Raw genomic sequence first — 57,671 nt, forward strand, 5'->3', positions numbered from 1 at the left:
TCCGAATTACATGACCCCAACCCGCTTTAGACTTTCCCGACTTACCGCCTTTGGTTTGATCCTAAGTCAGGCGCTCGGGCTTGGCACCTGGTCTTTTGATGCTCTAGCCCAAAGCCCGAATGCCGCTTCAAAGCCCGCTTTACCAACCCCAATGAGTGCTTCCACTCTGATTGGACTTGAACAGCCGCCTCAGATAGCCCCGCTGCCCAATAAAACTGCATTGCCAGAAACTCCTGCCCCATCCTATTTGGGAAACAGCAAGTCTGGAGTCAATAACGCTCAATTTAACGATCTCATTCAGCTCTATCAAGATGCTGCATTTAGCGATCCGGTATTGAATGCTGCACGCTTTAACTATCAAGCCAGCAAAGAACTCTACTGGCAAGGTCTCTCTTTATTGCTGCCTCAAGCGAATGCAACCCCGGGTGGTACTCGCTACTATCAGCATGGAGCCGGGTCAACCGTAGTCTCTAACAATGCAGGAAATTCTCGCGTCTTCGATCAAAAAAGCTATACCGTCACATTAACCCAACCCGTTTTTAATGTGGGGGCGCTGGAAGCCTTTAAACAAGGTGATCTCAATACGAAGATCGCTGATATGAATTTCTTTCAAGCTCAGCAAGATCTGATACTGAGAGTTTCTCAAGCCTACTTTGATGCACTCACCAGCCAAGACAATGTGGCGCTTTATCGTAATAAAAAAGAGTTGATTAAGCAGCAGCTAGATGTTGCACAAGCGAAGTTTGATGCTGGCCTTGCAACCATCGTTGATGTCAATACCGCTCAAGCTAGCTATGACCTTACCGTTTCTCAAGAAATTGCTGCACAAGCAGATTTGATCGTTAAAAAGGGGGTCTTAGAGCAGTTGGTCGGGCACCCCGTTGGCCCCCTGAGGCCTTTGGTTAAAGCGGCCAAAATTGATGGTGTACTCAAAGATCCTCGCAGCAAGAATAAGGAAGCCAAAAATACATCCTTTGTGGATAGCGTCAATCCAGTGCTTCCTCCAGGCCAAACCTTGGATGACTGGATTAACCAAACAGAGGCAGCCAATTTCAAAGTATTAGCAGGTCAACTTTCAGTGAATTTGGCTGAGAGTACTTACCGCGCTGCTCAGGCTTTGAACTATCCCTCCGTTAATTTAGTGGGCACTTCTGGCTACAACACCTCTAACGGAACACCAAATAATTACTCGCCTGCGCAAACTAATGTCTATAACAATACACTTGGACTGCAGATGACCATACCCATAGTATCGGGTGGCTATAACATTTCCGTGATCAGACAAAATGCTGCATTAGTAGATACCGCGAAAGCCAACTATGACAATGCAAGACGCACTGCATCACAAAATACGCGCGCTGCATTTACTGGCTTCTATGGCGGTCTAGCTAGCGTGAAAGCATATGAGGCTGCGGAAAGATCTGCAGAATCTGCTGTTGAATCTAGTCGATTAGGCTTTCAAGTGGGCACTTTAATCAATATTGATGTGCTCATTGCAGTCGACACTTTATTTACAACACGCTCTCAGTTACAACAAGCGCGTTACAGCACGGTCTTAAACGCCCTCAGACTTAAAGCAAGTGCATCGACCTTATCAGACGAAGATCTGATGGCTATTAATTCTTTACTGCGTTAAGACTCTTTGAAGCGATCTAAGAGTAGTAAATCCAAAGAGGCTTGAATCACTTCCTCAACATGAGGTGATGCCTGAATATCACCCACATTGTGAATATTGCCAGACCAGTAACCTTCGGTCTTCCATCTTGGTGAATCGCAATAAATTTCAACTGTTGGCTTACCTAATACAGCGGCGAGATGTGTCAGGCCAGTATCAACGCCAACTGTGAGTGCGGCGTTTGCAATCACAGAAAAAGCCTCCTCAATTGAGAAGGCACTTGGAACCATTGCACCAGGTATTTGCTTGGCAATAGTGATGCTAACGTCTTTCTCAGCCACATTACCCCATGGCAGCACCACTTGATAACCCTTGCTGACAAGCTCATTGCCTAGGGCCACCCAGTTTTGATTAGGCCAACGCTTTGCCTCTCGGGCTGTTGAATGGAAACACAAAATATAAGGTGCTTTGAACTGGTCAGCAACTTTTATTGGAGACTTACCCAGGGAGTCAACATAGCGCTTAGGGTAAAACTGAGGAGTACTCGCACGATCAATCCGTTGCCAATCTAAGGCGGAGCAAGTGACCCAGCGGGAGCGATCTACTGCGTGGCACTGAGTGGGTACTTGCACAGACTGACTATAGAAAGCTCTCGCTATAGGCTCGTAACCTGAGAATTGGGTTGCGTTAGCGAGGCCTGCCACCACAGCATTTGAAGTCTTGCTAGCTAGTGAGCAGACGATGGCCGATTTGAGTAAGCCTTGAGTTTCCACAACGACGTCATAAGTTATTTCTTGAAGCGCGTTTTTAAAAGCGAAAAATTCTTTCCAGGTAGACAGCTTAAAAAGATTCTTTTTCCAGCGGCGCAATGCAAATGGAATAATCCGATCAATTCCTCTAAAGCCATCTCGACTTAACAGAGGCTCCAGAAGATGAACGCAGCCCTCTTCTACCACCCAATCAATTTGGGCATGAGGTAATCGTGAGCGCAAATCCCAAACAATGGGCAAGTTATGAAGTACATCCCCAAGCGAGGAGAGCTTCACCAACAAAATCTTGGGATTTGAAGGGAGATGCTTTGAATTGGTCGAAGATAAATCGCTCATATGAGCATTATCTTATCTTTTCTAATGTGTCTTGCTGGTGTTAGAACTTGGGCGCATCGTCCCACAATAATCCAGCAGTATCCTTCGCATTCATATTGGGCTGAACGCCAGCAGGCAATGGCCACTCAATACCTATCGTTGGATCATTCCAGGCCAGACAAGCCTCGCTCTGTGGGTGATAGTAGTCAGTCGTTTTGTAAAGAAATTCTGCTGTAGGTGTGAGCACCAAAAAGCCATGTGCCAATTGGGCGGGAATCCACAATTGCTTGTGGTTTTCTGCGCTTAACTCAACGCCAACCCATTTACCGTAAGTTGGCGAATTTTTACGAATATCCACAGCCACATCAAACACACTGCCCGCAACGACTCTTACTAACTTTCCTTGAGTCTGCTCCAACTGGTAATGCAGGCCACGCAACGTCCATTGACGAGAAAAGGAATGGTTATCCTGCACAAACTCAACATCAAGACTAGTGGCATGAGCGAAATCTTCGGCATTAAATGACTCAGTAAACCAACCGCGTTCATCACCAAATACCTTGGGCTCAACAACATAAACATCGTGAATAGCAGTAGGTGTAATCAATAACTTAGAGGACATACTTACCCAATAATTTTTTTATGAGACAAGGCAACAGGTTGAGCAGAATTATTCAATTCGCTCAGAATTTTTCCAAGATACTGACCATAACTATTTTTACTGAGTTGATTGGCCACCTTTTGTACTTGATCTGCAGTAATCCAGCCTTGGCGGTAAGCAATCTCCTCTGGGCAAGCCACCATCAAACCTTGACGTTTTTGCAAGGTAGCAATAAATCCTGCGGCATCCAATAATGAATCGTGTGTTCCAGTATCTAGCCATGCAAATCCGCGGCCCATGATCTCAACACTAAGCTCATTCTTTTCAAGATATACGCGATTCACGTCAGTAATCTCAAGCTCTCCACGAGCACTTGGCTTAATGGATGCAGCGATATCGCATACCTGATTGTCGTAAAAATACAAACCCGTGACCGCATAACTACTTCGAGGCTTCAGCGGTTTCTCTTCAATTGAAAGTGCTTTGTAATCTTTATCAAATTCCACTACACCATAACGCTCAGGATCGTTGACATGATAGGCAAATACTGAAGCGCCAACCGTGCGCTCATGTGCACTATTGAGTTGATCAACTAATTCATGTCCGTAAAAAATATTGTCGCCAAGCACTAGAGCGCTAGGATGATTTCCTACGAAGTTTTTACCTAAGGTAAAAGCCTGAGCCAATCCATCGGGGGAAGGTTGAACACAATATTCAATATTAAGACCCCACTGCGAACCATCGCCCAATAACTCTGAAAAACGAGGGGTGTCGTGCGGAGTAGAAATGAGGAGAATGTCGCGAATACCAGCCAGCATTAGCGTGCTTAATGGGTAGTACACCATAGGCTTGTCGTAAACCGGCATCAACTGCTTAGAAACTGCCTGAGTCACTGGATAGAGACGAGTGCCAGACCCGCCGGCCAAGATAATGCCTTTGCGATTTACAGCCATTCAATTACCCCTAATTTCAGCATCTCAAACCAGCTGCAGATCTTTAAATCAATCCTTTTGAGGCCAGCTTGGATACATATTCTTGAACCATGCCATCCCAGACTGGGAAATTTGGCGTATTTTGGGGTTCATTATAAGAGTTTGAAGGGTTTGAAAGTCTATTTTGCAGGGCAGAGCGTAATTTTGCAGTCTCCATACGTGAATTCATGGGTCTAGGTGCTGGCAAAGGGTATTCGACGGCCAGAATAGGCTTAATAGCCTCTGGCTTGGCTTTGAGTTCTACGCCAGCATTAAGTGCGGCCTGAACGGCAAAACTAGCTAAACCATGCCAAGTAGTCTCACCTGCTGGAACGGCATGATAGATACCCGATGGAAAGGGTTTTAGCTTCAATTGAGCATCTAGCGCTAAATCCAGACTGACCTGAGCAAGCCATTTTGCGCTAGTGGGTACACCATGTTGATCATGAATCACTTTTAACTCTTCACGCTCTTTAGCCAAACGCAACATGGTGCGGATAAAATTACCGCCATCTCCATAAACCCAGCTAGTACGAAAAATAGCAAAACGACCTTTGGATGAGTTTGCAAATACTTCCTCTATTGCCTCTTCACCCGCAGCCTTACTTTTGCCATAGATACCCAATGGATTACGAACATCTTCTTCAATATAAAAGCCATCTTTGCTACCATCAAATACATAGTCTGTTGAGTAGTGCAAAAAGGTAGCGTTATTTTCAGCGGCATACTGCGCCATTAACTCTGGAGCTTTTGCATTCACTGCATAAGCTAAATCAATCTCCGTTTCTGCTTTATCAACCGCAGTGTAAGCAGAGGCATTAATAATGAGGTCGGCTTTTACAGCATCTAGCTGCTTAAGCACCATTGCAGCTTGACTGAGATCACACTCAGATCTACCAAGGTAAGAGACCTTAATATTTTCGGCAGCAGGTAATTGATCAAATAACGCTTTAAATGCTTTACCCAACTGCCCATCTTTTCCTAAGACCAGAATATTCATTGGTGAAATTATGCGGTGTACTGCTTTTGTAGCCAGTCACGATATGAGCCACTAACAACACCTTCAATCCAAACTGGATTATCCAAGTACCACTGAACTGTTTTACGAATACCCGTATCAAAGGTCTCGGCTGGCTTCCAGCCTAACTCACGCTCAATCTTGCTGGCATCAATAGCATAGCGACGATCATGGCCTGGACGATCTTTGACAAAGGTAATTTGGTCAGCATAAGACTTGCCATCTGCACGGGGCTTCAGCTCATCCAGGATATGGCAGATGGTATGAACAACATCAAGATTCGCCTTTTCATTCCAGCCGCCGATATTGTATGTTTCACCCAATTTACCTTTAGCTAATACTTCGCGAATGGCTGAGCAGTGATCGCCAACATACAACCAGTCACGGATTTGCTGGCCATCGCCATAAATTGGCAATGACTTACTATTGAGAGCATTCAATATCACCAAGGGAATTAATTTCTCCGGGAAATGATAGGGGCCATAGTTATTAGAGCAATTAGTGGTGACAACAGGGAAACCATAAGTGTGAAACCAGGCGCGCACCAAATGATCAGATGCCGCTTTAGAGGCTGAGTAGGGGCTATTAGGCTCGTAAGTATTTTTTTCAGTGAAAGCCGGATCAGTTAAAGATAAAGAGCCATACACCTCATCGGTTGAGACATGATGAAAGCGAAACCCCTCTTTGGCTGCACCCTCAAGCGTATTCCAATATTCACGAGCACACTCCAATAAATTAAATGTGCCAACAATATTGGTTTCGACAAAATCTGCAGGTCCATGAATAGATCGATCCACATGACTTTCTGCTGCAAAATTGACGATTGCACGTGGTTTGTATTCTTTGAGTAACTTAGTGACTAAGGCTTTATCACCAATATCACCATGCACGAATACATGACGGGGGTCATTCTTCAAAGAATCTAGGGTAGCCAGGTTGCCGGCATAGGTTAATTTATCCAAATTAACTACACCTTCATTTTCTGAAACCTTCAACCAATCTAGGACAAAATTACCACCAATAAAGCCAGCACCGCCAGTTACGAGAATCATATAATTTCCACTTAATTTTGCTTGGTATCTACTGACGTAGATTATGATTAATATATTAGTATTTAGATTATAAAGTTTCCGGTAAATCCCTCTAAAAATCATGTTTGAAGATGAAAATAAGGAGGTCAAGATACTCAACCACTAAAAGACGCTATTTCACTTTAGCAATAGGAATCTCCATTCTCCATGCAAAAAATTGTCCTATTTAGAATTAGCAGCAAAGGCTATCCCAAGGTCAAGGTAGATGGCATCAATAAATACGACTCCCTCAAGAATCTCACTGAGACTTTTCAGGGCTGGAAATTGATTTGCGTCGCTGACAACTGCGATGAGGCTTTAATTGAACACCTCAAGACCCATTATCAATTTGACCAATTGATTGAAACGAAATTAGGCAACCCAGGATCATTCTGGAAGTTATATGAGATTGCCCTTGAAATAGCGAAAGATGATGACATCTTTTACTTTATTGAGGATGACTATCTTCATCTTCCCCAAGCGCCTATGGCCCTCGAAGAGGGATTGCATTATTTTGATTACGTAACCCTCTACGATCATCCGGATAAATATAAGCTCCACCATGGTCCTATCAATCCCTACGCTAAACGCAATCAGTACTCTGAACTTACTGAGGTAGTAGCAGGACCCACTCAATGGTGGCGTACTTCAAACTCGACCACCATGACTTTTGCAGTCACAGGGAAGACTCTTAAGGCAGATGCTGATATTTGGTCTATTACTAAAACGGCAAAGAAAGATTTTGATTTTGATACTTTCTGCGTCATCACCAAGCAACCCATGATGGCTAAATCAAGATACATCAAGCAAATTCCTCGTCGACTCCAGTTTTGGTTAAAACCCAAGCGCTACCTTGGCATCAGCATTCCTGGTTTAGCACTGCACCTAGAGCAAGCCTACCTTAAGAAGAATGATGAAGCTCGCTTCTCTTTGCCACCACAGACATATCCGAGCAAAACTAAATAAAAGTTACGCAAGAATGAAGCCCAAGCTACTAGACGTATTTTTGTTCTACAACGAGCTCGACTTACTCAAAGCTCGACTGGAGTACTTGGGGCCCATTGTTGATCAGTTCATCATTTCCGAAGCAAATGTAGACTTCTCTGGGCGGCCAAAAGAATTTTTATTAAGCCAAGAACTCGTAAAGACGCTGCCTTTTACAGAGAAGATTATTTATCACCGCGAACACCTCAATTTGAATTCTATTTCTTGGTTATTTAAGAAATTCAAATATCGCAATCGCATCACTCGCTTTCTCTGGAAAATTCAAGATGCCCAAAGAAACTCCACACTCACGCCATTAAAGCCATTCAATTCTAATGACATCGTTATTTTTAGTGATTTAGATGAGTTTCCTAGTGAGACGGCAATTCATGAGGGCGTTAAGGCGTTGCAGTCAGATCGCTTTAATCATCCAGAGCCTCATGCTTACAGTCTTGATCAGACTTTTTATTACTACAACCTGAACAATGCAGCCCCGGATGAAAAATTCTATGGCTCAGTCATGACTTCATTGGGTACCTTTAGAAAATTCCTCCCCCATCGATTTAGAAGTGGGAAAAATGATTTTGAACACATCCCGTCGGGGGGGTGGCATTTCTCCTACTTCATGGATGAAGAAAAAATTCTCAACAAGATTTATGCCATTAGTGATGTTGAGAATTTAAGTAATTACAAGAACATCACTACCGAAGAAATTCAACAAAAAATATTGTCGGGATCAGATCTCTATGATCGAGGAACAAGCCTTAACAAACTTGAGTATAAAAAAATCCCCGATAGCGTGATCGGGGTCATTCAGAAATATCTACCAAACTGCGCAAAAATTATTTAAGTTAATGGTCTAAATCTTCTTTAGATCTATTGGCAGTCAAAATAATCACCGTAGATCCCACGCTCAGGAAGAAAATAGTCGCCTCAAAGTATTGCTTATAAGTAATTTCCGCAATCATTCCAAATGGAATATATGCTAAGCAAACTATTACCCAAGGTAAAGAAATCGGAGACTTACTTTTTAGCCCAAAGTAAATAATCGACAGCATTGCAGAGAAAATCAAAAGTAATCCTGGAATTCCAAATGCCAAACCAAAATCAATCCAACCACTGTGTACCTGTCCTTGGTGCTCATGAGGGATCTGCGCTTGCTCCTGAAGGCCTTTAAAGGATTGATTAATGGAGCCATACCCTAATGGGTATTGTGAAATTAGCCTAACTCCCTCAGCAGCATAAGCGAACCTAGAGTACGTATTGAGAGCGGCTTCAACACCGTTACTATTTAAAGGTGCGGGAACACTACCCTCGCGCTTTTGCCATTGTTTATTTCCATCAATATCAAGCCCCAGAGCTGCATCTTGAAAAACGGTATCCCAGCCTCGGTATGCAGAGGACTTATGACCCTCCCAAATGCCGACAGATAATAGTAGGATGACAGCAAGGACGATAGCCGATAGCGTCCTTGATCCACCCCGATGAAAAATGGAGTTGATCACTACTACAACAGCCAAGAACACGCATAAGCCTAGGGCTATGGCGATGCCATTTTTCGTGCTTGAGACTAAAGCTGAAACTAAAACCAAGGCTAAACCCAATACCCACCACAAAATCTGGAGTGCCTTAGATTTATCAATCTTACCTGCCATTAGATGAATAAGATTGCAGGTAGCTATAGCAGCGGCAATCGCTCCAAAATATGCCGTTTCGATTTTGGCGAATAGAAAAAATACGAAAGCATTCGGCTTTACTAATCCATGATTTAGATATGATGCCCAGCAATAGGCAAGTACATTAATTACCGGGGTTAAAAAGAGAGCAATATAAAAGTAAAGACGCAATCTGGCATGCTTCACAATCGCAATTCCTAACCCAACCGCAGCTACTGCCCCTAATAAAGCTCGTATCCAAAGACCTTTGATCTCAGATAGTTCTAACTCGGGATTTAAAGAGAAAAAAGTGTAGTGAATAAGTACCCAAACAAATAAACCAAGGATGCAAAACAGGGGAAGAAAGCTGGAATTTACTAATCGCAATTTTGCCCAGTGATAGCGAATCAATCCAATTGCGGAAATGCAGGCAGTAACCAATAAAAGATGACGAAGAGCAATAGTATTGGGGATCACCCAAATTAATAGCAAGCCTACAATACTAGCTACTGAAGTAATAGCAAACTGGTTCTCGGTAATTTTCATATGCTTAAGAGCTTAGCTGCCAAAATTTTAGTTTTATGAATTGCCGGCGCATCTTCCACCTAAAGCGTACTTTTCCAGCAATCTCTTTTGCCAGGCCCATCCTGCCCTGTTCATGTAGTGAGGCAATCAAATCATAACTATCTAAGCCACTCAAATAATTTTCGGGTAATATTTTGATAAATGCCTTTAATTCGGCGTCATTTAATACTCGGCCAAAATTAAAGAAGCCATGAAATCCAAATGCTGCATGCCATGCTGTGCGCTCAACTGCAAACTGCTCCGCAATATTGACTGGAGCAATCTCAATGCCGCATTGCTCTAAAAAATCCTTGTTATCTGCGCAGATGCAGTAATCTTCTGGATGCTTTTTGACAAAACCTGGTTGCTGAATTATCTGCAGTAGCTTCTTGGATCGCAAAGAGAAGCCGCCATTACCAACTGGGGTTTCTGGATGATGCGGCCAAACCGGCCCAATATAGTCATATTGCAGGAATTCATCGCTCCAAAGCTGGGGATGAATGACAAAACTATCCCACTGAATAACGAGCACATGACTACTATCAATATATTGATTAATACCCGTCAATAAAAGCTCAGAATAGTCTTTTGTGGTTTTGATTGGCGGTGCTTGGACGTACTCAATGCTGGCCCTTTTAGCGCTAATGCGATCTAAATTCGTGATGAGCACTACCTTGGCGAATTGCGTAGTACTCAAGCATCTATCAATTGCCCAATGTGCCAACTCCGGCTCACGTGTCTCTACACACAGCAGAGTAACATTGGATAAATTCAGCATTAAATTAGATAAATCCAAGCAATAGTGACAACTTAAATTGGGCCTTCTTCAAAATACGCTTGACTGATCTCCACACTCGAGAAGCAAAACTCTTATTCGAGGGGCCATAATCTCCCCAGCTCTCCCAGTTTGACTGATATACCACTCCTAAGTAGTCATGGGCAAGCAGTAACTCTTTATATCCTAGCACTTGATGAGCCCACAACTGATGCTCATAGTGATAGTGCATAAATAATTGCTCACGCGGATAGATTGGGATTGCCCTGAAGTTAATCAGTGACTCGCCATACCAAGTGAATTCTGAACCGCAAAGCAGCACAGCATCTAAGAAGTTCATATGATTTGGAGTCAGGTAATTTTTGTCCAAAGACTCCCATACTTTTCCGCTCCATAAGAACGGGGCATATCCAAAATCGTACGTAACGCCCTTGCGGCCCAATGCAGCCTTGATAGGCTCACGATCAGCCAAAAAGTGTTGACGGATCTTTTTAGGTCCAAAACGCTCTGTCGCCTGCAATACATCACGCCCCTCATGAATCACGGAGTAAGGGATATCGTCTTTAAAGATGAAATCCCTTTCATCAAAATCACGAATAAAGATACAGTCTGAATCTAGGACTAAATAATTTTCGGAGATACCCAATCTCCAGAACTCAGACTTAATGACTTGCTGCCTTAAGCCACCACGAATCTCATATAGTTTTTGTATATCGAGTTTTGGGTTAGCTTTAAAGATGTCTTGCTCATCAAAAATGGTAACTTCAAAATCCTTTAAATACTCTCTAAATAAATCCATATCCTCAGCGGGCACTGAAATATAGAAGGGGATATTCCCTTTATTGTGCTTTTGAATACTTTGCGCAAGCTTGACTGTTCTTTTCAAGTCTTTACGGAAGGTGCAGCAATACAAAACAATATTCAGCATAGTTAACTTAAGGAGTAAAGGGGTTGTTCGGTTTCTAGCTTACTGGATGGTATTTAAGATTGTAGTCACGGCTTGCTCAACCCCAATCGGTTGACCCAGTGGGCTCGCTAGTTGCTTTTGCTCCCAATCTAACCAGATTCTTTCTAAAGCCATGGCAATACCGACAACATCACCTTCATGGCTTAAATAGGCGCCGCGCTCAGATAGCATTTGATCTAGCTGAGGATTTCGGTGGGTAATCCCCCAAATTGGCCGATTGGCCCATAAATACTCATAGAACTTGGATGGGATATATTCAGCGCACCATTCATCGTTGCCGTGCAAGAGAATGAGCACGTCAGCGCTCTGCATCTTCTCAACCACCCGCTCTCTACCAGACTTGCCGGAAACGGGATCTTTTTCAAGGCGCCCATGAGCTATCAAAATATCTTCAAAACTATAATGCTCTATTGCCCCCATTGTTAACACATCCAATGGAGCGCCATAAGCATGAACTCGAACACGATTGCGCGCATCTGGATATTTTTTTATCAGAGCATCCATCGCATTCAGAATGGTCGCCAATGACCGATCTTTCGCCAAAGATCCAAAATGACAGAGATTTAAATGCTCAGAGTACTGATGAACTTGATCTTTGCTCAAGCTACCGGGTGGCTCAGCACCAGGAAGCACCATAAAACCATGTGCACCAGCAGGTGTATTTAAATTAGTGTTTCGAACCTTGGCATAGTGCAATGCGCCATCGGTAAACCACCAAGCAAAATCAGCAAATCGAATAATTTGCCTTTCCAAGTATTGACGAAAGCGCGCATCTCGATTCTTGGGTTTACTAAGCCCCTCATCTGAAGGATTTTTACGGATCACTAATGGATCATGAACTTCCACTATCCATTGAATACCCGTTACCTTCTTTAACCATAGCCCCGCCAAATGGGCAGACCATGCGCCGCCAGTCGAATAGACCACGTCAATCTGGCCAGCACGGATCAGTCGCAGCCCATGAATAAAAGCAGGCATTGCCCAAGACCACTGACTGGAATACCCTAAGCATAGCTTTTCTAAGCCAATGAACGGTGCCAGCAGTATGGAAACTGTTCTCGTCAGTAATTTATATAAAAATCCTCGACCGTACTGATTTGCGACCCAATGACGAAAATCAAATCGAAATGCTGCCGGCCCCCATGCCAGAAATTGACGATGTGGGAAGCGTTGGTCTTTTATTCCAGTAATCGCACTAAATACAATAGGCTGAATGTCAGCCGCTAGTAAATAAGGAATCTTGTCAGTAATCGTTTGGCTTGCAGCACGACCATCCATATTGAAGCCATGGGACAAAATAAGCCAACGTTTTTTTGACTGCATGCCGATGAACTTAGTTGCCAGCAACGATGGACATGACAGCCATACGCACAGCAATACCAAACGTAACCTGATTGAGAATGACCGACTGAGGTCCATCTGCCACGAACGAATCAATCTCCACGCCACGGTTCATCGGTCCAGGATGCATGACAATAGCATCCGGTTTTGCCAAAGCTAAACGAGTTGGCGTTAAGCCGTACTGTTTATAAAAGGCACCGCCCTCAGGAACTTGCCCAGTCTCCATGCGCTCCTTCTGAATGCGCAAGGTCATCACTACATCCACATCCTTTAAGCCCTCTTCCATACTATGGAATACCTTAACGCCCAACATATTTAAATCACTAGGAAGCAAACTCTCTGGACCAATCGCACGAATATCTTCACATCCTAAGGTGGTGAGCGCATGAATGTTGGATTTAGCAACGCGGCTATGAACAATGTCGCCCACAATCGCCACCTTCAAACCTTTAAAGTTTTGCTTAAAGTGACGCATCGTATACATATCCAACAACCCTTGAGTAGGGTGCTGATGACTGCCATCGCCAGCATTGACCACATGCACATGAGCTGGAACATGGTTTGCTATTTCAATAGGGGCTTTCGAAACCCCATGACGCACGACAAAAATATCAGCCTGCATTGCCACCAAATTATCAATCGTATCTAACAGGCTCTCACCCTTAGCAGTAGAGGATGTGGAGATATCCAAGTTAATGACGTCTGCAGATAGGCGTTTAGCAGCAATCTCAAAAGTAGTTCTAGTTCGGGTAGAGTTCTCAAAGAAAAGATTAAATACACTTTTTCCTCGAAGAAGTGGTACCTTCTTCACCTCGCGGGCAGGATCTGTCACACTCACAAACTGTTGCGCAGTATCCAAAATATGAAGAATCTGCTCTTTAGGGAGTCCCTCTAGAGTGAGAAGATGCGTCAATTCTCCAGCCGTATTAAATTGATTCACAAGCTGACTCATTACTCACGCTCCTCTAGCTGAAAGCTGAACTTACCAGCGGTATCTTTTTCTAAAACCAATATTTTATTTTCTGAGACTTCTACAAGTTCACCAACAAAATTGGCGCACACCGGAAGCTCACGGTTTCCTCGATCAGCCAAGACCATTAACTCCACTTGGGCAGGTCGGCCAAAATCAAACAACTCATTCAAAGCTGCTCTAACAGTTCTACCAGTGAGTAGTACATCATCAATCAAAATAACATGGGCGCCATTGACCTCAAAAGGTAAATGCGTGGTCATTGTGCTAGCAGTGCGTAAAGCAGTCATACCTTTCTCAGCATAGTCATCGCGATGAAAGGCAACATTGATCACTCCAAAATGTTTAAGCCCTAAATCTTGAGCTAAACGCTCAGCAATCCACGCGCCTCCCATTGCGAGACCTGCGAGCTCAAAAGCACCCTCTTGCGCTCTCTTGCGCAGATTCTCTAGTAGTTTTCCGTACAACTGTTCAGCATTCATTCTCTCGTCCGGTATTTTTAGGATCTATTAATTAATATATTTTCTAATTTAAGGTCTTAGTACTCTGCTCTGCAAAATATTGCTCCAAAATTAGAGCTGCAGAATGCGCATCTAGATTGTCTTGCATCTCAGGATTACCCTCCAAAACGACTGATGTATAGCGCTCATCGACCCAAACAACTGGCAAATGAAAGCGCCCATGCAACTGATTGCCAAAGCGGATTGCTTTGGCCGTCATTTCATGTGGGGCTCCATCAGGATGGGTTGGTTTTCCAACCACCAATTGGTCTGGCTGCCACTCCGCCATCAGAAGCTCTATCTCTTTAAACAAGATATCGCTACTTGATGCAGCAATCGTCTTTAAAGCTTGGCCTGACTTGGATATGGAGTTTCCAACGGCCACACCCACTCTACGAGTTCCAAAATCAAAAGACAATATCGTCAATGCTCTAGGCATGGCCAGCCTCACCGGATAGATGAGACAAATCAAAGCCAAGGTGGCTCACAGCCCTCTCATAACGCTGACCTGATGGGGTATTAAAAATAATCTCAATCATTTGCTCTCGTGCCAAAGGCACATTCATCCAACCATTGAGGGTGATTTCTTCCTCAAGCTGACCAGCACTCCAGCCTGCATATCCCAAGGTCATTAAAAAATTTTGCGGGCCTTTGCCTGCAGCAACTGCCTCAAGGACGTCCTTTGAAGTAGTCATCGTCAAGCCACCGGGAATAATTAAGGAGGAGCTGTAAGGAGATAGTGTCTCAGACTCATGCAACACAAAACCACGCTCAACTTGAACTGGGCCGCCAAAATATACCGGCTGATTTAACAAGGGCGCAATCTCAAGCTTCAGCTCAATCTTGTCAAAAAGAGTGGCTAAATTAACCTCAGTAGGTCGATTGACTACCAAGCCCATTGCACCCCTCTCGGTATGCTCAAAAAGATAGATTAGGGATCCGGCAAAATTGGGGTCAACCATGCCAGGCATAGCAATTAGGAATTGATTGGCTAGATGGTCTGCCGAAAAAGAAATTGAAGACTCTGGCGATGACGCTGGGTCTGGAGTATTGAAGGCTTTTTTGGCCGTAGACATATAGGGTTATTTTACAGAAATTAGCGCCCTATCAAGCGCTTTTTACCAATAAACCATAAGATAGGGGCTATGCAAAAAGCTCTCGTTTGGCTCCGCCGTGATCTCCGCCTCTATGACAATGCCGCGCTTCATCACGCCCTAAAAGAAAGTGGCCAAGTTTGGCTTACCTTCATTTTTGATACGGACATTCTCAAACCCTTATTGAAGGGTAATTTAGATGCCAATGGACTCAAGCATGACCGCCGCGTGGATTTCATCTGGCAGGGCATAAAGCAAATTGATGATGAGCTTCGCAAACAAGGTGGTGGACTCATCGTGCGCTTCGGAAAACCTACTGAATGCATCCCAGAAATTGCAAAAGAGTTAGGTGTGGAAGCCGTCTTCACCAATCGTGACTACGAACCTTCAGCGATTGAGAGAGATCAAACCGTTAAAGCATCTCTAGAAAAATTAGGGATTGATTTTGAAAGCTTTAAAGATCAAGTGATTTTTGAGAAGAAAGAAATTCTCACAAACTCAAACACTGTCTTTTCCATTTTTACCCCTTATAAAAATAACTGGCTCAAGACTCTCCAAGAAAAAGATCTTGCTGCCTATGAGTGCAACCCAAAGCCTAAGCAATTTGGAGCCATTCCAAAAAAATTAGATCAAAAACTGCCTTCTTTAGAGTCGATGGGATTTAGCCCCACCGGCATCGAAAGCTATATAACGCCTGGCTCCGATGGTGGTCAAGCCTTTTTGGAGGACTTCCTGCCACGCATTGATCAATATCAAATCGGTAGAGACTTCCCCGCAATTAAAGGTGTAAGTTATCTCTCTACACATTTACGCTTTGGCATGCTCTCTATCAGAGGCTTAGTACGTGAAGCCCATCGTCGCATGTTGGCTGGTAGCATGGGTGCAACCATTTGGTTAAGCGAACTGATTTGGCGTGATTTTTATTTCATGATTCTGGCTAATCATCCTCGCTTAGCCACAGGCGCATCTTTTAAACCGGACTATGACAACATCGTTTGGGAATCTGGCTCTAAAGCAAAGAAGCTATTTACTGCTTGGTGTGAGGGAAAAACAGGATACCCACTTGTGGATGCAGCCATGCATCAACTTAACCAAAGCGGCTACATGCATAACCGCTTACGCATGGTGGTGGCAAGCTTTCTGACTAAAGATTTGGGAATAGATTGGCGCTGGGGCGAAGCCTACTTTGCAGAACATCTCAATGACTTTGAGCTTTCATCCAATAACGGCGGATGGCAGTGGGCCTCTTCCTCAGGATGTGATGCACAACCCTACTTCCGCATCTTCAACCCTATTACCCAGTCAGAAAAATTTGATCCAGAAGGTAAATTTATTAAACGCTACCTTCCTCAATTGGAAAAGCTCTCCAAAAAGTCGATTCACGCCCCCTGGAAGGCCGGCCATATTGAATTAGAGGCCGCTGGGATAGTTATTGGACGAGACTACCCATTACCAGTCGTAGATCACGATGAAGCACGAAAAAATACCTTGGTGCGGTACAGCGTTGTTAAAAAAGTTGCCTAATACACAGAATCATTAGAGCCCTATTCACCGTTCCGATTTAAGATAGGGTATGAGCAAGATCTACGCGGTAGGCGATGTGCAAGGGTGTGCGCCATCACTCAAAGCCCTAGTCAAGAAACTTCCTAAAAAATCCAAGATGATTTTTTTGGGAGATCTCGTCAATCGTGGCCCAGACTCACTCGGTGCATTACGCCAACTGAAAGTCTTACAGGAATCGGGTCGCGCTGAATGCATCCTTGGCAATCATGATCTACACCTCCTAGCAATCGACGCAGGGCTTCGCAAACCCAAGGGCTTAGACACCATCGAACCCATACTGTCTGCGCCAGATCGTAGAGAACTCATTGATTGGATTCGTAATCGACCTATGGCATTGAGTAATGGCAAAGTATTGACAGTTCACGCAGGAGTGTTACCGCAATGGGATCTGCAGCAAACAATTGAATGCGCGCAAGAAGTAGAAAAAACTTTACGCGGTAAATCGTATAAAGACTTTTTAGCCAACATGTATGGCAATACGCCGAATCAGTGGAGCAAGTCACTGAAAGGTTATGAGCGCCTTCGCGTGATCACCAACACCCTAACCAGAATGCGTTTCTGCACACCAACTGGCAAAATGGAATTTGAAAGCAAAGAAGGTTTGGAGCAAGGTCCCAAAGGCTATATCCCGTGGTTCAAGGTTCCAAGTAGAAAGACTCAAGACATTCTGACCTATTTCGGTCATTGGTCAACATTGGGCTTGCTACGTCAACATAATGTGATTGGCTTAGACACCGGCTGCGTATGGGGTGGAAAGCTCTCTGCCCTAGAAATCTCAAGCTCAAACAAAGACTCCAAAAATCTGGAGCTCATTCAGGTGAATGGTTACGACCACCCACTCAGAATGTAAAGAATCAAAAAAAGAGTTATTAAAAGCTTAAAGCTTTTTAAATGAATTCTCGGCAGCAGCAATAATGGCATCAATCACTACATTGTCATGAGCAATTGAAGTAAAGCCAGCCTCATAAGCTGAAGGCGCCAGATAAACCCCTTCACCTAGCATCAGATGAAAGAATTTCTTAAATGCTTCAATATTGGTTTTAGTAACAGCTTCATAAGAAGTTGGTACTTGATTAGTGAAGTAAAAACCAAACATACCGCCAACGCTATCCACAGCAAAAGGAACGCTGGCCTTATCTGCAGCTTGTTTTAAGCCTGCCATTAACTTTTCTGTTTGGCCAGTCAAGCATTCGTAGAAACCTTCGCGAGAAATAATCTCCAAAGTTTTTAATCCTGCAGCAACCGCTACCGGGTTACCGGATAAAGTGCCCGCTTGATAAACATTACCCAAAGGGGCAAGCTTATTCATAATCTCTTTCTTGCCACCAAACGCCGCCATAGGCATGCCGCCGCCCATGACCTTACCTAGGCAAGTGAGATCAGGGGTTATGCCCTGCAAGGACTGAGCGCCACCTAAGGCGACCCTAAAACCAGTCATCACTTCATCGTAGATTAAGACGCTGCCATGCTTACTAGTCAAACTTCGAATAGTCGATAAAAATTCTTTTGAAGGCTGAATGAGATTCATATTGCCGGCAATCGGCTCCAAGATCACAGCAGCGATCTGATCTCCCTGCTTTTTAAAGACTTCCTCAATTGCTGCCACATCGTTATACGGCAGAACTAAAGTGTGCTTCACCAAATCCTGTGGAACGCCACCAGAAGAAGGCGCATTTTGTGTAGAGTCTGCAAAGGTAAGCAAGCCCGAACCTGCTTTGACCAAGAGACTATCGGCATGGCCGTGATAGCAGCCTTCAAACTTAATAATCAAGTCACGGTCAGTGTAACCACGAGCCAGACGCAAAGCACTCATCGTTGCTTCAGTTCCACTAGAAACCATACGCACTTGTTCGACACTCGGCATAAGTACACAGATACGCTCAGCCAATTCAATCTCGCCTTCAGTAGGGGCACCATAACTAAAGCTAGTTTCAGCAGCTTTCTGAACCGCAGCCACCACCTCAGGATTAGCGTGGCCCGCAATCATTGGGCCCCAAGACATAATTAAGTCGATATAACGCTGATCATTGGCATCCCAAAAATAAGGACCTTGGGCTCTAGTAACAAAACGGGGAGTTCCGCCCACCTGACGAAATGCTCGCACTGGAGAATTGACGCCCCCAGGAATTGTCTTTTGTGCACGCTCAAATAAAACTTCGTTTTGATCTACTTTTGCCATCATTGCTTCCGAATTAAATTGCCATCATTTCAAAATCTTCTTTACGGGCACCGCACTCTGGACAAGTCCAGTTCATCGGAACATCTTTCCAAAGGGTTCCGGGTGCAATACCTTCATCAGGCAAACCAGCGGCTTCGTCATAAACCCAACCGCAGATCAAACACATATACGTTTTAAATTCCATTACCTTGCTCTCCACATATTTTTAGTTACTTTAAGCTGGTCGCTTAGCATGCATCTCGAACTTGAATAAACGGCACTCCAATGGACCATTAAATAAAGGGGTGCGCTTAGATTCTTTGATGCGTAGCTGACCTGGCAGAGCCATATCCGCAGTCAAAACAAAGATATTCCAGCCACCAAAATCATCTTTGAGATGCTGTCCAAATTGACGCAAAAACTCGACAAACTTTGGATCCTGCTCTTCTTGGGCTTGAAGCTTCTTCAGGGATTCACGACTTGAACGTTTAGCACTTTGACGACCAGTCTCTAAGTTCAATTCAAAACGATTATCAGGTTCATCATCGTAATCAGAATCTTCACTAGAAGCACGATCCTGACCACGTCCACCCTTAATTACCAGACGCTCGCCATAAGGAGGGTTTAATAACATTACACCCTCGCTAAGATTGCCCGGTGCTTTTGCAGCCAAGGCGTCCACCTGACGTACCACTGGCTGATCGGGCAATTGGGCTCTTTGCCAATTACCTTTGAACATCGATACTAATTTCTCGTTAATATCGCCACCGGATATTTTCAGAGCATCGACATTTGGATATTGCTTACGCTTTTCCAGCATCAAAGCAAGTGCCGCCTCTTTCAAATCTACCCAGCGCTTTTGCTCAGCAGCTTCATTAAACGGCTTGAGCCTTTGAAACCCAAAACCGTGGGCTGATGTCACTAAAGGGCGATAAGCTAATCGACTTGGTTTGGCATCATCGCCATACATGCCCGCACGAATAGCGCCCGGTGGAACGCCTAGTGCTATCTGCGCAGCCTCAATTAAGAAGGTACCACTACCACACATAGGATCAAATAGGGTTTGGCCTGGTTTCCAAGCAGTAATCGATAAGATGCCAGCGGCTAAATTTTCCTTTAGGGGTGCATCACCCTTTTCATCACGCCAACCCCGCTTGAACAATGCTTCACCCGAAGTATCTAAATAAATTGTGATTTGAGTGGCTGTTAAATGGGCCTGCACTCGCACGTCCGGAAAGGCGGTGTCGATACTGGGGCGATCACCAGTCACATCGCGCAAACGATCAACGATGGCATCTTTAATTTTGAGGGTTGCAAAATTTAAGCTCTTTAATGGGGAGCGATGTGCCGTTACATCCACTCGCAAAGTTTGCTTTGAACTAAACCATTCTTCCCATGCCAAGCCGCTCGCTAATTTATATAAGTCTTCTTCTTGCCTATAAGGCGCTTGGGCCATTTGTAATAACACTCGACTCGCAATACGGGAATGCAAGTTCAGCGCCATAGCAGCAGAAATCGGTGCAGCAAGACCAACACCACCCGTAGGGCTAGTTGGCGTAGGATCAATTACCCATGCCCCCAAGGCCTTACATTCTGGGCGTCCAGCAATCTCTGCTAGCTCCTGGGCAAGCGGCACTTCCAAACCGCCTGGACAAACAACGAAAAATCTCATGAGGCTAACAGTCTTTAAATGGGGGGATTAAAAAATAAAATAGTAATAAGCGGTATTAAAAAACTGGCCTTAAGGCTTAAACAACACTAAGGCAACAATAATGACCAGCAAGATCACTGGGACTTCATTAAACCAACGAAACCAAACGCCAGATCGTTTATTGACGCCTGCACGAAACTTTTTGAGCAAACTTAAACAGGCATGGTGATAGCCGATAACTAAAATCACAAAGAACAATTTGGCATGCATCCAGATATCGCCAGCACCAATGCCAAAGTAAAGCCATAGCGTCAGACCTAGTAGTACCGCTGGCACGGCCAAGATAGTCATAAAGCGGAAGAGGCGGTCCGCCATACCTAATAAACGGGCATAAGAGTCAGAGTTTTTTTCTTCGGCCAAGTTCACAAAAATTCTGGGCAGGTAAAACAAACCGGCAAACCAGGATGTGATGAATACGATGTGAAAGGTTTTTACCCAGAGGTAGGCGTTGCTCATATGTAGTTTGCTCTATTTATCTTTTTACTTTAGGTCCGAATCTCGCCATGGCCCATAACCACATACTTCAATGAGGTCAAGCCATCTAGGCCTACGGGGCCACGGGCATGCAATTTGTCATTAGAGATGCCGATTTCCGCGCCTAAGCCATATTCAAAGCCATCTGCAAAGCGAGTGCTAGCATTGACCATCACACTGGCACTATCCACTTCACGCAAGAAGCGATCGGCCTGCGCTTTGTTATTAGTAATAATGGCATCCGTATGTTTGCTGCCATATTGCTCAATATGATTCATAGCCTCATCGATATTAGACACTGTCTTAATGGATAAGATGGGGGCCAAGTACTCAGTTTGCCAATCTTCTTCTTTGGCATCAACCAGATTATGAAAGCCATTTGCTTCAAGGGTTTTGCGAGTCAAACTATCAACCCGTAACTCCACACCTTTATCTTGATAAATCCTGCAAAGCGTTGGCAAGACTTTCTGTGCAATATCTTGATTGACTAACAAGGTCTCCATCGCATTGCAAGGAGCATAGCGTTGAGTCTTGGCGTTATCACATACCTTCACTGCCATTGCTATGTCCGCATCAGCATCAATATAAGTATGACAAATTCCATCTAAGTGCTTAATCATCGGTACACGCGCTTCAGCCATAAGGCGCGCAATTAGACTCTTGCCACCGCGGGGTACGATCACATCAATGTATTGAGTCATGGTGATCATCTCGCCGACGGCGCTACGATCGGTAGTGGTCACCACTTGCACAGCATCTTTAGGTAAGCCAGCAGCAGCCAGACCCTCTTGAATAATCTGGGCCAATAAAGTATTTGAATCAATTGCTTCGGAACCACCACGCAAAATCACGGCATTGCCAGACTTTAAGCACAATGCAGCTGCATCGATAGTGACGTTTGGGCGAGACTCATAAATGATGCCAATAACACCCAAAGGTACGCGCATCTGACCCAACTCAATGCCGGAAGCCTGCTTTTGCAAAGCAGAAATTTTGCCAATCGGATCATCCAAAGAAACAATTTGTTCTAAACCCAAAGCCATGGTTTCAATAGTCTTGGGAGTCATAGTTAGGCGATCAACAAAAGCAGGATCTTGCCCATTGCCTTTTGCGCGCTCTACATCCGCTTGATTAATCTTCTGAATTTCAGTAGCTTGCTGGCGAACCAATTTAGCAATATGCAATAAAGCCTGATTCTTTTGCTCGCTTGATGCGCGCGCCATTGCACGCGATGCAGCGCGTGCTCGCATCCCAATATCTTGCATCATTTCCTGAATAGATGAACTCATTTCTTAATCTCTTATTTCTTAACGGAGTAAATTTCCAACTAAACGCAAACCATCCCAAGGATCGGCAGGTAATTCAGCCGCATGCAAACCTTTTACTTGGCGATCCAATCCTGCCGCAACCTGCATCGCTCTTCGTAGCTTGAGGGGCTGAACCCTTCTCAATGCCGCCGGGTATAAACGTTCTTTATTTCCCCAAATTCGGTTGGCCCGCATTAAGTTCTGCACAGATTCACCAGCATCGCTTGCAGCTTTTAATTTAGATAGTATCCGAAGCTCTTCAGTTACGCTCCACAGAATCAATACCAGCGGCTCACCCTCACCTTTGAGGCCATCCAGCATGCGATTCAATCTAGCCAGATCTCCAGCAAGCATTGCTTCGGTCAATTCGAACACGTTATAGCGCGCCACCTTCAGAATGGATGAGCGAATTTGCTCCTCGCTGAGTTTTCCGACAGGATATAACAATCCCAACTTCAAAATTTCTTGATGAGCAGCGATCAGATTGCCCTCTACCTGATCAGCAATAAATTCAAGTGCACGCTGACCTTCTGAACCCAGTTCTACTTCTTGATCTTGGCGCTTAAGTCGTCCAGCGATCCACTGTGGCAAATGACTGCGATCCAAAGAATCAATCTGAATTGCCATGCCAGCATCATCTAAAGCACTGAACCATGCAGAAGTCTTGGTTTTGCCATCCAGACGAGGCAACACAATACAGACAACCGTATCTGGACCATCTGACCCCATAGGCTGCGCAGCAATTTGAGATGCGAACTGCTTAAGAGCATCGGCTCCATCGCGCCCAGGCTTACCAGTTGGAATGCGTAGTTCGACCCAACGCTTATCGCCAAATAAAGACATGGTCTGACCAGCACTCAGAAGAGCACTCCAATCAAATCCACGCTCTTGTAATAGCACTTCGCGTTCAGTAAAGTTTTGTTTCTTGGCAGCGGACCGTAACTGATCCATAGCTTCCATCATCAACAGCGGCTCATCGCCGCTAAAAACATACAGCGGCAACATAGCGCCACCAGAACTCAAAAACTTGAGGTGCACTTGCAAGGCATCAACTTTAACCATGCCTTAATCTACCTCTAAAAAGCTCTTGATTGCGGGGCTTTTGCAGCCGCTGCAACACGGCGCAAGATCTGAATAGCCAAATCTTTACGCATCAAGGTTAAGAATTGCTGAATTTGAACATCGGTAGCCAATACCGTTGAAACCGTGAAGTCCATATCGCGTGTCATATAAATCTCTGCCTCAGGCACGATTTCTGCTCCAGCCAAGTCGTAGGCTCTAAAGCCAACACGAATATTGAGGCGATATGCTGAGACTTGACCGTTGGAGTTGTAAGCCAAAATCTCGCGACCATTGATATCGTTAGTAATTTCCAAGATGAGATCTGCATCTTTAGGATTAATAGCAACTTTCGCATCCGTGCCTGTCAGAATCGCCGTCTGCAAGTCCACCCTAAGAGGTGGGGATGGGTTACCAGTAATTGCAATCGCCTTAAAAGGTAAATCCACCATACCGCGCAAACGATACCCGCAAGCAATCAAGCCACTCAGAGGTGCTGTGGCCATTAAACCCAACATTGCACGTCGCAGGTGATTTACGCTCATCGCTTTAGTTTCTATAAAAGGTTAGGCAACAATATTGACCAAACGACCAGGCACCACAATCACTTTTTTAGGTACACCACCATTTAATGCTTTTTGAGCAGGCTCACTTTGTAAAGCCAATAACTCAACCTGCTCTTTGCTTGCATCTGCTGGCACCTTAATATCGCCACGTAACTTGCCATTAATCTGCAGCATCAATGTCAGCTCTGTTTGAATCAAGGCTGACTCATCTACAGACGGCCATGGAGCATCAAGTAAAGGCCCGTAAGTCTTTGTATAAGCAAGATCTTTCCACAACACATGAGTCATGTGTGGAACTACAGGATAGAGAACGCGTAATAAGATACTTAAGCATTCACGCAAGACAGGCGCACTAATGTCAGCATTCTGCTCCAACTTGATAGGCTCAAGAATATTGAGCATCTTCATCGCTGCAGAAACCACTGTGTTGTATTGACGACGTTGATAGTCAAAATTAGCTTGCTTCAAAATGGTATGCACTTCACGGCGAAGTTCTTTTTCAGCATCACTCAAGTTACTAGGCAAGCTATCAGAAACGTCACGCAATGCGCCTGCTTGAGCGCTGGAATACATCCAGACACGACGCAAGAAACGAGAGGCGCCATCCACACCAGCGCCAGACCACTCCAACTGTTGCTCAGGAGGAGCAGCAAACATCACAAATAAACGCGCAGTATCTGCGCCATATTGATCGATTAATGATTGAGGATCAACACCATTGTTCTTGCTCTTAGACATCTTCTCAACACCACCAATGATGACTGGTGTATTTGAAGCGTCACCTATCACCTTGGCGCCTTGTGGACGACCCTTCTCATCAAGATCTAATTCCACATCCAAGGGATTAAGCCAAGTCTTTTTACCCGCAGCATCTTCAGAGTAATAGGTCTCATTGAGGACCATTCCTTGGGTCAGCAAATTCTGGAAGGGCTCGTCAAACGTGATGAGATTGAGATCGCGCATGACCTTAGTCCAGAAACGGGCATAGAGTAAATGCAAAATCGCATGCTCAATGCCACCAATGTACTGATCCATCGGCATCCAATATTCATTGCGCTCATCGACCATGGTCTTAGCATTAGGTCCGGTATAGCGCATGAAATACCAAGAGGAATCCACAAAGGTATCCATAGTGTCAGTTTCACGACGCGCAGGCTTGCCACACTTCGGACACTTCACATTCAAGAAGTCAGCACGCTTATTGAGTGGATTACCACTGCCATCGGGTACACAATCTTCCGGCAATACTACTGGCAGGTCTGCCTCCGGCACGGGCACAGCACCACAACCTAAATTACTCTCATCGCCACAATGAATAATCGGAATCGGCGTACCCCAATAGCGCTGACGAGAAATTCCCCAATCACGCAATCGATAGGTAGTCTTGATTTCGCCAATGCCGAGCTTTTCAAATTCTTTCGCAACAGCGCTCACCGCCTCTTCATGCGACAAGCCATCAAACTGAGCACTGTTAAAACAAACTACCCCTTCTTTTTGGGCATACCAATCTTCCCAACGAGTGGCATTAAACATTGGCGACTCGCCTTTGAGCGCAATCACTTGCTTAATTGGTAAGTCATACTTCAGCGCAAAAGCAAAGTCGCGCTCATCGTGAGCCGGCACGCCCATAACTGCGCCATCGCCATAAGACATTAATACGTAATTACCAACCCAAACAGGCACTGGCTCATGAGTCAAAGGATGTGTGACGTATAAGCCAGTAAACATCCCCTCTTTTTCTTGAGTAGCTAAATCAGCCTCGATCACGCTACCGGTCTTGCATTTCTCAATAAATGCGGCGAGCTCGGGATTGTTAGTGGCTGCCTTGGCAGCCAATGGATGCTCAGCTGCTACAGCGCAGAACGTAACACCCATGATGGTGTCTGCACGGGTAGTGAACACATACAAAAGGCCATCTTGAATAAAGTTACCGTGATCATCAGCAATATCGTGCTTAAAAGCAAAACGTACACCACGGCTTTTGCCGATCCAGTTTTGCTGCATGATCTTGACGCGCTCAGGCCAGCCCAAGCTATCTAAACCAGAAAGCAATGGTTCTGCATACGCAGTGATATTGAAGTAATAACCAGGGATCTCGCGCTTCTCTACTAAAGCGCCAGAGCGCCAACCACGACCATCAATCACCTGCTCGTTCGCCAAAACCGTTTGATCAATTGGATCCCAATTCACCACTTGCGTTTTGCGATACGCGATACCTTTTTCGAGCATCTTTAAAAAGAGCCACTGGTTCCAACGATAGTAGTCAGGACTACAGGTAGCCACTTCACGTGACCAATCAATCGCTAAACCCATCGCAGCCATTTGCTTTTTCATATAAGCAATGTTGTCGTAGGTCCATTTAGCGGGAGGAACTTTATTCTGAATGGCTGCATTTTCTGCAGGCATGCCAAAGGCATCCCAACCCATAGGCATGAGGACGTTATAGCCCTGCATACGGAGCTGACGCGCCATCACATCGTTAATGGTGTAGTTGCGTACGTGCCCCATGTGGAGCTTGCCAGATGGATAAGGCAACATTGAGCAGGCGTAGTACTTTGGCTTCTGTTTACCCTGCGCATCCACTGCGTTCTCGGCTACTTGATAGACTCGCGCACTTTCCCAATCAGCTTGCGCTGCCGCTTCAATACTGCGGTAGTCGTAATCCTTACTCATTCTTCGACAACTCTTTTCTTCTATTTTTAATTGATTGACTAATTATTTACGTAAGCCGAGAACATCTTGCATATCGAATAAACCAGCACTTTGGTTTTGCAAGAAACGGGCTGCACGCAATGAACCTTGCGCATAGGACTGACGGCTTGAAGATTTATGACTGATTTCAATACGTTCGCCATCACCTGCAAATAAGACAGTATGGTCACCAACAATATCGCCACCACGAATCGTTGCAAAACCAATAGAGCCTTCTTTACGTTCACCGGTATGACCTTCGCGTGCATACACGGCAACGTTATCGAGCTTTTCACCTAAAGCATCTGCAATCACCTCACCCATCTTGAGTGCAGTACCAGATGGAGCATCCACCTTATGCTTATGATGCGCTTCAATAATCTCAATGTCATAACCTTGATTGAGCATCTTTGCCGCGATCTCTAGCAACTTAAAAGTGGCGTTCACACCCACGCTCATGTTTGGCGCAAAAACGATTGCTAGCTTTCCTGATGCATTTTTTAAGCCAGTAATTTGATCGGCAGTCAGACCCGTAGTACCAATAATCATTTTGGTACCCGTCTTCTCAGCAACAGCCAAATGAGCCATGGTGCCCTCAGGCCTAGTGAAGTCGATTAAAAATTGTGCATTGGCTAAAACCTGGGGGACATCAGAAGAAATCAGTACGCCAGTCTTTTTACCCAAGAAGGCGCCAGCGTCTTCACCCAGCTGCGCGCAAGCATCATGCTCAAGCGCGCCAACCAACTGCGCATCAGTTGTATTGAGAACGGTCTCAATCAACATCTTACCCATACGGCCTGTTGCGCCTGCAATTGCAATCTTCATCATTTTTCTTCGCTTCTGGTTAAAAGTTGCTGAAGGAACTCACTTCAGCATCAACACATAAGTAATTTTTACTTGGCTTCACTAGCCTGCGGAACATTAAGAGCGCCAGACCCCAATGGCTCAAGCTGAACATTTGGATCCTTTTTAGAAAAACTAAAAAAGTCCCAGAATGAACTACCAGTAGTAGCTGGTGGTATGGCCGCACCCGCTGCCAAATTATCCGTTTTACTTGGCACCATCAGCTCTGGTTGCTGCAATGGCGGGGTAACAGGTGGCTTATTGGATCCCGTAATGACATCCCAGAATGAACGTTTGGTTTTAGAGTAGTTATCGATCTCGGCAACCATCTCAACTTCTGTAGGCAAAGCATCACCGTCAAACTTCACTACTTTGTCGCCATCAAAGAACACTGTGACATGACGATCTTTGCCCATGACCTGACCAGCACGCTTATATTCAAAAATATAATCCCAGCGATTCGCATGGAAGTAACTTGCCAATAATGGTGTGCCTAAAATTTGACGCACCTGCTCACGAGTCATACCTAATTGCAACTTAGAGTACTGCTCGCTAGAAATGAAGTTGCCTTGGACAACATCTGGAACATAAGGTCTAAAAACCTTATTCATCCAAGCGCGTTGAGTTTCATCAACGGCAGAAGTGCATCCAACCACCCCCATCAATCCCAATAGAGTCAGGGACACCAGCCCCAATCGAGCAGGGGAATAAACGCCCTTCAAAAACGGGTTCAAAAAGCGGGTAAAAAGTTCAAGGCAATTTTGCATGGCTGGCCGTATCATTAAGACATTGATTTTAGCTCCCAATGCCATAAATATGACCCAAAACCCTAGCCCTGAAGATTTACGCGATATTGGCCTAAAAGCTACCGGCCCAAGGATGAAAATCCTCGATTTTTTTCATCAAAACGGCGGAACCCACTTTAGCGCCGAAGATGTCTTCATGGCCCTAGCCAAAGAAGACAAAGAGATCGGTCTGGCAACGGTTTACCGGGTACTTACCCAATTTGAACGGGCTGGCCTTCTACTGCGTAGCCATTTTGAATCTAGCAAAGGTGATAGCAGGGCGATTTATGAATTGAATGAGGGTCAGCACCATGACCATCTGGTTTGTATCGATTGTGGCCATGTAGAGGAATTTGTAGACGAAGCCATTGAAAAAAGGCAGCGCGATATTGCTAAAAACCTGGGTTTTAAGCTCCAAGAGCATTCTTTAGCCATGTATGGCCACTGCCTGAAGAAAAATTGCCGTAATAAACAAGCTAAATAAACAGCCAAAATAAGCCGTTTTCAGCACTGTAGAAGTAAAAAAGACCTCAATTTGAGGTCTTTTTTACACTATTAAGCTGAAAAAAAGAATTTAAACGTTTTTTAACAACTTTTAGACACTCTTAGCTACTCTTATCTATTTTTTCTTACTTTACAGCCATTAATGCTTCAGCAGCATTGAGCATCTGCACTGAATAACCCCATTCATTGTCATACCAAGCCAATACCTTCACCAGCTTGCCATCCGCAGAAACGCGAGTTTGGGAGGCGTCATAAATACTTGGGCGTGGATCATGGTTAAAGTCGATGGATACCAAGGGCAATGTATTAAAGCCCAAAATGCCTTTGAGCTCACCTTCGCTAGCAGTCTTCAGAATGGCATTTACTTCGTCAACGCTGGTGGCGCGACTAGCAGCAAAAGTGAGGTCGACAACAGAAACATTAATGACTGGTACACGCATCGCGAAGCCATCAAAGCGACCTGCCAATGCCGGCAAAACTAAACCAACTGCCTTAGCAGCACCTGTCTTCGTTGGGATCATACTAGTAACGGCTGAACGCGCACGACGCATATCCTTGTGATACACATCTGTTAACACTTGGTCATTAGTAAATGCATGAATAGTAGTCATCAAACCAGATTCAATGCCGATCTTTTCTAAGAGCGGTTTAACTAATGGAGCCAAACAGTTTGTTGTGCAACTGGCATTAGATACAACCACATCGCTTGGCTTCAGCACATTTTGATTTACGCCGTACACAATAGTTGCGTCTACATCTTTTTCACCAGGAGCAGAAATCAATACTTTCTTTGCGCCCTGCTCAATATGAATCATGGCTTTTTCTTTGGAAGTGAACTTACCAGTACATTCCAAAACTAAATCAACGCCCAACTCACCCCATGGGGTTTCTGCAGGATTACGTGTGCAGAACATTTTGATGCGATCACCATTAACCACCATGAAATCACCATCAACAGATACATCTGCTGGGAAGCGGCCGTGAGCAGAGTCATATTTTGTAAGGTGCGCGTTAATAGCAATATCACCCATCGCATTAATTGCGACGATCTGGATATCACGACGTGGCTTGCCGTTTACTTGATCTTCATAAAGAGCACGTAATACCATTCGGCCAATACGCCCATAACCATTAATAGCGACACGAATTGTCATTTATTTCCCCTTACTAATATTGAATTTATTTAGTATTTCTATTATTTCTTTGCAATACATTGTTTAACTGTCTTCGCAATCTGATCAGCAGTTAAACCAAAATATTCATACAACACGGGTGCTGGTGCTGATTCGCCAAAGGTATCTACGCCATGAACTGCTGCGCAACCATACTTCCACCAGAAATCACTCACACCCGCTTCAACTGCAATACGCGGAATATTTTCAGGTAATACTTTTGCTTTGTAAGCAGCATTCTGTTGATCAAAAACAGTGGTTGATGGAATTGAAACCACGCGAATACCTAAACCTTCTTTTTCCAACTGCTGCGCAGTTTGTAGTGCAAGCGCAATTTCAGAACCAGTCGCAATAATGACTGCATCAATCTTGCCAGAAGGATCACGCAAAACGTAACCGCCACGAGCGATTTCTTTAATTTGTGCAGGGGTACGAGATACAAATGGGCAATTCTGACGACTAAAGATTAGGGCGCTAGGTCCATTCTTACGTTCAATGGCTGAGCCCCAGGCTACAGCACTCTCTGTGGTGTCACAAGGACGCCAAACCATTAGGTTCGGTATTAGGCGCAAGCTAGCTACATGCTCCACTGACTGATGGGTTGGGCCATCCTCACCCAAACCGATTGAATCGTGGGTAAAGACAAAAATACTGCGCAACTTCATCAAGGCAGCCATACGCAAAGCGTTACGACTGTAATCGGAGAAGGTTAAGAATGTGCCGCCAAATGGAATATACCCACCATGTAAGGCAATACCGTTCATGATGGCGCTCATACCAAATTCACGCACGCCATAGTTGATGTGATTACCCCATTGATCAGCGCGCACAGGTTTGCATGAAGACCAGTTGGTTAAGTTCGATCCCGTTAAGTCAGCAGAACCACCCATAAATTCTGGTAAAGCAGGTGCCAAAGCTTCGATCGCGTTCTGACTTGCTTTACGAGTCGCAATGGTTTCTGCTTTAGTTTGGCAAGTTTTTAAGTATGCATTTAATGTAGATGAAAAATCTTTAGATAAATCACCCGCCATACGACGTTGCAATTGAGCAGCAAGTTCTGGAAATTTGTTTTTGTATTTCTGAAATTCTTTATTCCACTCATGTTCGGCAGCTTGACCGCGCTTTTTAAAATCCCATGCCGCATAAATATCTTTTGGAATTTCAAATGGCGCGTATGGCCAATTCAATGCAACACGAGTTTCAGCAATTTCAGTCGCGCCCAATGGCGAGCCATGCACTTTATCGCTGCCAGCCATATTTGGCGAGCCTTGACCAATCGCGGTCTTGCAGCAAATCAGGGTTGGCTTATCGCTCGTTTTAGCCTTTGCAATCGCAGCTGATACAGCCTCTGCATCATGCCCATCAACAGCGCGAATGACGTTCCAGCCATAAGCCTCAAAACGCTTCGGCGTATCTTCGTTAAACCAAGAAACGACTTTGCCATCAATCGAGATGCCGTTGTCATCCCATAATGCAATCAGCTTATTGAGTTTGAGTGTGCCAGCCAAAGAACACACTTCATGGCTAATGCCCTCCATCAAACAACCATCACCTAAAAATACATAGGTGAAGTGATCAACAATATTAAAGCCAGGACGATTAAATTCTTCTGCTAATAATTTTTCAGCAAGCGCCATTCCTACTGCATTCGAAATTCCTTGACCCAATGGACCCGTGGTTGTTTCTACGCCAGGAGTAATTCCATACTCAGGATGTCCTGGAGTTTTGCTGTGCAATTGACGGAAATTTTTCAACTCTTCAATTGGCAGGTCGTAACCAGAAAGATGCAAGAGTGAATATAACAACATGGATCCATGGCCATTGGATAAAACAAAACGATCACGATCAATCCAATGTGGATCTGTTGGGTTATGTTTTAAATGTTCATTCCAAAGACCGACAGCAATATCTGCCATACCCATTGGCATACCAGGGTGACCTGAATTTGCCTGCTGTACAGCATCCATGGATAAGGCGCGAATGGCATTGGCCATACGAATTTGAAGATTTGACATCGTAAAAGTGGTCTCTGGAAAATTAATTGGCTATATTTCAGTAATGCCTCAATTTTATCTTCCCGGACCATGGGAATCCCAAAAGCCAACCGCCCTCCCCCCAGAGGTTGCCCACCATTTGCGCGTGAGACGTGTCCAAACGGGGGAATTCTTCCCGGTATTTGATGGAAAAGGCCAAGTAGCCAAAGGAGAACTGCTCTCCTTGACCGGAAAAACGGGTCAAGTTCAGTTGACGGATATCCGCACAGATACCCACCGCGAGACCCCATATGCCATTACTTTGGCTCAAGGCTTAGCTGGTGGCGACAAAATGGACTGGATTGTTGAAAAAGCGGTGGAAACAGGCGCCCAAAATATTACCCCGATGCAATGCGAGCGCTCTATTCTCAAGCTCACCCGCTCTAGCGACCTAGAGCGTGCCCAAAAAAGACTTGCCCACTGGGAGGGCATCATTCAAGCTGCATGCGAACAATGCGATCGCACTGTCCTTGCCAGCTTGGAGCCCATTCAAACTTTTGAAAGTTATTTAAAAGCGACTCCAAAACCCGCACTCAAACTACTACTCAGTCCTGATGCGACGAAAAGCCTGTATTCAGTACTGATAGAAAATGATCCACAAGATATTGTCTTAATGATCGGTCCTGAAGGTGGTCATTCATCTGAAGAAGAGGCACAAGCGCAAGCAGCAGGCTATCAATTGGTTTCACTGGGGGAGCGGGTACTCAGAACAGAAACAGCGGGTGTAGTGGCTATTACAGCCGTACACAGCATATGGAATCCTGAAATGCAAAATCGCCTCAAATAGAGGCGATTTATAGGGCTTACAAGACTTTAGCGATTAAGCAAAAGAATAGAAGACGCGGTATGGAGTTCGGCGCTCAGCCCAGAAATCAACGGCATCGCGGAAAACATCCAACAATGTTTCACGAGCTTCTTTGTCAAACTTCTGAGTGCAAGGCAGTCCTTCGAGCACCACTACAAATCCAGGCTGTGGGCCAGACTTGTCTACGGTAGTCGTCAAGGCATCTAACAAAGGATCGTAATTTTTTGCCTGCTGCTTAGTAAATTTGTAGGCAATCGCAATTGACTCCAATACTTCACCTTTAGTCATAGCATTGGCGCAATTGGCATAAATAAAGTGTTGACCCAATTCAGTTGCCGCTTCCTGCAAATCAGGAGTGCGGAAAGCGCGAATGGATTGAACGATATTAGGGCGCACACTGCGCAACATTGCCGGCGGTCCGGCATCGCGAACGGCCAAAGCGGCACGCCAAGAAGCTGTCACTTTTTTCCCCGAAACTTGATTTGCTGCATAGGTTTGTAAACGAGATAAACCGCCTTCAGCATAAATGTTGGCAGCGGATGATTCGGTTTCCAGTCGATCATTGCTATCCCAACTTTCAGCACGGCTATGTTCATCGAAGCTGGCTGTATTGCTGTTTTCAGAGCGATTATTCATGATGGGTGCTAGGTTACCCGTAACACGCCATCAAATCAAGCCCAAATACAGTGCATTTTATGTAAAGCACTGATTTATATAGAAATAATATATGTAAGTTATTACTAACTTACATATATTACCGATTCTTACGTAATGCCTCTGGCGTTACTCGCTGCCTCTACAACCGCCAAAGTCGTCACATTCACAATACGGCGCACAGTTGCGGCTGGAGTGAGAATGTGAATTGGCTTAGCAACACCTAGTAACAACGGGCCGATTGCAATGCCATTGCCTGCTGCTGTTTTTAGCAAGTTGTAAGAAATATTGGCAGCATCGATATTTGGCAGAACCAATAGGTTGGCATCGCCCTTCAGTGAAGATGAAGATACTGCACCTTCACGAATGCTTGCATCTAAAGCGCTATCGCCATGCATCTCTCCGTCAACCTCTAAAGTTGGATCTGCCTTTTGGAGCAATGCCAACACTTCACGCATCTTGACTGCAGAAGGGGCGTTGCTAGAACCAAAATTGGAATGGGAAAGTAATGCAACTTTAGGAGCTAGTCCTAGCTTACGCATTTCACTTGCAGCCATGAGAGTGAGGTCTGCTAATTGTTCAGCAGTAGGATCAAGATTGATATGAGTGTCCACTAAAAATACTTGGCGACCGGGAAGAATCAAACCTGACATCGCACCATAAACATTCGCACCAGGCTCATGCCCAATCACTTCATCAATATATTTCAAGTGCGTAGCGATATTGCCGACCGTGCCGGAAATCATGCCATCGGCAAAGCCTTTTTGAATCAACAGACTTCCAATCAAGCTATTGCGGCGACGCACTTCCAACTTAGCAAACGACTGAGTTACACCCTTACGCTCTGTGAGTGCAAGGTAGGTTTGCCAGAAATCACGGAAGCGTGAATCATTCTCTGGATTCACAATCTCAAAGTCATCTCCCGCCTTCATACGCAGGCCAAACTTCTCGATACGATGCTCGATCACTGCAGGGCGACCAATCAGAATTGGGGTAGCAAGATGCTCATCAATGATGATCTGCACTGCACGCAATACACGCTCATCTTCACCCTCAGCGAACACAATACGTTTTTGATTTGCTGGTACACGTTTAGCAATGCTAAAGAGTGGCTTCATCAAAGTACCTGAGTGGTACACGAATTGCTGCAACTGATTGCGATAGGCATCGAAATCTTTAATCGGACGTGAAGCCACGCCATCATCCATTGCCGCCTTAGCAACCGCAGGAGCAATGACTGTAATGAGACGTGGATCAAATGGTTTTGGAATTAAATACTCCGGGCCAAAGGATAAGTTATCGAGACCGTAAACAGAAGCAACCACTTCGCTCTGTTCTGCTTGAGCCAATTCCGCTACTGCCTTTACAGCTGCGACTTCCATGCCACGGGTAATCGTTGTTGCACCCACATCCAATGCGCCGCGGAAGATGAACGGGAAACACAAAACGTTATTCACTTGGTTCGGATAATCAGTACGGCCCGTTGCCATCACTGCATCTGGACGAACCGCTTTTACTTCTTCAGGCAAGATTTCTGGGGTTGGATTTGCCAAGGCATAAACCAATGGCTTCGGCGCCATCTTCTTCACCATGTCTTGCTTAAGCACACCGCCAGCAGAAAGACCTAAGAAAATATCTGCACCTTCAATCGCTTGATCAAGCGTGCGCAAATCCGTATCTTGGCAGAACGGCTCCTTTTCAGGGTCCATCAACTCTTTACGGCCTTTGTATGCAACACCAGCCAAGTCAGTAACCCAAATATTTTTACGCTGAATACCTAAATCAACCAATAGGTCTAAGCAAGCTAGCGCAGCAGCACCCGCCCCTGAGGTAACCAACTTAACTTCTTCTACTTTTTTACCAACCACCTTCAAACCATTGATGATGGCGGCTGCAACCACAATCGCTGTACCGTGTTGGTCATCATGAAAGACTGGGATCTTCATGCGTGCTTGCAACTTACGCTCAACGACAAAACAATCAGGCGCTTTAATATCTTCTAAATTAATGCCGCCAAACGTTGGCTCTAGTGCCGCAATAATTTCTACTAACTTATCGGGATCGCTTTCATTAACTTCGATATCGAAAACGTCAATGCCAGCAAACTTCTTAAAAAGAACCGCTTTACCTTCCATCACCGGCTTACTTGCCAGCGGTCCAATATTTCCCAAACCTAAAACAGCAGTACCGTTGGTAATAACGCCAACTAAATTTCCACGGGCGGTGTACTTGAATGCATTGGCCGGATCTTTAACAATTTCTTCGCAAGGAGCTGCAACGCCAGGCGTGTATGCAAGGGCTAAGTCTCGTTGATTGGTTAATTGCTTTGTTGGTGCAATTTCAATTTTTCCCGGAGTCGGAAACTCGTGGTACTGAAGCGCTGCCTCTCTTAAGGCTGCAATTTGTTGCTCTTTATTATTTTCTTTGCTCATCCACTAACTCGCTAAGTTCTGTCTTATCTTCATTTAGTTAAGACTTATAAGACTTCAATTCTATTCCTCTCGGACATTCACCTCATAACCGCCATAAAATGGGGCATGTCTTCTCGCTCCACCCCCCTCGGTGAATTTGACCTGATTGAACGTTTTTTCAAAACGGGCGCGGATTCAATGCGCTCTAAAGCAGATCAAAGTGTTACCTTGGGTATTGGTGATGACTGCGCCCTGATCAAACCACCAGAAAATGAAGAAATAGCCATTACCAGCGATATGTTGGTGGAGGGCAGGCACTTTTTTGCTGGCGCCGATGCCGCCCTATTGGCCCGCAAAGCCCTAGCAGTTAACCTTTCAGACCTCGCAGCCATGGGGGCAAGTCCGCTGGGGTTTACTTTGGCAATCGCCCTACCAAAAGTAGATGAAGTCTGGCTAGACGCTTTCTCTAAAGGGCTTTTTGCCATTGCTAAGGAGTATTCCTGCCCGCTTATCGGCGGCGATACCACTGCAGGGCCCCTAACCATCTCGATCACCGCCTTTGGCAGCATCCCTGCCGGCAATGCTATTCGCAGATCTGGAGCAAAGGCGGGTGATGATATTTGGGTCTCAGGAAATGTTGGAGATGCCAGACTTACTCTTGCTGCACTGCGTCATGAAATCAATCTATCTAGCGAAGATTTACAACGAATCGAAAACCGTATGCATCAACCAAAGCCGCGCATTGAATTAGGCATCCAATTGAGAAATCTGGCGAGCGCAGCTTTAGATATCTCTGATGGGTTGTTGGGTGATTTACGCCACATCTTGAAGCAATCGCAAGTTGACGCACAAATTCAGTTGGATCAATTACCAAAATCGAGCATCTTGAAAAAACAAGATTCTTCTATTCAAAATTTATTTGCTGCATGTGGCGGCGATGATTATGAGCTTTGCTTTACTGCACCATCAAGCCAGCAGAAAAAAATACAGGAGATTGGTAAGTCACTTCACTTGCCACTAACACTGATTGGAAAAATACTTCCGAAAAAAGATGATCAGGCAAGAGTATATTTACTAGATGCATCAGGAGCTCTCCTGAGTGATTCACAAGCAGCTCCTTTCCTCAACTCATTTGACCACTTCGCACGATGACCAATGTTGAGCATTCCGCAGAAGTGATACCAAACTTCAAATGGGTTTTTCAAACTGCCAGTCGCACTATTGCCTTTGGCTTTGGTAGCGGATTAAGCCCTGTAGCTCCAGGCACTGCCGGCACGCTCTGGGCCTGGGCTGCATTTCTAATAGGTGAATACTTTTTCAGTACGGCAGACTTTCTCTGGATCATTGGTGGCGGCATTTTGCTCGGCTGCTGGATCTGCGGCCATGTCAGCGAAGAGCTTGGTAAAAAAGATTTTGGCGGTATTGTTTGGGATGAGATCGTCGCGTTCTGGCTGGTGCTTATCTTCATCATGCCAGCTAATGCTTGGATGCAGTTTATTGCTTTTGCGCTATTCCGATTTTTTGATGCCCTCAAACCAGGACCTATTGGCATGATTGATCGTCACTTTAAAAATACAGCAAGTAATAGCACTCAGCGATCAAGCTTCTTGCAAATCATTTGGCGAGGGTTTGGAATTGTGGTGGATGATCTTGCTGCTGCATTTTGTACACTGCTCGCAGTAGCCTTGATACAGTTTCTCACTAGATAATGAACTCAATTGATCTCACCAAAACATTAGCCGAGATTTTGCTTTCTAGAAATTGGATGGTGTCGCTCGCAGAATCTTGTACTGGTGGTCTTGTATCTGCCACCCTGACTGAACTTGCAGGCTCAAGCGAGTGGTTTGAACGTGGCTATATCACTTACAGCAATGAAGCAAAAACGGAGTGCCTGGCGGTCCCAGCTCAGCTAATTGAGTCCTATGGGGCTGTCAGCGAGCCAGTGGCTAAGGCCATGGCCGAAGGTGCGCGGATCAATTCAGGAAGTGATGTAGCTATTTCTGTCACTGGGATTGCCGGCCCGTCAGGCGGGACCGCTGAGAAGCCCGTAGGCACAGTCTGTTTTGGCTGGGCGACTGAAAATCAAACCCTCACTAAAACCATGCATTTTGACGGTGATCGTCAAGCAGTAAGGCAGCAAGCAACCGAATTTGCACTGACTGAGTTAATCGCACTACTCAGAAGTTAAGCGCAAATACAGACTGCTAATTACTTCATCCAGCCTTTGCTGTGGAAATACCAGAGTGGAATGATTGCTGAAATTACCATTGCAACAATCGCCATTGGATAACCCCAAGTCGCATCTAACTCAGGCATGTGCTTGTAGTTCATACCCCAAATACTGGCAAGCAAGGTTGGTGGCATTAAGGCTACCGATACCACCGAGAAGATCTTGATGATCTTGGATTGGTTCAAGTTAATAAAACCTACGGTAGCATCCATCAAGAAGTTAATCTTATCGAATAAGAAAGCAGTATGGTTTTCCAGAGAGTCGATATCGCGCAAAATTTGACGCGCTTCCTCCTGCTGCTCATCAGAAAGTAACTTGCTGCGCATAAGGAAGGACAAGGCTCTGCGGGTATCCATCACGTTACGACGAATGCGTCCGTTGGTATCTTCCTCTTTGGCAATGGTTTCGAGGACTTGCTCGGCATCCGCATCATTAATATCATCTTGCAAGACTCGTTTACCAGCTTGCTCCAGGTTTTCATAAACCTCTTCCAAAGCATCAGCAGAATACTCAGCATCGGTTGAATACAAATCTAGCAACACATCTTTTGCATTGCTCACTGAACCAGGACGCAAACGGGCACGCAAGCGAACTAAACGGAACACTGGCAAATCTTCGTCATGAATTGAGAACAGCACTTGCTTGGTCAGAACAAACGCTACTCTAACGTTGCGAGAGGTTTCTTCTTCATCTAATAAGAAATCAGTACGGATGTGGAGGTGGCCATCATCTGCTTCAAAATAACGCGCAGACGCTTCTAAGTCACCCAAGTCATCCAACTCAGGCAAAAGTACGCCAAATGCCTCTTTAATCCAAATTAATTCCTCTTCTTCTGGATCAACCACGTCAATCCAGATAGGATTGGCATATTGCAATAATTCGTTGCGATCTTCGACTTGCTCTTGGGAGAGGCGGCCATTTTGCAGGACGAACAAGTTGATCATGGTGAACTCCTAAGGAATGTGCGCTAGTTTATCCTATCGAACATGACAGTTTCACTAAAATAAGCCAAATCCAATGAACTCTCGCTTAAATACCTTTAACCAGCAACTCCAATCCGCATGGGCTTCCCAAGGCAGCATGCTGTGTGTTGGTTTTGACCCGGATCCAAAGCGCTTGCCCTCCTCCCTACAAGGGAATGCCGAGGGTATCTATGAGTTCTGCCGAGACATCGCTGATGCAACCGCGGATTTGGTCTGTGCCTTCAAGCCCCAATTTGCCTACTTTGCCTCCCAAAGAGCAGAGGCTCAACTAGAAAAACTAATCAAGCACCTCAAAGATAAATACCCCCACATCCCAGTCATCCTGGATTCCAAACGTGGAGATATTGGCAGCACTGCTGACCATTACGCTCTGGAGGCCTTTGATCGATACGGCGCTGATGCTGTAACCGTGAACCCATACATGGGCTTTGACACGATCGAGCCCTACCTAAAGCACGCAGGCAAAGGAGTTATTGTCCTCTGCCGCACATCCAACCCTGGCGGGTCAGATTTGCAGTTCCTGAATGTGGCACCCAATGGCGAGCCTCTTTATCTGCATGTGGCTAAGCTGGCTGCACAACAGTGGAATAGTCCTGATCAGATCAGCCTGGTAGTCGGCGCTACTTTCCCAGAAGAAATTGCCAAGGTACGCGCCATTGTTGGTGATATGCCCTTATTGATTCCAGGGATAGGTGCTCAAGGTGGTGATATTGATGCCACTGTCAGCGCGGGAAAAATAACCGGCAAACCAGGAACAGGGATGATCATCAATTCTTCCCGAGCGATTCTGTATGCCAGCTCAGGCGCTGATTTTGCTGAAGCGGCTAGAGTCGTTGCCATGAGTACTCGGGATGCACTTCGAGCAGCTGCAAACAAATAGTTAAATAAAACAAGAAATTATTTACCCGCACCGCTCTTTGGATAAGGCGCCAAGGCAACTCTATCCATATTTTCTAAGACAAATTCTTGGCGAGCGGAATAATTAATACTTCCTCGACGGCAATACTGCTGCTTGTCAAAACACTTTGGCGCTGGCAGCGCTGAAGCTAGAGCAGCAGCTTGGTCCCGATCTAGGGCTGCTGGACTTGTAGCAAAATAATGCTGAGAGGCGGCACCAACTCCAAAAATGCCTTCACCCCACTCTACCGAATTGAGATAAATCTCAAACAATCTCTGCTTAGAAAGTATTAATTCCAAAAGCCCGGTAATGATGAGCTCCTGGCCCTTGCGCAAATAATGTTGCTCTGAAGAAAGAAATAAATTTTTTGCTAATTGCTGGGTAATAGTAGATCCACCCCGTAACGCTATTTTGGATTTATTGCCTGTTTGGGTTTTTTGCTGATTCTGCTGTTGATTTTTCTGCCAGGCTTTTTGCATATCCTCAACTCGCACACCCTTGTGTTGAAAGAAGATATCGTCTTCACTGACTAAAACAGCGCGCTTGAGATTGTTCGAGATCTTGTCATAAGGCACCCAATGAGATTGCACTGGACAGGTCCAATGCCAAGTACATAAGCGCCAACGCTCAGCCCTCTGAAACGCAGTGCTACTGGGATCTAAGCTCATCCATAAAGCAATTTGCAGAGCAAAAAAGATTTGCATGGCAATAAACCCTGCGAGCAAACACTTCACTGGATATAGAAGCCAGCGCATCAGGGCAAATTAACTGCGTAACTCTGCTAAGACTGCGCGGGGGTAAATTGCACTCGCTAATTGCGCACCCCGCCATAGCAAGAATGCATCAGCCGCTTGCTCAACCAACATTCCAAGGCCATCACTTACGCGAGCACCTCGTTGTAAGGCCTGCTGCATGAAGGCAGTAGTTTTACCGTAGACCATGTCATAAGCGAAAGAGCTGGGCACAAAAATATTAGCTACCGCTTCGGGCGTCAATGGAGACTCGTCGGTTAAACCAGCAGCAGTAGCGTTAATGACCAAATCAAATGGATGCTGAGTTTTTGCAACATCCTCCAAATCAGCCAAAGTACGCGACTCCAGCGCTACCTCCTTAGAGCCGGCTAAATCTGCAAATAGCTTAACCAACTCATCCGCTTTTGCGCTGGAACGATTGGCAATGATGAGGGACTTAGGAGATTGCTCAAGCAAAGGACCTATTACACCCCGTGCAGCCCCACCAGCACCGATCAATAAAATACGAGCACTATGCAGTGCAATACCTTGAGCCAGTAAATCGCGCACTAGACCAGCACCGTCGGTATTGTCACCAAAAATTTTGCCTTCCGTCTTCCACAAAGTGTTAACGGCACCCGCCAATTGAGCACGCGGTGTTAATACATCAGCCAAATTTTGAGCATCTAACTTGAAAGGCACCGTTACATTCATGCCTTTGCCGCCTGCAGTAAAAAATGCTTTAGCTGCTTGAGCAAATGAACCTATTTCAGGCTGAAGACGGCCATAGTGCATCCGTTGCTTTGCTTGCTCTGCAAACCGTTGATGAATTGAGGGAGACTTGCTGTGAGAAATCGGATTACCCGCAACCGCATAGACATCCACGCCAGCAAAAAGGCTTGGATCGGTGTGTAGGGAGGCGGTATCAGTAGAGCTCATGATGACTACAGAATAAGCGAATTTGCAAATTGAGTTAGTAAACTTTTTAAATAATATTAATGGCGTAGCTCTAGGCGATCCACGCCATCGCGCGTGAACTCAAAAGTAGAGATCCAATCTAAGACATCGATTTGATTACGCATTTCTGAAGGAAAAGGACCAAATGGCGCAGAGGCTCTCACAATTGCCAGCGCTTGGCGGTCTAGCTCGGGATTGCCAGAACTACGGCCAATCGAGAGCCCATCCTTGCCTTGAGCATTTGTAGTGATTCTGCCTTGGTTATCAACGCTGACAACAATCACTAGACTACCGTACAAAGGGCGTCCATTCGCCCTTGGGAAAAAAGCACTACCGTAAGCCTCAATCTTCTGACGCATCGCATCGTAATAATGCGCAAACGTGACTGCCTTGGTATTAGCTCCAGTCAATACCTTACGTCTAGGCTCTTTACCATCAGCTTGTAAGCGTTTAGCTAACTCAGCCTCTAAAGAATTTAATTGGGGAGTAATTTTTTGCTCGTCGCCACTCTTGCGACCACCTGAACGACTGCGCTGCTCATCTAGCTTAGCGAGCATTTGTTTTTGCTGCTTTTCTAAAACCTCTAGTCGCGCTTCTGCACCCAATCTGGCACGGTGCATTGCTGCGGCATCTTGAGTTTCTGTTTTACCGCCACCCTGCAAATCAGCCTGCGCCAACTTATTTGCTTTTTGAGGTGGCGTTTTATTGCTGGCGTTTACTAAAACCACGCTCAATGGCGTATTGAGTCTGCGGTTCTGAATCTCTCCAACACCCCAACGGAAAGATAAGAAAACAATGTGGATCAGTATTGAAGCGCACAAGGCAAATCGGAATGGGTAGCGATTCCAGGCGCTACGCAAGTAACGCAAGGCCCCAGCAAGCCTCTCAGGACATCGAAACTCCAGCGATTTAATCTGGGCTAGCATCTTCTTTGGGATTATCCGAAACTACTTGCTCTGGAGTCTGCTCGGCAGCCTCATCAGCCGAAGGCTTTTCAGGAGATTCAATTTTTGCCTCGATCTCCAATACACGAACGCCAGCACTAAGCTGCAGCAAATCTACATCTGCGATCACTACTTCCGCACGGGTCATGCGTGGATGGGTTGCCAATTCAGGGATAGGTAGATGTAGAGGTACTAACTCCACTCTGGACATACCCTCTTTTAAATGGCGCACATGCACTGTTTTCGAATCACCGTCTTGAGTGATCCAACGTAAACACCAATACTTTTCCAAGCGATCTTGAAACTCGCCATAAGCTTGATAACAAGATTCAAAGTCAGCGGCAATACCCATCAAGGTAGCGTCTCTCGGCGGGAATGGGGCCACCATCTTGGCGGTGACGCCATGCTTTGCTAGCGCAATTAATTGCCACTGATTTACCAAATCAGAATACCGACGTAAAGGAGATGTACACCAGGCGTAATAATCCAAACCAAGACCCTCATGAGGTCCAGGAGTGGTTTGCATCCGGGTACGCAATGGACCCCAACCCTTTTGAGTTCTGAATAGTCCAGGAAGGCCATGATCTGCTAAAAGCTGTCCTGAGGCGCTATTACAGAAAATCATCCACTCCGCAACGATCGTATCCAAAATAGAACCGCGTTGACGTGGGGTGATTTCTACGCGCTGCACCCCATCAACATCCTGAATCTGAAAATGAAAGTCTCTTGCTAGGGCATTTGGATCTGTGACGCCTAACTGCTCAGCACGCAAACCATTTGCTACGCGCTTCTCTTGACGCCCTGCATGCAGATGTTTAGCCGCTTGCCATAGAGTCGCCAGCTCTTTGCGATAGGGGTAGTTAGAACCCTCATCCAGCAGACTCTCTTCACTCACGAGATGCTCAATATTTTCCAGGCGCAAATTAGCAGCCATCGGCACCATCTCAGTACGCATCTGCAAGCTCGCTCTATTGGCAATGCCCTCAGCATCAATATCAACATAGATTGATAAGGCTGGTCTAGGCATACCCTCATCTAATGAAAATTGCTCAATTACTGAGTCCGGCAACATCGTAATTTTGTCACCCGGAAAGTACACCGTGGACATGCGATTGCGAGCGACTAGATCTAATGGCTCATCTTTTGTAATGGCTAATCCAGGAGCGGCGATGTGAATACCTACTCGATGCCCACCCTCGATTACCGTAACAGATAGAGCATCATCAATCTCTGTAGTGCCAGAATCATCAATGGAGAATGCCTGTACCTGAGCAAGCGGTAGCTCAGCAATAGCAGATGCATATGCCGCTTGATCAACGCCGATAGCAAGGTTGTGATCCGCACCATTCGGAAAATGCGCCTTCAGGAACAAGCCCTGGTGATACGCTAAAGGTGAGTCGATTGCGCCACAGCGAATCATCAGCTGCGCCGGAGACTCCCCGGTTTCAGTGCAGGCTGCGATCAATGCCTTATAGGCAGAGGTATTTTTATCGGGCGAGAAAAGTAATTGCTTGGCTGAAGACTTCAGTGACTCAGGGAAAGTGCCAGCAACCAACTCTTGCTGCCAAATGGATTGCTGTTCAAGCTCTTTTTGTTTGCGATCTAATGCAGCCAAACCAGCCTGTAACTGCTCTAGTGGAGCCCTCTGAAACCGTCCGCGCCCCTTGCGACGGAAAAATACTGGCGCCCCTTGCAAGGCAATAGCCAGCGCAACTTGTTGTGGAATGCTCGCTTGTGAGCCAAAGTACTCATGCGCTACATCAACCAAGCCAAACTCTTCATCAGGCGCACAGTCCCAAAGGAACTGCAAATCAATATCGGCAGTGAGTGTGCTGGCTTCATCCATAGCCATTTGAGCTTCAGGCTTTTCAAAACGCAGCCACACTTCCTTGGCTTTGAGTTTGATCTTTTTTCCAGAAAGACTAGTTGCTTGCCAAGACTCTGCATCGCCAGCCCCTGAAGCAGACTGGACTGTGGCGATCTTAATATCGCCACCTTCTTCGTATAAAAGATTCATGCTTAGAGCGAGATCCCGCCGCTGGCCTCTAATGCCACTCCATTAACATAGCTTGCCTCATCGCTTGCTAAGAATAAATACACATTTGCCATTTCAGCGGGGGTACCCAGACGACCAAGCCAACTGCGTTTTTCAATGTCTTGCACAATATTTGCTGGCATGGCCATGACCATTTCAGTGGCGATAAAACCTGGGCACACCGCATTGACTCGAATGCCTTTAGGCCCTAATTCACGCGCCCATGTTTTTGTAAAACCAATCACACCAAATTTAGTAGCTGAGTAATTGGTTTGGCCAAAATTACCATAGAGGCCCACAACGCTTGATGCGTTGACCACTGCGCCAGAGCCAGCTTCCAACATATGCGGCACGATTAACTGAGTGCAATTGAATACGCCCTTCAGATTGACATCAATCACGGTATCGAACTGTGCTTCGGTCATCTTAATCAAGCGTGCATCTTGAGTAATGCCTGCGTTATTGATCAAGATATCAATCCGCCCATGCTTTTGCATTACCCGGTCTACAACTGACTGAATGCTAGCTCGATCGGTGACATTCATGACATAGCCTTCGGCATTAGGCGTTTTTTCAGCCGCGCTATTAACAGCCTCCAGGCTAATATCCGCAATGATGACTTTTGCGCCTTCTTCCGCAAAACGCTGAGCAGTAGCAAAACCAATACCCTTTGCCGCGCCGGTAATGATGGCTACTTTGTCTTTTAGTCTATTGCCCATGATTTGCTTTCTATTTTTGCTTTTGTTATTAATTCTTTTTTTACTGCGCCGAAATGGCTTTTAATATTTTCTGGTGTACGCCACCAAACCCGCCGTTGCTCATTACCAAAATGTGATCGCCAGGCTGAGCCTCATGCGCAACCGCCTTCACTAATGCCTCAAGATCATCAAAGGCATGTGCTTTACCCTGTTCTTGCATATTGAGTGGAGATAAGACGTCTGTTAAATCCCAACCCAATGATTCCTTGCCGGCATTAGCGCCATAGGCAAACACTTTGTCAGCAGCCTCTAGACTTCCAGGAAGTTGAGCTTTCATCACACCGAGCTTCATCGTATTTGAACGTGGCTCAAGTACCGCCAAGATACGTGCTTTACCAACACGGCGGCGAAGACCATCAACTGTAGTCGTGATCGCGGTTGGATGGTGGGCAAAATCATCATAGATCGTAATGTCATTTGCAACACCAATCGTTTCCAAGCGACGCTTTACATTCTTAAATTCCGCCAATGCGCGTGCACCATCTGCTGGAGGGATACCAATATGATTTGCGCAAGCAATCGCTGCAAGTGCATTGAGTTGATTGTGTCTACCCATCACACCAGAATCAGGCGCCCACTTCACAGTGGCTACCTCTTTACCTGCCTTGCGCACGATGAAACCATCAGCCTCTTGAGCAATTAAAGACCATTCATTTGTGAGTTCTTGCCCGAACCGCTCTACAGGCGCCCAAGCGCCACGCGTGATCACGCTCGCCAATGCAGGCTCCTCACCATTTACAACCAGTAAACCATCACCAGGAACAGTGCGCACTAAATGATGAAATTGTGTTTCGATTGCCGCAAGATCAGCAAAAATATCGGCGTGATCAAACTCTAAGTTATTCAATAGGGCCGTACGTGGTCGATAGTGAACAAACTTACTACGCTTATCAAAGAAAGCAGTGTCATATTCATCAGCTTCAATAACAAAATATTTACTTTCGCCTAAACGTGCAGACACTGTGAAATTCAGAGGCACACCACCAATAAGATAACCCGGCTTGTAGCCATTGAATTCCAAAATCCAAGTCAACATAGCTGAAGTGGTTGTCTTACCATGCGTACCCGCTACGGCCAAAACATGGCGTCCATACAAAACTTGTTCGCCCAACCATTGCGGGCCTGAGATATAGGGTAGCCCTTGATTGAGAATCGCTTCCATCAATGGATTACCTCGAGAAACCACATTGCCAATCACAAATAAATCGGGCATGGTCACAAACTGAGATAATTGCTCAGGTGAGAATCCCTCAATAAGTTCGATGCCTTGAGCTTCAAGCTGCGTACTCATTGGGGGATAGACGTTGGCATCGCAACCAGTAACGCGATGCCCAGCCTGCCTCGCGATTGCGGCAATGCCGCCCATGAAAGTACCGCAAATGCCCAAGATATGTATATGCATTAGCGAATTTTAGCGAAGGAGTTGCAATGAACCGTAGACAATTGATCATCATCGTCGCAATTAGTCTTTTGGCACTCCTTGGGGGTGCACTAACCTCCCAGTGGATTTATAAAACTGGTTTGGCCAGCGATCCCGCTGTGAAAGCATTTTTTGCCAATTCCTGGCAAACGCCAGATGGAAAAACAGTTAATACCCAAGATTGGCAAGGAAAAGTGCTGGTGGTGAACTTTTGGGCCTCCTGGTGCCCACCATGTGTCGAAGAAATGCCTACTTTAGATAAGCTTCAGCAAGAGTTCTTGCAGCAAAATGTCTTATTTGTCGGTATTGGCATCGATTCGCCCTCTAATATTCGTGAATTTCTCTCAAAAACCCCAGTGAGCTATCCGATTGTGATTGGTGGTCTTGAAGGTAGCAATCTTTCTAAGCAACTGGGAAATTCCCAAGGCGCTCTTCCTTACACCATCATCATCAATGCCAAGGGTAAAGCAAGCTATAGCAAATTAGGAAAAATAAGCGAAGATGACATCAGAAGCGAAATTAAATCCGCTTTATAGGTAGTTTTAAGCTATAAATGGATTTATCGAACCATTAATTTCTGCCTAAAAATTAAGCATTTATTTTGATATCTGCTCCTTAAAGCGATGAAAATTCCTATTTTTGCAGCGAGTTTTGGTCTTTTCCTAGCTTTAAAAAGGTATACTCCCCTTCATAAGCAATCGAGCATGAAGTTATTTAGCAATTTACGCTTAACTGCCTCTAAAAACAGGGATCTATGTCGAAAAAAGCTTCAATTCTCGTAATTCAAGGCCCAAACCTAAATCTATTAGGCACCCGTGAACCCGATGTTTACGGAAAAACTACCCTAGAAGATATCCACCAAAGGCTCGGCGAGCTGGCAAAAGCGCAGTCCGTTGATCTCGATACCTTTCAAAGCAACCATGAAGGTGAGTTAATTGACCGCATTCAAAAGGCTAAACAAGATGGGGTTGATTTCATCATCATCAACCCAGGCGCCTTTACCCACACAAGCATTGCATTACGCGACGTCTTGGCTGGGGTAGCTATCCCTTTTACCGAAGTCCATTTATCCAATATTCATCAGCGCGAAGAATTCCGTAAACATTCCTATTTGTCCGATATTGCGACTGGGGTGATTTGTGGTCTTGGCGCGATTGGCTATGAATTAGCCCTGCAAGCAGCTATTGCTCGCTTGCAGAAATAAAACTATTTAAAGAATGACAAGAGAGGAAGCACTCGTATGGATCTGAGAAAACTAAAAACCTTGATCGACCTAGTTTCTGAATCAGGAATTTCAGAATTAGAGGTAAATGAAGGCGAAGATCGCGTTCGCATTGTGAACGCCGGATCTCCTGCGCCCGCTGGCCAAATGGTTTACGCCAATCCAGCACCTGCGATGCAAGCTGCACCAGCAGCTAGCGCACCTGTTGCAACAGCTCCTATCGCTGAAGCTCCCGCGACTGAAAATGGCTCTATTGCCCGCTCACCAATGGTTGGCACTTTCTACCGCGCCCCAAATCCAGAGTCTCCGAACTTCGTCAACATTGGCGACACTGTCAAGGTAGGTCAAACGCTTTGCATTATTGAAGCAATGAAGTTACTCAATGAAATCGAATCCGAGCACGCTGGTGTGATCAAAGAAATTCTTTGTGAAAACGGTCAAGGTGTTGAATTTGACCAACCGCTTTTCATCATTGCTTAATTGACTACCTTTAGTTCAATTCCAATTCACTGTTACTTAACTCAGAGCCGACATGTTCGATAAGATTCTGATTGCCAATCGGGGAGAAATTGCTCTCCGCATCCAACGCGCATGCCGCGAGTTGGGAATTAAAACTGTGGTGGTGTACTCCACAGCAGATAAAGAAGCGAAGTATGTAAAGCTTGCCGATGAAGCGGTTTGTATTGGGCCGGCGCCATCTCCGCTTAGCTATCTGAATATGCCAGCGATTATTTCTGCAGCGGAAGTTACCGACGCAGAAGCAATTCATCCTGGTTATGGCTTCCTTTCTGAAAACGCAGACTTTGCAGAGCGGGTTGAGAAATCTGGCTTTGCCTTTATTGGTCCTACAGCTGCGTCTATTCGCTTGATGGGTGATAAGGTTTCTGCAAAACGCGCCATGATTAAAGCTGGTGTGCCTTGCGTGCCTGGATCAGAGGGCGCACTTCCTGATAATCCAAAAGAAATTATTGCAACAGCAAAAAAGGTTGGCTATCCAGTAATCATTAAAGCTGCTGGCGGTGGCGGCGGTCGTGGCATGCGAGTGGTTCACACTGAAGCTGCGCTGATCAACGCTGTCAATATGACCCGAGAAGAGGCGGGCCGTGCTTTTGGTAACCCGGAAGTCTATATGGAGAAGTTTTTAGAAAAACCTCGCCACGTTGAGATTCAGATTCTTGCCGACACTCATGGCAATGCGATTTGGTTGGGTGAGCGCGATTGCTCCATGCAGCGTCGCCACCAAAAAGTGATTGAAGAAGCGCCAGCACCAGGCATTGATCGTCGTCTTATCGCCAAAATTGGCGAGCGTTGTGCAGAAGCCTGCCGTAAGATTGGCTATCGTGGCGCCGGTACCTTTGAGTTTCTCTACGAAGATGGTGAATTCTTCTTCATTGAGATGAATACCCGTGTTCAGGTGGAGCATCCAGTGACTGAAATGATTACTGGTGTGGATATCGTTCAGGAACAAATTCGTATTGCGGCTGGCCTGAAACTCAGCTATCGCCAAAAAGACATTGTTTTCCGTGGTCATGCCATTGAGTGCCGCCTGAATGCTGAAGATCCATTCAAGTTCACCCCGAGCCCAGGCAAAATTGGTTCATTCCACATGCCTGGAGGCCCTGGCATTCGGGTTGATTCGCATGCTTACAGCGGCTATGTAGTGCCATCAAACTATGACTCCATGATTGGTAAATTGATTTCTTACGGTAATACTCGTGAGCAAGCCATTCGCCGCATGCAGATTGCGCTCTCTGAGATGGTAATTGACGGCATTACAACCAACATTCCACTCCACCGTGAGCTCATGCTAGATCCGAACTTCATTGAAGGCGGCACCAGCATTCACTACTTAGAGCATCGCTTAGAAGAGCAAGCTGCGAGTCGCGGTAAATCCTAATGATGAAAGCGCTTCATGTCTTATCGTGAACTGGTATTCACGGTAGCTGCTGAAACCGCCGAGCCTTTGAGTGACGCGCTTTTGGATTTGGGCGCCCTGTCCGTCACTGTTGAAGATGATGCTGCTGGTGGCTATGACGAAAACCCACTTTACGGTGAGCCAGGCCTCTCTCCAGAAGTGCAAGCGTGGGATAGATCAGCAGTAACCGCTCTCTTTAATCCAGAGATTGATGCTTCAGGTAGTGCAGAATTTATTCCCGAACTACTTGCATCCCTTAAAGAGGCAGGCTTTCATCTAGCACCTCCTCAAGAAAAAACAGTCGAAGAACAAGACTGGGTTCGCTTAACCCAAAGTCAATTTGCACCCATACAGATTGGTGCGCGGATTTGGGTAGTGCCATCTTGGCACGATGCACCAACTGATCCGAATGCGATCTGCCTTGCGGTTGATCCAGGCCTCGCATTTGGTACTGGCAGCCACCCAACCACGCATTTATGCCTTCTTTGGCTTGAGCAACAAAATCATTTGCAAAATCAAAGTCTCTTGGATTACGGTTGTGGCTCAGGCATATTGGCGATTGCTGCCGCAAAGCTGGGCTGTAACCCAGTGATTGGTACCGATATTGATCCACAAGCGATGGTTGCTGCTCGCAGCAATGCAGAAATCAATAACACCACCATTCGCTTTGTCTTGCCAAACGAAGGCGCGCTCGAACTGGCTGCCGAAACCAAATATGACATCGTGATGGCCAATATTCTGGCAAATCCACTACAAGTTCTTGCGCCCGCCTTAGTCAACAAGATGAAGGTAGGCGGACGCATTGTTTTATCTGGTGTACTTGCCCGCCAAGCCGAAGAAGTGATTGCTACTTATAGCCAATGGCTCAAGCTCTCTGTTTGGAAAGAGAGTGAGGGCTGGGTTTGCTTGCACGGCACCTTAAACAAGGACAAGCAAAGCAATTCTGAATCTACTTTTGCTGCACCTGCTCAAAAAAAAAGTCTTAAGTTAGTCCTTTTAGCTGCTTTACTTCCGCTACTCCTAGTTTTTGGAGAGCATCTCTCCAGAAATTCATTGCTTCCCGCATTAGCACCACGCATTGATGGAACATCAAATTCCATTTCCGTTAGTGCGTTTCATGTTTTACAACATATCGATGCAAAACTTTGTCGTGCACTAGGATGTCTAGATCGCACTGTGAGCGATTTTTCTGCATGGAAAATAACTTCAGCCGCACTTGCGCCAGAAAACGCGCGAGAAGGCCTTAAAAACCCTGCAAATCAATCTCTGCTGCAAGTGGAGATACAGAATCGTCTAGCTATTGCCGTTTTAGCGCCGAATTTAGAAATTTCTTTAACTGATGCAGAAGAATCTGAAATCAAATCACTGCAATTCACTCCACAAGAGTGGCTACCTAAAGTTTGGCAAGAATCTCATCCTGATTTTTTAAAAAAAGGAATTCCTTCCGGCGAAATGCTGCAGCTTGAGCTGCTTATTTCGCTTCCACTGAATGCTGCGGGCTATCGTGTGCGAGTACTCTACCCCTAAATTAATTCATAAACGCTACATTTACACCCAATTTTTATAAAGAAAGTAATTTATGGCTAGCTTGATATGTGGCTCCATTGCCTACGACACCATCATGAACTTTGAAGGTAAATTTGCCGATCAAATCCTGCCTGAGCAGATTCATATTCTGAATGTAGCCTTCTTGGTACCCACTATGCGCCGTGAATTTGGCGGTTGCGCTGGCAATATTGCCTACAACCTCAATCTTTTGGGCGGCGATCCAATCATCATGGCTACAGTGGGTGGTGATGCCACGCCCTACATGAGTCGCCTTGAGCAACTCAAAATTGATGCAAGCCATATTCGCCAGATTGAGCAAGCGTTTACTGCGCAAGCTATGATCACCACCGATCAAGCCAATAACCAAATCACTGCTTTCCATCCAGGTGCTATGGGTGAATCCCATCTGAACCAAGTCTCGGCAGTTGTGGCTGAGCGTAGCAAGAACGCTAAGGGTCCAGCGAAATTAGGTATCGTTGCACCAGATGGTCGCCAAGGAATGTGGGAGCACTGCCATCAACTAGCCGATGCCAATATTCCCTTTATCTTTGATCCAGGCCAAGGTTTGCCAATGTTTAATGGTCCCGAGCTTCTGGAATTGGTAGATATCGCCAGCTACTTGGCAGTAAATGACTACGAGGGAGAAATGCTTTCTCAAAGAACGGGCTTGAGCTTGGCCAAAGTGGCTGAGCGAGTTAAGGCGCTGATCGTTACTAAAGGCGCTGAGGGGGCTGATATTTATGTTGATGGCAAGGTGATCGCTATTCCATCGGTGCCGGCTGGAAAAGTAGTCGACCCAACAGGTTGCGGGGATGCCTTCCGAGGTGGATTGCTGTTTGGTCTAGAAAATGGCATGGACTGGGACACCACTGGCCGCCTCGCTAGTCTCATGGGCTCAATCAAGATTACCCATCAAGGGCCACAAAATCACCAACTCAGCAAAGATCAGATCGCAGAGCAATTTAAAGCAGCATTCGGCTTTAGTTTCTAAGTAAAAACAGCCTAGGGCGCCTAGGTTTACTAATTTCTCAATCTGGAAATAAAAAAAGGGGTCTCGTGAGAGACCCCTTCTAGTAACACCCGTCCGATTAAGGACGTGTGCCAGTTGGGAAGGGCCAAGCGGCGGCAGGATTCAACGCACTAGTCGCTGGTGCAGCTTTCTTAGCCGCGGGCTTTTTTACAGCGGAGCCCGCTTTCTTCGCAGCAGGCTTACTTACTTTTTTTTTGCTACGCGCTTCTTTGCAACTTTTTTAGCTACTTTTTTAGCAGCTGGCTTTTTAGCAGCAGCTTTTTTAGCAGCAGGACGCTTCTTAGCTACTTTTTTAGCAGCTGGCTTTTTAGCAGCAGCTTTTTTAGCAGCAGGACGCTTCTTAGCTACTTTTTTAGCAGCTGGCTTTTTAGCAGCAGCTTTTTTAGCAGCAGGCTTCTTTTTAGCTACTTTTTTAGCAGCAGGCTTCTTAGCAGCTACTTTTTTCTTAGCAGCTGGTTTCTTTGCAGCAGGTTTTTTCTTGGCGATTGCCATATTAATACTCCTTCACGTGAGGATTAGTACAAACTACATTAAGAAGACCCGACCATCTAATTCCGCCTGGTTTTGCAACCTTTTGGAGCTGACGAGCGAGCCATTCATCGGCGCGCGGCTTGATGCTAGGTGCTGCACGCTAATGAATCCTGGAAAAAAAGCCGTGGTCCCAAAGGACAACGGCTTCTTAAATGTGCTGGAAAAAATGGAGAGAATAGCCCAGGCACCCTTGAGCAAGGGTTTTCGGATTTGAGTCTGTTTTTGCTGACTTCTTAAACTATCCAACCGTCTAATCTCCAATTTAGCCGGCTATGCGCTTACTTACTGCTTACTACTCCCAACTTAGCGCACCGCCAGTTTGATACTCAATAACGCGTGTCTCAAAAAAGTTTCTTTCTTTCTTAAGATCAATCATTTCTGACATCCATGGAAATGGATTCTCTTCATTTGGGAACATCGCGTCAAGTCCTATTTGCAAACATCTGCGATTACAGATGTATCTTAGGTACCCTTTGAACATCGGAGCGTTCAATCCAAGTACTCCGCGAGGCATCGTATCTTCGGCATAACGGTACTCTAATTCGACCGCTTTTTCGAAGATGGATTTGATCTCGTCTTTGAACGCGGAAGTCCATAACTGCGGGTTCTCCAGCTTGATTTGATTAATCAAATCGATACCAAAATTGCAGTGCATAGACTCATCGCGAAGGATGTATTGATACTGCTCAGCAGCACCCGTCATTTTGTTTTGACGACCCATTGCAAGTATTTGCGTAAAACCAACATAAAAGAACAAACCTTCCATCACGCAAGCAAAAACGATGAGCGAACGGAGCAATGTTTGATCAGCTTCTAGCGTGCCAGTCTTGAAATTTGGGTTGGTTAATACATCAATATATGGAATGAGGAACTCATCTTTAGCGCGAATCGATTCAATTTCGTTGTACGCATTGAAGATTTCAGACTGATCTAAGCCCAAAGACTCCACAATATATTGGTAAGCGTGGGTATGAATTGCCTCTTCAAAAGCCTGGCGCAATAGGTATTGGCGGCATTCTGGAGCAGTAATGTGGCGATAAGTACCCAAAACAATGTTGTTTGCTGCCAAAGAATCTGCAGTCGTAAAGAAACCTAGATTGCGCTTGATGATGCGACGCTCATCCTCTGTCAGGCCATTCGGATCTTTCCAAAGCGCGATATCGCGGTTCATATTGATCTCTTGTGGCATCCAGTGATTTGCGCAACCAGCTAAATACTTCTCCCAAGCCCATTTATATTTAAATGGAACCAACTGATTAACGTCAGTCTTGGCATTAATGACGCGCTTATCAGCGGCATTGACACGCAAGGCAGCGCCACCAGCCGCAGCAGCTTGCACTGGGGCAGCAGAAACAACTTGAGGGGCTACCTGAGCAATCTGATCTACCTGTGGGCGTTGTGGCTCCGCTGCAACCGGCTGCGGTGCAAGACTAGCTTTCGCTAGTGCTGGAGCGACTTCTTCTTCCCAATTCAACATAACTTTCTCCTAATTCTTCTATTCCGACCAATAAGCAAATCGCTTATTGACATGCTTCACATTCTTCGAAACCAGCATCGCCTGGGCGCATTGTGCAAACTGGGCCATCAGCTTCTTGTGCAGCTGCTGCATCCGTACCATTTACGCCACCACCGCTAGAAACAGAGTTCAACTGACCACTAGCAACGGTTGATTTTTCAACGTGAGTTGCAGCCATTGTGCGGAGGTAATAAGTGGTTTTCAAGCCACGCAACCAAGCCAACTTATAGGTGTCATCCAATTTCTTACCGGAAGCGCCACCCATGTAGATGTTGAGTGATTGAGCTTGGTCGATCCATTTCTGACGACGTGAAGCAGCTTCAACCAACCAACTTGGCTCCACTTCGAAAGCAGTTGCATACAAATCACGCAAATCTTGTGGAATGCGGTCGATTTTGGATAAGGTGCCGTCAAAGTACTTCAAGTCAGCAATCATCACTTCATCCCAAAGACCACGATCTTTCAAATCGCGCACCAAGTACTCGTTTACCACTGTGAATTCGCCTGAAAGGTTGGATTTCACAAACAAGTTCTGGAATGTAGGCTCGATGCAAGCTGAAACACCAATAATATTTGAAATCGTAGCTGTTGGCGCAATTGCCACGCAATTGGAGTTGCGCATACCGTGTTGCTTGATACGTGCACGTAAACCACTCCAATCCATAGTAGAGGAGTTATCCACCTCTACATAACCACCGCGCTCGGCCGCCAACATGGCTACTGAATCCTGCGGGAGAATGCCGCGATCCCATAAGGAACCTTTGTAGGTGCTGTAAACGCCGCGCTCTTCAGCCAATTCATTGGATGCTTGGTATGCGTAGTAGCAAACTGCTTCCATTGAAGAGTCAGCAAACTTCACAGCCTCATCGCTAGCATAAGGAATACGCTGCATATGCAAGCAATCCTGGAAGCCCATGATGCCCATACCCACTGGACGGTGCTTCAAGTTGGAGTTACGCGCTTTAGCTACTGCATAGTAGTTGATATCAATCACGTTATCCAACATACGCATTGCAGTACGAACAGTTCTTTGGAGCTTCTCGTGATCCAAAATCATCTTGCCATTGGCATCTGTAGTCATGTGAGCAGTTAAGTTCACAGAGCCCAAGTTACAAACCGCAATCTCAGTCTCGTTTGTATTGAGGGTGATCTCAGTACAGAGGTTAGATGAGTGAACTACACCGACATGCTGCTGTGGGCTACGAATATTGCAAGGATCTTTGAAAGTAATCCATGGGTGACCAGTTTCAAACAACATACCGAGCATCTTGCGCCATAACTGTTGCGCTGGAATACGGCGGAATGGCTTCAATTCACCACGATCCGCTTTTTGCTCATAGGCAACATAAGCCTCTTCAAATGCTCTACCGAATTTGTCATGCAAATCTGGAGTGTTGGATGGCGAGAACAAAGTCCAATCGCCACCTTCCATTACACGCTTCATGAACAAATCAGGAATCCAGTTTGAGGTATTCATATCGTGGGTACGACGACGGTCGTCACCAGTGTTCTTACGTAATTCCAAGAATTCTTCGATATCCAAGTGCCATGTTTCTAAGTAGGCACAAACTGCACCCTTACGCTTACCACCTTGGTTCACAGCAACAGCAGTGTCGTTCACTACCTTCAAGAATGGCACAACACCCTGTGATTTACCGTTAGTTCCTTTGATATGGCTTCCCAACGCACGAACGTTAGTCCAGTCATTGCCCAAGCCACCAGCAAACTTAGACAACAAAGCATTTTCTTTCAATGCTTCGTAAATTCCATCCAAATCATCATCCACGGTCGTCAAGTAGCAGCTAGAAAGCTGTGGACGAGTAGTTGCCGAGTTGAACAATGTTGGTGTACTGGACATGAAATCAAATGTAGAGAGGATTTCATAGAACTCGATTGCACGACGCTCACGATCCATCTCATTCAAAGACAAGCCCATTGCCACGCGCATAAAGAAAGCCTGTGGCATTTCAATACGACGCTCTTCAATGTGCAAGAAATAGCGGTCATACAAAGTTTGCAAGCCGAGATAGTTGAATTGCAAGTCACGGCTGGCATTCAAGGCTGCAGCCAAGCGTGGCAAGTCAAACTCACGCATGCGTGGATCCAGCAACTCAGCAGAAATACCTTCGTTGATGTACTTAGCAAAATAAGTGCTGTATTCAGCTTGCGTATCGCCCTGCAATACTTCCTTGCCAAAGATTTCTTTACGAATCACGTGCATCAAGATGCGTGCTGTTACTTGGCTGTATGCCGGATCTTTTTCAATCAAAGTACGGGAAGCCAAAATAGCGGAGTCATACACCTGCGCCATTGGTACGCCGTCGTACAAGTTCTTGATAGTCTCAGTAATGATTGGAGTAGCGTCAATATGAGTACCCAAACCTTCGCAGGCCGCCTCAATCACAGTACGCAAAGCGGCCATATCAAGCCACTTCTCAACACCGTTGTCAGTTACCTTGATGCCAGACTCGCCAGCTTGATTCGCAGTTTGCGCTTCCTGGGAAACTTCTTGCTGAGCAGCACGCTCTTGATTGCGCTTTTCACGATAGAGAACGTAAGCACGAGCAACGTTGTGCTCACCACTACGCATCAAAGCCAATTCAACTTGGTCTTGAATATCTTCGATATGGAAAGTTCCGCCATTTGGGCGGCTACGTAACAATGCGCGCACAACAGAGTGAGTCAACTGCTCTACTTGTTCGCGAACACGTGCTGATGCTGCACCTTGACCGCCATTAACTGCCAAAAATGCTTTTGTTACAGCAATTGCAATCTTGGATGGCTCAAATGCAACCACTGAACCATTACGGCGAATGATTTTGTAATCAGACAACTGAGTTGCCTGGGTACCACCAACACCACCAGCAACAAAGCTGGCAGAAGGGGCTTGATTTACCGCCCCCGCAGGACTCATTCCCGGGTTATTCGCTCCAGCTGGTTGGCCTGCTGTCTGTGGATTAGCGTATGTCATGTTGCTCCTGCATATATATAGTTATTTGGACAAAAT

At 45.6% G+C, this 57,671-nt stretch carries 54 protein-coding genes and 1 pseudogene; 18 read left to right on the forward strand and 37 right to left on the reverse strand.

The features are described 5' to 3' along the window. Window positions 1-10: 10 nt before the first annotated feature. Window positions 11-1,636: a TolC family protein gene (locus ICN40_RS05620; protein ID WP_216242718.1), complete on the forward strand. Its 1,626-nt coding sequence runs from the start codon at window positions 11-13 to the stop codon at window positions 1,634-1,636. On the opposite strand, the gene waaC is transcribed toward ICN40_RS05620, so the two are convergent. Genes waaC through rfbB form a run of 5 tightly spaced genes read right to left on the reverse strand, consistent with a single transcriptional unit; the run spans window position 1,633 to window position 6,342 of the window. Beyond that, on the reverse strand, window positions 1,633-2,721 hold the full coding sequence (waaC, locus tag ICN40_RS05625; protein WP_216242719.1) for a lipopolysaccharide heptosyltransferase I: 1,089 nt from the start codon (window positions 2,719-2,721) through the stop codon (window positions 1,633-1,635). The genes ICN40_RS05620 and waaC overlap by 4 nt on opposite strands. Before the next feature lie 40 nt (window positions 2,722-2,761). Further along, a complete protein-coding gene (gene rfbC, locus ICN40_RS05630) occupies window positions 2,762-3,322 on the reverse strand; it encodes a dTDP-4-dehydrorhamnose 3,5-epimerase (RefSeq protein WP_216242720.1) in 561 nt (186 codons plus the stop codon). 2 nt (window positions 3,323-3,324) lie between these two features. Further along, window positions 3,325-4,254 (reverse strand): glucose-1-phosphate thymidylyltransferase RfbA, encoded by a 930-nt coding sequence (gene rfbA / locus ICN40_RS05635; protein ID WP_216242721.1) that lies wholly within the window; start codon window positions 4,252-4,254, stop codon window positions 3,325-3,327. Between the two features lie 43 nt (window positions 4,255-4,297). Next, on the reverse strand, window positions 4,298-5,272 hold the full coding sequence (gene rfbD, locus ICN40_RS05640) for a dTDP-4-dehydrorhamnose reductase (protein ID WP_216242722.1): 975 nt from the start codon (window positions 5,270-5,272) through the stop codon (window positions 4,298-4,300). An 8-nt stretch (window positions 5,273-5,280) separates the two neighbouring features. Further along, complete coding sequence (gene rfbB / locus ICN40_RS05645) at window positions 5,281-6,342, reverse strand: dTDP-glucose 4,6-dehydratase (protein ID WP_216242724.1); 1,062 nt, start codon at window positions 6,340-6,342, stop codon at window positions 5,281-5,283. A gap of 186 nt (window positions 6,343-6,528) precedes the next feature. Between rfbB and ICN40_RS05650 the strand changes: the two genes are divergently transcribed. Beyond that, entirely contained in the window at window positions 6,529-7,326 is a 798-nt protein-coding gene (locus ICN40_RS05650; RefSeq protein WP_216242725.1) for a hypothetical protein, read from the forward strand. A gap of 13 nt (window positions 7,327-7,339) precedes the next feature. Next, window positions 7,340-8,194: a hypothetical protein gene (locus tag ICN40_RS05655; RefSeq protein ID WP_216242727.1), complete on the forward strand. Its 855-nt coding sequence runs from the start codon at window positions 7,340-7,342 to the stop codon at window positions 8,192-8,194. 1 nt (window position 8,195) lies between these two features. Here the strand turns inward: ICN40_RS05655 and ICN40_RS05660 are convergent, their stop codons facing one another. The 8 genes from ICN40_RS05660 to ICN40_RS05695 are packed head-to-tail and all read right to left on the reverse strand — an operon-like array spanning window position 8,196 to window position 15,192. Next, window positions 8,196-9,545, reverse strand: coding sequence for an O-antigen ligase family protein (locus ICN40_RS05660; protein WP_216242729.1), 1,350 nt, complete (start codon window positions 9,543-9,545; stop codon window positions 8,196-8,198). Between the two features lie 4 nt (window positions 9,546-9,549). Continuing rightward, on the reverse strand, window positions 9,550-10,341 hold the full coding sequence (locus tag ICN40_RS05665) for a DUF5672 family protein (RefSeq protein ID WP_216242731.1): 792 nt from the start codon (window positions 10,339-10,341) through the stop codon (window positions 9,550-9,552). Window positions 10,342-10,345: 4 nt separating this feature from the next. Next, window positions 10,346-11,266 (reverse strand): DUF6492 family protein, encoded by a 921-nt coding sequence (locus ICN40_RS05670; protein ID WP_216242733.1) that lies wholly within the window; start codon window positions 11,264-11,266, stop codon window positions 10,346-10,348. 39 nt (window positions 11,267-11,305) lie between these two features. Further along, window positions 11,306-12,628 carry a glycosyltransferase gene (locus tag ICN40_RS05675; RefSeq protein WP_216242736.1) on the reverse strand — a complete coding sequence of 441 codons (1,323 nt, stop codon included), beginning with the start codon at window positions 12,626-12,628 and terminating at the stop codon, window positions 11,306-11,308. Window positions 12,629-12,638: 10 nt separating this feature from the next. Further along, complete coding sequence (locus ICN40_RS05680) at window positions 12,639-13,598, reverse strand: aspartate carbamoyltransferase catalytic subunit (protein ID WP_216242737.1); 960 nt, start codon at window positions 13,596-13,598, stop codon at window positions 12,639-12,641. Next, the gene (gene pyrR / locus ICN40_RS05685; protein WP_216242739.1) at window positions 13,598-14,098 is read right to left on the reverse strand and encodes a bifunctional pyr operon transcriptional regulator/uracil phosphoribosyltransferase PyrR; all 501 of its coding nucleotides are present in this window, start codon (window positions 14,096-14,098) and stop codon (window positions 13,598-13,600) included. Before pyrR ends, ICN40_RS05680 begins: the two co-directional genes overlap by 1 nt. A 43-nt stretch (window positions 14,099-14,141) precedes the next feature. Beyond that, window positions 14,142-14,555, reverse strand: coding sequence for a Holliday junction resolvase RuvX (ruvX, locus tag ICN40_RS05690; protein WP_216242741.1), 414 nt, complete (start codon window positions 14,553-14,555; stop codon window positions 14,142-14,144). Beyond that, window positions 14,548-15,192 (reverse strand): YqgE/AlgH family protein, encoded by a 645-nt coding sequence (locus ICN40_RS05695; protein WP_216242742.1) that lies wholly within the window; start codon window positions 15,190-15,192, stop codon window positions 14,548-14,550. The genes ruvX and ICN40_RS05695 overlap by 8 nt, the downstream gene beginning before the upstream one ends. 69 nt (window positions 15,193-15,261) lie before the next feature. On the opposite strand from ICN40_RS05695, the gene ICN40_RS05700 reads away from it, so the two are divergent. Together ICN40_RS05700 and ICN40_RS05705 are read left to right on the forward strand one after the other, a co-directional pair. Beyond that, on the forward strand, window positions 15,262-16,734 hold the full coding sequence (locus tag ICN40_RS05700; RefSeq protein WP_216242743.1) for a deoxyribodipyrimidine photo-lyase: 1,473 nt from the start codon (window positions 15,262-15,264) through the stop codon (window positions 16,732-16,734). Between the two features lie 49 nt (window positions 16,735-16,783). Then, window positions 16,784-17,623: a symmetrical bis(5'-nucleosyl)-tetraphosphatase gene (locus tag ICN40_RS05705; protein ID WP_216242745.1), complete on the forward strand. Its 840-nt coding sequence runs from the start codon at window positions 16,784-16,786 to the stop codon at window positions 17,621-17,623. 27 nt (window positions 17,624-17,650) lie between these two features. Here the strand turns inward: ICN40_RS05705 and hemL are convergent, their stop codons facing one another. From hemL to ICN40_RS05755, 10 genes are all read right to left on the reverse strand, one after another. Continuing rightward, on the reverse strand, window positions 17,651-18,952 hold the full coding sequence (hemL, locus tag ICN40_RS05710) for a glutamate-1-semialdehyde 2,1-aminomutase (RefSeq protein WP_216242906.1): 1,302 nt from the start codon (window positions 18,950-18,952) through the stop codon (window positions 17,651-17,653). Between the two features lie 13 nt (window positions 18,953-18,965). Continuing rightward, a complete protein-coding gene (locus tag ICN40_RS05715) occupies window positions 18,966-19,136 on the reverse strand; it encodes a rubredoxin (protein WP_071464595.1) in 171 nt (56 codons plus the stop codon). 30 nt (window positions 19,137-19,166) lie between these two features. Then, window positions 19,167-20,603 carry a class I SAM-dependent RNA methyltransferase gene (locus ICN40_RS05720; RefSeq protein WP_216242747.1) on the reverse strand — a complete coding sequence of 479 codons (1,437 nt, stop codon included), beginning with the start codon at window positions 20,601-20,603 and terminating at the stop codon, window positions 19,167-19,169. 69 nt (window positions 20,604-20,672) lie between these two features. Next, on the reverse strand, window positions 20,673-21,098 hold the full coding sequence (locus ICN40_RS05725; protein WP_216242749.1) for a CopD family protein: 426 nt from the start codon (window positions 21,096-21,098) through the stop codon (window positions 20,673-20,675). A gap of 29 nt (window positions 21,099-21,127) precedes the next feature. Next, window positions 21,128-22,405 (reverse strand): glutamate-5-semialdehyde dehydrogenase, encoded by a 1,278-nt coding sequence (locus tag ICN40_RS05730; protein ID WP_216242751.1) that lies wholly within the window; start codon window positions 22,403-22,405, stop codon window positions 21,128-21,130. Between the two features lie 18 nt (window positions 22,406-22,423). Beyond that, window positions 22,424-23,485: a DNA polymerase III subunit delta gene (gene holA / locus ICN40_RS05735; protein ID WP_216242752.1), complete on the reverse strand. Its 1,062-nt coding sequence runs from the start codon at window positions 23,483-23,485 to the stop codon at window positions 22,424-22,426. 14 nt (window positions 23,486-23,499) lie between these two features. Then, window positions 23,500-24,027, reverse strand: coding sequence for an LPS assembly lipoprotein LptE (gene lptE / locus ICN40_RS05740; protein WP_216242754.1), 528 nt, complete (start codon window positions 24,025-24,027; stop codon window positions 23,500-23,502). A gap of 21 nt (window positions 24,028-24,048) precedes the next feature. Next, a complete protein-coding gene (leuS, locus tag ICN40_RS05745; RefSeq protein WP_216242756.1) occupies window positions 24,049-26,721 on the reverse strand; it encodes a leucine--tRNA ligase in 2,673 nt (890 codons plus the stop codon). Between the two features lie 42 nt (window positions 26,722-26,763). After that, a complete protein-coding gene (dapB, locus tag ICN40_RS05750; RefSeq protein ID WP_216242908.1) occupies window positions 26,764-27,564 on the reverse strand; it encodes a 4-hydroxy-tetrahydrodipicolinate reductase in 801 nt (266 codons plus the stop codon). A gap of 68 nt (window positions 27,565-27,632) precedes the next feature. Then, window positions 27,633-28,268 carry an outer membrane protein assembly factor BamE gene (locus tag ICN40_RS05755; protein WP_308281771.1) on the reverse strand — a complete coding sequence of 212 codons (636 nt, stop codon included), beginning with the start codon at window positions 28,266-28,268 and terminating at the stop codon, window positions 27,633-27,635. 130 nt (window positions 28,269-28,398) lie between these two features. On the opposite strand from ICN40_RS05755, the gene fur reads away from it, so the two are divergent. Then, the gene (gene fur / locus ICN40_RS05760) at window positions 28,399-28,851 is read left to right on the forward strand and encodes a ferric iron uptake transcriptional regulator (RefSeq protein WP_072583439.1); all 453 of its coding nucleotides are present in this window, start codon (window positions 28,399-28,401) and stop codon (window positions 28,849-28,851) included. Between the two features lie 145 nt (window positions 28,852-28,996). Here the strand turns inward: fur and gap are convergent, their stop codons facing one another. Both gap and tkt read right to left on the reverse strand, forming a co-directional pair. Further along, window positions 28,997-30,025 carry a type I glyceraldehyde-3-phosphate dehydrogenase gene (gene gap, locus ICN40_RS05765; protein WP_216242760.1) on the reverse strand — a complete coding sequence of 343 codons (1,029 nt, stop codon included), beginning with the start codon at window positions 30,023-30,025 and terminating at the stop codon, window positions 28,997-28,999. 41 nt (window positions 30,026-30,066) lie between these two features. Further along, window positions 30,067-32,058 carry a transketolase gene (gene tkt / locus ICN40_RS05770; protein WP_216242762.1) on the reverse strand — a complete coding sequence of 664 codons (1,992 nt, stop codon included), beginning with the start codon at window positions 32,056-32,058 and terminating at the stop codon, window positions 30,067-30,069. Between the two features lie 43 nt (window positions 32,059-32,101). Between tkt and ICN40_RS05775 the strand changes: the two genes are divergently transcribed. Further along, on the forward strand, window positions 32,102-32,863 hold the full coding sequence (locus ICN40_RS05775; RefSeq protein ID WP_216242764.1) for a 16S rRNA (uracil(1498)-N(3))-methyltransferase: 762 nt from the start codon (window positions 32,102-32,104) through the stop codon (window positions 32,861-32,863). Window positions 32,864-32,896: 33 nt separating this feature from the next. Here the strand turns inward: ICN40_RS05775 and ICN40_RS05780 are convergent, their stop codons facing one another. After that, a complete protein-coding gene (locus tag ICN40_RS05780) occupies window positions 32,897-33,517 on the reverse strand; it encodes a barstar family protein (protein WP_072583343.1) in 621 nt (206 codons plus the stop codon). Window positions 33,518-33,645: 128 nt separating this feature from the next. Beyond that, a complete protein-coding gene (locus tag ICN40_RS05785; RefSeq protein ID WP_072583344.1) occupies window positions 33,646-35,967 on the reverse strand; it encodes an NADP-dependent malic enzyme in 2,322 nt (773 codons plus the stop codon). Window positions 35,968-36,072: 105 nt separating this feature from the next. Between ICN40_RS05785 and thiL the strand changes: the two genes are divergently transcribed. Genes thiL through ICN40_RS05800 form a run of 3 tightly spaced genes read left to right on the forward strand, consistent with a single transcriptional unit; the run spans window position 36,073 to window position 38,134 of the window. Continuing rightward, window positions 36,073-37,098 (forward strand): thiamine-phosphate kinase, encoded by a 1,026-nt coding sequence (gene thiL / locus ICN40_RS05790; RefSeq protein ID WP_216242766.1) that lies wholly within the window; start codon window positions 36,073-36,075, stop codon window positions 37,096-37,098. After that, window positions 37,095-37,655, forward strand: coding sequence for a phosphatidylglycerophosphatase A (locus ICN40_RS05795; protein ID WP_216242768.1), 561 nt, complete (start codon window positions 37,095-37,097; stop codon window positions 37,653-37,655). Before thiL ends, ICN40_RS05795 begins: the two co-directional genes overlap by 4 nt. Beyond that, a complete protein-coding gene (locus ICN40_RS05800) occupies window positions 37,655-38,134 on the forward strand; it encodes a CinA family protein (protein ID WP_072583347.1) in 480 nt (159 codons plus the stop codon). Before ICN40_RS05795 ends, ICN40_RS05800 begins: the two co-directional genes overlap by 1 nt. Before the next feature lie 20 nt (window positions 38,135-38,154). On the opposite strand, the gene corA is transcribed toward ICN40_RS05800, so the two are convergent. Then, window positions 38,155-39,120 (reverse strand): magnesium/cobalt transporter CorA, encoded by a 966-nt coding sequence (gene corA / locus ICN40_RS05805; RefSeq protein WP_072583348.1) that lies wholly within the window; start codon window positions 39,118-39,120, stop codon window positions 38,155-38,157. A gap of 73 nt (window positions 39,121-39,193) precedes the next feature. Here corA and pyrF point away from each other — a divergent pair, with 73 nt between their 5' ends. Then, window positions 39,194-40,039, forward strand: coding sequence for an orotidine-5'-phosphate decarboxylase (gene pyrF, locus ICN40_RS05810; protein WP_216242770.1), 846 nt, complete (start codon window positions 39,194-39,196; stop codon window positions 40,037-40,039). Between the two features lie 17 nt (window positions 40,040-40,056). Here pyrF and mtgA read toward each other — a convergent pair whose 3' ends face one another. From mtgA to mpl, 6 genes are read right to left on the reverse strand one after another with little or no spacing between them, the layout of a single operon-like run. Beyond that, window positions 40,057-40,812: a monofunctional biosynthetic peptidoglycan transglycosylase gene (mtgA, locus tag ICN40_RS05815; RefSeq protein ID WP_216121584.1), complete on the reverse strand. Its 756-nt coding sequence runs from the start codon at window positions 40,810-40,812 to the stop codon at window positions 40,057-40,059. Window positions 40,813-40,821: 9 nt separating this feature from the next. After that, entirely contained in the window at window positions 40,822-41,727 is a 906-nt protein-coding gene (gene aroE, locus ICN40_RS05820; protein WP_072583351.1) for a shikimate dehydrogenase, read from the reverse strand. 56 nt (window positions 41,728-41,783) lie between these two features. Continuing rightward, window positions 41,784-42,671 carry an energy transducer TonB gene (locus tag ICN40_RS05825; RefSeq protein ID WP_216242771.1) on the reverse strand — a complete coding sequence of 296 codons (888 nt, stop codon included), beginning with the start codon at window positions 42,669-42,671 and terminating at the stop codon, window positions 41,784-41,786. Further along, window positions 42,655-44,706 (reverse strand): ribonuclease catalytic domain-containing protein, encoded by a 2,052-nt coding sequence (locus ICN40_RS05830; RefSeq protein ID WP_216242773.1) that lies wholly within the window; start codon window positions 44,704-44,706, stop codon window positions 42,655-42,657. Before ICN40_RS05830 ends, ICN40_RS05825 begins: the two co-directional genes overlap by 17 nt. Window positions 44,707-44,708: 2 nt before the next feature. Further along, the gene (gene fabG, locus ICN40_RS05835; protein ID WP_216242776.1) at window positions 44,709-45,443 is read right to left on the reverse strand and encodes a 3-oxoacyl-ACP reductase FabG; all 735 of its coding nucleotides are present in this window, start codon (window positions 45,441-45,443) and stop codon (window positions 44,709-44,711) included. A gap of 40 nt (window positions 45,444-45,483) precedes the next feature. After that, on the reverse strand, window positions 45,484-46,884 hold the full coding sequence (gene mpl, locus ICN40_RS05840; protein WP_216242779.1) for a UDP-N-acetylmuramate:L-alanyl-gamma-D-glutamyl-meso-diaminopimelate ligase: 1,401 nt from the start codon (window positions 46,882-46,884) through the stop codon (window positions 45,484-45,486). Between the two features lie 26 nt (window positions 46,885-46,910). On the opposite strand from mpl, the gene ICN40_RS05845 reads away from it, so the two are divergent. The 7 genes and pseudogenes from ICN40_RS05845 (at window position 46,911) to ICN40_RS05870 (ending at window position 52,578) form a co-directional block, all read left to right on the forward strand. Beyond that, window positions 46,911-47,438: a TlpA disulfide reductase family protein gene (locus ICN40_RS05845; protein ID WP_216242780.1), complete on the forward strand. Its 528-nt coding sequence runs from the start codon at window positions 46,911-46,913 to the stop codon at window positions 47,436-47,438. Window positions 47,439-47,656: 218 nt separating this feature from the next. Then, window positions 47,657-48,106 carry a type II 3-dehydroquinate dehydratase gene (aroQ, locus tag ICN40_RS05850; protein WP_216242781.1) on the forward strand — a complete coding sequence of 150 codons (450 nt, stop codon included), beginning with the start codon at window positions 47,657-47,659 and terminating at the stop codon, window positions 48,104-48,106. Between the two features lie 36 nt (window positions 48,107-48,142). Further along, the gene (accB, locus tag ICN40_RS05855) at window positions 48,143-48,604 is read left to right on the forward strand and encodes an acetyl-CoA carboxylase biotin carboxyl carrier protein (RefSeq protein WP_216242782.1); all 462 of its coding nucleotides are present in this window, start codon (window positions 48,143-48,145) and stop codon (window positions 48,602-48,604) included. Between the two features lie 52 nt (window positions 48,605-48,656). Further along, window positions 48,657-50,021 (forward strand): acetyl-CoA carboxylase biotin carboxylase subunit, encoded by a 1,365-nt coding sequence (gene accC / locus ICN40_RS05860; RefSeq protein ID WP_072583357.1) that lies wholly within the window; start codon window positions 48,657-48,659, stop codon window positions 50,019-50,021. Between the two features lie 15 nt (window positions 50,022-50,036). Further along, window positions 50,037-50,957: pseudogene (gene prmA, locus ICN40_RS11715) on the forward strand (50S ribosomal protein L11 methyltransferase); the annotation flags it as partial. Next, window positions 50,946-51,566, forward strand: a complete 621-nt coding sequence (locus ICN40_RS11720; RefSeq protein WP_255561259.1) for a DUF3426 domain-containing protein — start codon at window positions 50,946-50,948, stop codon at window positions 51,564-51,566. The pseudogene prmA and the gene ICN40_RS11720, both read left to right, overlap by 12 nt. 52 nt (window positions 51,567-51,618) lie before the next feature. Beyond that, window positions 51,619-52,578: a carbohydrate kinase family protein gene (locus tag ICN40_RS05870; protein ID WP_216242784.1), complete on the forward strand. Its 960-nt coding sequence runs from the start codon at window positions 51,619-51,621 to the stop codon at window positions 52,576-52,578. A 222-nt stretch (window positions 52,579-52,800) separates the two neighbouring features. Here ICN40_RS05870 and ICN40_RS05875 read toward each other — a convergent pair whose 3' ends face one another. The 3 genes from ICN40_RS05875 to ICN40_RS05885 form a co-directional block, all read right to left on the reverse strand. Next, window positions 52,801-53,109: a hypothetical protein gene (locus ICN40_RS05875; protein ID WP_216121574.1), complete on the reverse strand. Its 309-nt coding sequence runs from the start codon at window positions 53,107-53,109 to the stop codon at window positions 52,801-52,803. A gap of 331 nt (window positions 53,110-53,440) precedes the next feature. Then, entirely contained in the window at window positions 53,441-54,625 is a 1,185-nt protein-coding gene (locus ICN40_RS05880) for a ribonucleotide-diphosphate reductase subunit beta (RefSeq protein WP_216242785.1), read from the reverse strand. Between the two features lie 43 nt (window positions 54,626-54,668). After that, entirely contained in the window at window positions 54,669-57,578 is a 2,910-nt protein-coding gene (locus ICN40_RS05885; RefSeq protein ID WP_370623985.1) for a ribonucleoside-diphosphate reductase subunit alpha, read from the reverse strand. Window positions 57,579-57,671 lie beyond the last annotated feature (93 nt).

The sequence above is a fragment of the Polynucleobacter sp. Fuers-14 genome (assembly GCF_018882045.1).
GTDB lineage: Bacteria > Pseudomonadota > Gammaproteobacteria > Burkholderiales > Burkholderiaceae > Polynucleobacter.

Bases quoted from the DNA above. Each gene is read 5' to 3' on its own strand.
- ICN40_RS05620 (WP_216242718.1), top strand. From the start codon at position 11: ATGACCCCAACCCGCTTTAGACTTTCCCGACTTACCGCCTTTGGTTTG.
- waaC (WP_216242719.1), bottom strand. From the start codon at position 2,721: ATGAGCGATTTATCTTCGACCAATTCAAAGCATCTCCCTTCAAATCCC.
- rfbC (WP_216242720.1), bottom strand. From the start codon at position 3,322: ATGTCCTCTAAGTTATTGATTACACCTACTGCTATTCACGATGTTTAT.
- rfbA (WP_216242721.1), bottom strand. From the start codon at position 4,254: ATGGCTGTAAATCGCAAAGGCATTATCTTGGCCGGCGGGTCTGGCACT.
- rfbD (WP_216242722.1), bottom strand. From the start codon at position 5,272: ATGAATATTCTGGTCTTAGGAAAAGATGGGCAGTTGGGTAAAGCATTT.
- rfbB (WP_216242724.1), bottom strand. From the start codon at position 6,342: ATGATTCTCGTAACTGGCGGTGCTGGCTTTATTGGTGGTAATTTTGTC.
- ICN40_RS05650 (WP_216242725.1), top strand. From the start codon at position 6,529: ATGCAAAAAATTGTCCTATTTAGAATTAGCAGCAAAGGCTATCCCAAG.
- ICN40_RS05655 (WP_216242727.1), top strand. From the start codon at position 7,340: ATGAAGCCCAAGCTACTAGACGTATTTTTGTTCTACAACGAGCTCGAC.
- ICN40_RS05660 (WP_216242729.1), bottom strand. From the start codon at position 9,545: ATGAAAATTACCGAGAACCAGTTTGCTATTACTTCAGTAGCTAGTATT.
- ICN40_RS05665 (WP_216242731.1), bottom strand. From the start codon at position 10,341: ATGCTGAATTTATCCAATGTTACTCTGCTGTGTGTAGAGACACGTGAG.
- ICN40_RS05670 (WP_216242733.1), bottom strand. From the start codon at position 11,266: ATGCTGAATATTGTTTTGTATTGCTGCACCTTCCGTAAAGACTTGAAA.
- ICN40_RS05675 (WP_216242736.1), bottom strand. From the start codon at position 12,628: ATGCAGTCAAAAAAACGTTGGCTTATTTTGTCCCATGGCTTCAATATG.
- ICN40_RS05680 (WP_216242737.1), bottom strand. From the start codon at position 13,598: ATGAGTCAGCTTGTGAATCAATTTAATACGGCTGGAGAATTGACGCAT.
- pyrR (WP_216242739.1), bottom strand. From the start codon at position 14,098: ATGAATGCTGAACAGTTGTACGGAAAACTACTAGAGAATCTGCGCAAG.
- ruvX (WP_216242741.1), bottom strand. From the start codon at position 14,555: ATGCCTAGAGCATTGACGATATTGTCTTTTGATTTTGGAACTCGTAGA.
- ICN40_RS05695 (WP_216242742.1), bottom strand. From the start codon at position 15,192: ATGTCTACGGCCAAAAAAGCCTTCAATACTCCAGACCCAGCGTCATCG.
- ICN40_RS05700 (WP_216242743.1), top strand. From the start codon at position 15,262: ATGCAAAAAGCTCTCGTTTGGCTCCGCCGTGATCTCCGCCTCTATGAC.
- ICN40_RS05705 (WP_216242745.1), top strand. From the start codon at position 16,784: ATGAGCAAGATCTACGCGGTAGGCGATGTGCAAGGGTGTGCGCCATCA.
- hemL (WP_216242906.1), bottom strand. From the start codon at position 18,952: ATGGCAAAAGTAGATCAAAACGAAGTTTTATTTGAGCGTGCACAAAAG.
- ICN40_RS05715 (WP_071464595.1), bottom strand. From the start codon at position 19,136: ATGGAATTTAAAACGTATATGTGTTTGATCTGCGGTTGGGTTTATGAC.
- ICN40_RS05720 (WP_216242747.1), bottom strand. From the start codon at position 20,603: ATGAGATTTTTCGTTGTTTGTCCAGGCGGTTTGGAAGTGCCGCTTGCC.
- ICN40_RS05725 (WP_216242749.1), bottom strand. From the start codon at position 21,098: ATGAGCAACGCCTACCTCTGGGTAAAAACCTTTCACATCGTATTCATC.
- ICN40_RS05730 (WP_216242751.1), bottom strand. From the start codon at position 22,405: ATGAGTTCATCTATTCAGGAAATGATGCAAGATATTGGGATGCGAGCA.
- holA (WP_216242752.1), bottom strand. From the start codon at position 23,485: ATGGTTAAAGTTGATGCCTTGCAAGTGCACCTCAAGTTTTTGAGTTCT.
- lptE (WP_216242754.1), bottom strand. From the start codon at position 24,027: ATGAGCGTAAATCACCTGCGACGTGCAATGTTGGGTTTAATGGCCACA.
- leuS (WP_216242756.1), bottom strand. From the start codon at position 26,721: ATGAGTAAGGATTACGACTACCGCAGTATTGAAGCGGCAGCGCAAGCT.
- dapB (WP_216242908.1), bottom strand. From the start codon at position 27,564: ATGAAGATTGCAATTGCAGGCGCAACAGGCCGTATGGGTAAGATGTTG.
- fur (WP_072583439.1), top strand. From the start codon at position 28,399: ATGACCCAAAACCCTAGCCCTGAAGATTTACGCGATATTGGCCTAAAA.
- gap (WP_216242760.1), bottom strand. From the start codon at position 30,025: ATGACAATTCGTGTCGCTATTAATGGTTATGGGCGTATTGGCCGAATG.
- tkt (WP_216242762.1), bottom strand. From the start codon at position 32,058: ATGTCAAATCTTCAAATTCGTATGGCCAATGCCATTCGCGCCTTATCC.
- ICN40_RS05775 (WP_216242764.1), top strand. From the start codon at position 32,102: ATGCCTCAATTTTATCTTCCCGGACCATGGGAATCCCAAAAGCCAACC.
- ICN40_RS05780 (WP_072583343.1), bottom strand. From the start codon at position 33,517: ATGAATAATCGCTCTGAAAACAGCAATACAGCCAGCTTCGATGAACAT.
- ICN40_RS05785 (WP_072583344.1), bottom strand. From the start codon at position 35,967: ATGAGCAAAGAAAATAATAAAGAGCAACAAATTGCAGCCTTAAGAGAG.
- thiL (WP_216242766.1), top strand. From the start codon at position 36,073: ATGTCTTCTCGCTCCACCCCCCTCGGTGAATTTGACCTGATTGAACGT.
- ICN40_RS05795 (WP_216242768.1), top strand. From the start codon at position 37,095: ATGACCAATGTTGAGCATTCCGCAGAAGTGATACCAAACTTCAAATGG.
- ICN40_RS05800 (WP_072583347.1), top strand. From the start codon at position 37,655: ATGAACTCAATTGATCTCACCAAAACATTAGCCGAGATTTTGCTTTCT.
- corA (WP_072583348.1), bottom strand. From the start codon at position 39,120: ATGATCAACTTGTTCGTCCTGCAAAATGGCCGCCTCTCCCAAGAGCAA.
- pyrF (WP_216242770.1), top strand. From the start codon at position 39,194: ATGAACTCTCGCTTAAATACCTTTAACCAGCAACTCCAATCCGCATGG.
- mtgA (WP_216121584.1), bottom strand. From the start codon at position 40,812: ATGCGCTGGCTTCTATATCCAGTGAAGTGTTTGCTCGCAGGGTTTATT.
- aroE (WP_072583351.1), bottom strand. From the start codon at position 41,727: ATGAGCTCTACTGATACCGCCTCCCTACACACCGATCCAAGCCTTTTT.
- ICN40_RS05825 (WP_216242771.1), bottom strand. From the start codon at position 42,671: ATGCTAGCCCAGATTAAATCGCTGGAGTTTCGATGTCCTGAGAGGCTT.
- ICN40_RS05830 (WP_216242773.1), bottom strand. From the start codon at position 44,706: ATGAATCTTTTATACGAAGAAGGTGGCGATATTAAGATCGCCACAGTC.
- fabG (WP_216242776.1), bottom strand. From the start codon at position 45,443: ATGGGCAATAGACTAAAAGACAAAGTAGCCATCATTACCGGCGCGGCA.
- mpl (WP_216242779.1), bottom strand. From the start codon at position 46,884: ATGCATATACATATCTTGGGCATTTGCGGTACTTTCATGGGCGGCATT.
- ICN40_RS05845 (WP_216242780.1), top strand. From the start codon at position 46,911: ATGAACCGTAGACAATTGATCATCATCGTCGCAATTAGTCTTTTGGCA.
- aroQ (WP_216242781.1), top strand. From the start codon at position 47,657: ATGTCGAAAAAAGCTTCAATTCTCGTAATTCAAGGCCCAAACCTAAAT.
- accB (WP_216242782.1), top strand. From the start codon at position 48,143: ATGGATCTGAGAAAACTAAAAACCTTGATCGACCTAGTTTCTGAATCA.
- accC (WP_072583357.1), top strand. From the start codon at position 48,657: ATGTTCGATAAGATTCTGATTGCCAATCGGGGAGAAATTGCTCTCCGC.
- ICN40_RS05870 (WP_216242784.1), top strand. From the start codon at position 51,619: ATGGCTAGCTTGATATGTGGCTCCATTGCCTACGACACCATCATGAAC.
- ICN40_RS05875 (WP_216121574.1), bottom strand. From the start codon at position 53,109: ATGGCAATCGCCAAGAAAAAACCTGCTGCAAAGAAACCAGCTGCTAAG.
- ICN40_RS05880 (WP_216242785.1), bottom strand. From the start codon at position 54,625: ATGTTGAATTGGGAAGAAGAAGTCGCTCCAGCACTAGCGAAAGCTAGT.
- ICN40_RS05885 (WP_370623985.1), bottom strand. From the start codon at position 57,578: ATGAGTCCTGCGGGGGCGGTAAATCAAGCCCCTTCTGCCAGCTTTGTT.